This is a genomic window from Bacillus sp. ES1-5, from assembly GCF_022487605.1.
GTDB lineage: Bacteria > Bacillota > Bacilli > Bacillales > Bacillaceae_G > Bacillus_A > Bacillus_A wiedmannii.
In genome coordinates this window covers 288,357-346,027 of the sequence record NZ_JAKVPU010000005.1, presented here as the reverse complement: position 1 = coordinate 346,027, position 57,671 = coordinate 288,357, and the positions used below count along the sequence as shown (strand labels likewise).

54 protein-coding genes, 1 tRNA gene, 1 other RNA gene, 1 riboswitch and 1 other annotated feature (1 of these 58 only partly in view) are annotated in these 57,671 nt (G+C 36.2%); of the genes, 11 read left to right on the top strand and 45 right to left on the bottom strand.

All coding sequences use genetic code 11. The features are described 5' to 3' along the window. The 3 genes from MKO96_RS18610 to MKO96_RS18600 all read right to left on the bottom strand — a co-directional run. Positions 1 to 920, bottom strand: partial view of a NupC/NupG family nucleoside CNT transporter gene (locus MKO96_RS18610; RefSeq protein WP_000673848.1) — the 5' portion only. 262 nt of this gene lie to the left of the window's left edge; 920 of the gene's 1,182 nt are visible here — the first part of the coding sequence; it begins with the start codon at positions 918 to 920; its stop codon lies off the left edge, out of view. Positions 921 to 1,285: 365 nt separating this feature from the next. Continuing rightward, entirely contained in the window at positions 1,286 to 2,728 is a 1,443-nt protein-coding gene (locus tag MKO96_RS18605) for an alanine/glycine:cation symporter family protein (protein ID WP_240588323.1), read from the bottom strand. 332 nt (positions 2,729 to 3,060) lie between these two features. Further along, positions 3,061 to 4,491, bottom strand: coding sequence for an alanine/glycine:cation symporter family protein (locus MKO96_RS18600; protein ID WP_240588322.1), 1,431 nt, complete (start codon positions 4,489 to 4,491; stop codon positions 3,061 to 3,063). Between the two features lie 299 nt (positions 4,492 to 4,790). Between MKO96_RS18600 and MKO96_RS18595 the strand changes: the two genes are divergently transcribed. Continuing rightward, positions 4,791 to 5,429: an NAD(P)-dependent oxidoreductase gene (locus MKO96_RS18595; RefSeq protein WP_240588321.1), complete on the top strand. Its 639-nt coding sequence runs from the start codon at positions 4,791 to 4,793 to the stop codon at positions 5,427 to 5,429. 41 nt (positions 5,430 to 5,470) lie between these two features. Here MKO96_RS18595 and MKO96_RS18590 read toward each other — a convergent pair whose 3' ends face one another. The 4 genes from MKO96_RS18590 to MKO96_RS18575 form a co-directional block, all read right to left on the bottom strand. After that, positions 5,471 to 9,883 (bottom strand): putative mucin/carbohydrate-binding domain-containing protein, encoded by a 4,413-nt coding sequence (locus MKO96_RS18590; RefSeq protein WP_240588320.1) that lies wholly within the window; start codon positions 9,881 to 9,883, stop codon positions 5,471 to 5,473. A 537-nt stretch (positions 9,884 to 10,420) separates the two neighbouring features. Continuing rightward, positions 10,421 to 11,341 carry a thioester domain-containing protein gene (locus MKO96_RS18585; RefSeq protein WP_240588319.1) on the bottom strand — a complete coding sequence of 307 codons (921 nt, stop codon included), beginning with the start codon at positions 11,339 to 11,341 and terminating at the stop codon, positions 10,421 to 10,423. 112 nt (positions 11,342 to 11,453) lie between these two features. Further along, positions 11,454 to 12,293 (bottom strand): aldo/keto reductase, encoded by an 840-nt coding sequence (locus MKO96_RS18580; protein ID WP_048528200.1) that lies wholly within the window; start codon positions 12,291 to 12,293, stop codon positions 11,454 to 11,456. Positions 12,294 to 12,309: 16 nt separating this feature from the next. Continuing rightward, positions 12,310 to 13,473, bottom strand: coding sequence for an MFS transporter (locus MKO96_RS18575; RefSeq protein ID WP_240588387.1), 1,164 nt, complete (start codon positions 13,471 to 13,473; stop codon positions 12,310 to 12,312). Between the two features lie 366 nt (positions 13,474 to 13,839). On the opposite strand from MKO96_RS18575, the gene MKO96_RS18570 reads away from it, so the two are divergent. The 3 genes from MKO96_RS18570 to MKO96_RS18560 all read left to right on the top strand — a co-directional run bounded on the left by MKO96_RS18570 (position 13,840) and on the right by MKO96_RS18560 (position 16,281). Next, positions 13,840 to 14,187 carry a winged helix-turn-helix transcriptional regulator gene (locus tag MKO96_RS18570; RefSeq protein WP_240588318.1) on the top strand — a complete coding sequence of 116 codons (348 nt, stop codon included), beginning with the start codon at positions 13,840 to 13,842 and terminating at the stop codon, positions 14,185 to 14,187. 430 nt (positions 14,188 to 14,617) lie between these two features. Continuing rightward, the gene (locus tag MKO96_RS18565) at positions 14,618 to 15,058 is read left to right on the top strand and encodes a DUF1641 domain-containing protein (protein ID WP_001115312.1); all 441 of its coding nucleotides are present in this window, start codon (positions 14,618 to 14,620) and stop codon (positions 15,056 to 15,058) included. A 44-nt stretch (positions 15,059 to 15,102) separates the two neighbouring features. Next, the gene (locus MKO96_RS18560; RefSeq protein WP_240588317.1) at positions 15,103 to 16,281 is read left to right on the top strand and encodes an NAD(P)/FAD-dependent oxidoreductase; all 1,179 of its coding nucleotides are present in this window, start codon (positions 15,103 to 15,105) and stop codon (positions 16,279 to 16,281) included. 197 nt (positions 16,282 to 16,478) lie between these two features. Here MKO96_RS18560 and tyrS read toward each other — a convergent pair whose 3' ends face one another. Then, positions 16,479 to 17,738 carry a tyrosine--tRNA ligase gene (tyrS, locus tag MKO96_RS18555; RefSeq protein WP_076541687.1) on the bottom strand — a complete coding sequence of 420 codons (1,260 nt, stop codon included), beginning with the start codon at positions 17,736 to 17,738 and terminating at the stop codon, positions 16,479 to 16,481. A 52-nt stretch (positions 17,739 to 17,790) separates the two neighbouring features. Then, positions 17,791 to 18,006, bottom strand: a binding site (T-box leader). A gap of 97 nt (positions 18,007 to 18,103) precedes the next feature. Beyond that, a complete protein-coding gene (murB, locus tag MKO96_RS18550; RefSeq protein ID WP_240588316.1) occupies positions 18,104 to 19,021 on the bottom strand; it encodes a UDP-N-acetylmuramate dehydrogenase in 918 nt (305 codons plus the stop codon). 347 nt (positions 19,022 to 19,368) lie between these two features. Here murB and MKO96_RS18545 point away from each other — a divergent pair, with 347 nt between their 5' ends. Next, the gene (locus tag MKO96_RS18545) at positions 19,369 to 19,446 is read left to right on the top strand and encodes a DUF3967 domain-containing protein (protein ID WP_113712207.1); all 78 of its coding nucleotides are present in this window, start codon (positions 19,369 to 19,371) and stop codon (positions 19,444 to 19,446) included. A gap of 134 nt (positions 19,447 to 19,580) precedes the next feature. On the opposite strand, the gene MKO96_RS18540 is transcribed toward MKO96_RS18545, so the two are convergent. From MKO96_RS18540 to MKO96_RS18520, 5 genes are all read right to left on the bottom strand, one after another. Continuing rightward, a complete protein-coding gene (locus MKO96_RS18540) occupies positions 19,581 to 19,862 on the bottom strand; it encodes a DUF3986 family protein (RefSeq protein ID WP_000336245.1) in 282 nt (93 codons plus the stop codon). A gap of 20 nt (positions 19,863 to 19,882) precedes the next feature. Then, a complete protein-coding gene (locus MKO96_RS18535; protein WP_240588315.1) occupies positions 19,883 to 20,479 on the bottom strand; it encodes a hypothetical protein in 597 nt (198 codons plus the stop codon). A gap of 561 nt (positions 20,480 to 21,040) precedes the next feature. Continuing rightward, on the bottom strand, positions 21,041 to 21,436 hold the full coding sequence (locus MKO96_RS18530) for an SET domain-containing protein (protein WP_000573650.1): 396 nt from the start codon (positions 21,434 to 21,436) through the stop codon (positions 21,041 to 21,043). Positions 21,437 to 21,647: 211 nt separating this feature from the next. After that, the gene (locus MKO96_RS18525; protein ID WP_240588314.1) at positions 21,648 to 23,150 is read right to left on the bottom strand and encodes a DUF4077 domain-containing protein; all 1,503 of its coding nucleotides are present in this window, start codon (positions 23,148 to 23,150) and stop codon (positions 21,648 to 21,650) included. A 34-nt stretch (positions 23,151 to 23,184) separates the two neighbouring features. Continuing rightward, a complete protein-coding gene (locus tag MKO96_RS18520) occupies positions 23,185 to 24,243 on the bottom strand; it encodes an endonuclease/exonuclease/phosphatase family protein (protein WP_240588313.1) in 1,059 nt (352 codons plus the stop codon). A gap of 220 nt (positions 24,244 to 24,463) precedes the next feature. Then, a riboswitch (Fluoride riboswitch) is annotated at positions 24,464 to 24,523 on the top strand. 54 nt (positions 24,524 to 24,577) lie between these two features. On the opposite strand from MKO96_RS18520, the gene crcB (MKO96_RS18515) reads away from it, so the two are divergent. Both crcB (MKO96_RS18515) and crcB (MKO96_RS18510) read left to right on the top strand, forming a co-directional pair. After that, positions 24,578 to 24,982: a fluoride efflux transporter CrcB gene (crcB, locus tag MKO96_RS18515; RefSeq protein WP_176523142.1), complete on the top strand. Its 405-nt coding sequence runs from the start codon at positions 24,578 to 24,580 to the stop codon at positions 24,980 to 24,982. Continuing rightward, complete coding sequence (gene crcB, locus MKO96_RS18510) at positions 24,979 to 25,335, top strand: fluoride efflux transporter CrcB (protein WP_087983007.1); 357 nt, start codon at positions 24,979 to 24,981, stop codon at positions 25,333 to 25,335. Before crcB (MKO96_RS18515) ends, crcB (MKO96_RS18510) begins: the two co-directional genes overlap by 4 nt. Positions 25,336 to 25,368: 33 nt before the next feature. Here the strand turns inward: crcB (MKO96_RS18510) and MKO96_RS18505 are convergent, their stop codons facing one another. The 7 genes from MKO96_RS18505 to MKO96_RS18475 all read right to left on the bottom strand — a co-directional run bounded on the left by MKO96_RS18505 (position 25,369) and on the right by MKO96_RS18475 (position 30,772). Then, positions 25,369 to 25,608 (bottom strand): DUF3947 family protein, encoded by a 240-nt coding sequence (locus MKO96_RS18505; protein ID WP_240588312.1) that lies wholly within the window; start codon positions 25,606 to 25,608, stop codon positions 25,369 to 25,371. Positions 25,609 to 25,708: 100 nt separating this feature from the next. Further along, positions 25,709 to 25,942: a DUF3955 domain-containing protein gene (locus MKO96_RS18500; protein WP_076541675.1), complete on the bottom strand. Its 234-nt coding sequence runs from the start codon at positions 25,940 to 25,942 to the stop codon at positions 25,709 to 25,711. Positions 25,943 to 26,101: 159 nt separating this feature from the next. After that, positions 26,102 to 27,295 (bottom strand): MFS transporter, encoded by a 1,194-nt coding sequence (locus tag MKO96_RS18495; RefSeq protein ID WP_240588311.1) that lies wholly within the window; start codon positions 27,293 to 27,295, stop codon positions 26,102 to 26,104. 5 nt (positions 27,296 to 27,300) lie between these two features. Beyond that, positions 27,301 to 28,848, bottom strand: a complete 1,548-nt coding sequence (locus MKO96_RS18490; protein ID WP_240588310.1) for an ABC-F family ATP-binding cassette domain-containing protein — start codon at positions 28,846 to 28,848, stop codon at positions 27,301 to 27,303. A 436-nt stretch (positions 28,849 to 29,284) separates the two neighbouring features. After that, entirely contained in the window at positions 29,285 to 29,800 is a 516-nt protein-coding gene (gene speG / locus MKO96_RS18485; RefSeq protein WP_000076834.1) for a spermidine N1-acetyltransferase, read from the bottom strand. A 142-nt stretch (positions 29,801 to 29,942) separates the two neighbouring features. Further along, positions 29,943 to 30,344, bottom strand: a complete 402-nt coding sequence (gene psiE, locus MKO96_RS18480) for a phosphate-starvation-inducible protein PsiE (protein ID WP_087983029.1) — start codon at positions 30,342 to 30,344, stop codon at positions 29,943 to 29,945. Between the two features lie 71 nt (positions 30,345 to 30,415). Continuing rightward, a complete protein-coding gene (locus MKO96_RS18475; protein ID WP_088098340.1) occupies positions 30,416 to 30,772 on the bottom strand; it encodes a winged helix-turn-helix transcriptional regulator in 357 nt (118 codons plus the stop codon). A 146-nt stretch (positions 30,773 to 30,918) separates the two neighbouring features. Between MKO96_RS18475 and MKO96_RS18470 the strand changes: the two genes are divergently transcribed. From MKO96_RS18470 to MKO96_RS18460, 3 genes are all read left to right on the top strand, one after another. Beyond that, positions 30,919 to 31,566 carry a nitroreductase family protein gene (locus MKO96_RS18470; RefSeq protein WP_240588309.1) on the top strand — a complete coding sequence of 216 codons (648 nt, stop codon included), beginning with the start codon at positions 30,919 to 30,921 and terminating at the stop codon, positions 31,564 to 31,566. A gap of 134 nt (positions 31,567 to 31,700) precedes the next feature. Continuing rightward, positions 31,701 to 31,994, top strand: a complete 294-nt coding sequence (locus MKO96_RS18465) for a DUF896 domain-containing protein (RefSeq protein ID WP_240588308.1) — start codon at positions 31,701 to 31,703, stop codon at positions 31,992 to 31,994. 228 nt (positions 31,995 to 32,222) lie between these two features. Beyond that, on the top strand, positions 32,223 to 32,780 hold the full coding sequence (locus MKO96_RS18460; RefSeq protein ID WP_240588307.1) for a cysteine hydrolase family protein: 558 nt from the start codon (positions 32,223 to 32,225) through the stop codon (positions 32,778 to 32,780). Between the two features lie 40 nt (positions 32,781 to 32,820). Here the strand turns inward: MKO96_RS18460 and MKO96_RS18455 are convergent, their stop codons facing one another. The 14 genes from MKO96_RS18455 to MKO96_RS18390 all read right to left on the bottom strand — a co-directional run bounded on the left by MKO96_RS18455 (position 32,821) and on the right by MKO96_RS18390 (position 46,763). Then, a complete protein-coding gene (locus tag MKO96_RS18455) occupies positions 32,821 to 33,255 on the bottom strand; it encodes an Lrp/AsnC family transcriptional regulator (RefSeq protein WP_240588306.1) in 435 nt (144 codons plus the stop codon). Between the two features lie 251 nt (positions 33,256 to 33,506). Beyond that, the gene (alo, locus tag MKO96_RS18450; RefSeq protein ID WP_240588305.1) at positions 33,507 to 35,045 is read right to left on the bottom strand and encodes an anthrolysin O/cereolysin O family cholesterol-dependent cytolysin Alo; all 1,539 of its coding nucleotides are present in this window, start codon (positions 35,043 to 35,045) and stop codon (positions 33,507 to 33,509) included. Between the two features lie 491 nt (positions 35,046 to 35,536). Then, positions 35,537 to 36,289, bottom strand: coding sequence for an iron ABC transporter ATP-binding protein (locus MKO96_RS18445; RefSeq protein WP_087983037.1), 753 nt, complete (start codon positions 36,287 to 36,289; stop codon positions 35,537 to 35,539). Further along, on the bottom strand, positions 36,286 to 37,350 hold the full coding sequence (locus MKO96_RS18440; protein ID WP_000631136.1) for an iron chelate uptake ABC transporter family permease subunit: 1,065 nt from the start codon (positions 37,348 to 37,350) through the stop codon (positions 36,286 to 36,288). The genes MKO96_RS18445 and MKO96_RS18440 overlap by 4 nt, the downstream gene beginning before the upstream one ends. Further along, the gene (locus MKO96_RS18435; RefSeq protein ID WP_097809432.1) at positions 37,347 to 38,363 is read right to left on the bottom strand and encodes an ABC transporter permease; all 1,017 of its coding nucleotides are present in this window, start codon (positions 38,361 to 38,363) and stop codon (positions 37,347 to 37,349) included. The genes MKO96_RS18440 and MKO96_RS18435 overlap by 4 nt, the downstream gene beginning before the upstream one ends. Positions 38,364 to 38,382: 19 nt before the next feature. After that, the gene (locus MKO96_RS18430; protein WP_240588304.1) at positions 38,383 to 39,399 is read right to left on the bottom strand and encodes a siderophore ABC transporter substrate-binding protein; all 1,017 of its coding nucleotides are present in this window, start codon (positions 39,397 to 39,399) and stop codon (positions 38,383 to 38,385) included. 368 nt (positions 39,400 to 39,767) lie between these two features. Beyond that, positions 39,768 to 40,445, bottom strand: a complete 678-nt coding sequence (locus tag MKO96_RS18425; RefSeq protein ID WP_240588303.1) for a response regulator transcription factor — start codon at positions 40,443 to 40,445, stop codon at positions 39,768 to 39,770. A 388-nt stretch (positions 40,446 to 40,833) separates the two neighbouring features. Continuing rightward, positions 40,834 to 41,188, bottom strand: a transfer-messenger RNA (tmRNA) gene (gene ssrA, locus MKO96_RS18420). 125 nt (positions 41,189 to 41,313) lie between these two features. Then, the gene (gene smpB / locus MKO96_RS18415; RefSeq protein ID WP_001123922.1) at positions 41,314 to 41,781 is read right to left on the bottom strand and encodes an SsrA-binding protein; all 468 of its coding nucleotides are present in this window, start codon (positions 41,779 to 41,781) and stop codon (positions 41,314 to 41,316) included. Between the two features lie 125 nt (positions 41,782 to 41,906). After that, positions 41,907 to 44,333, bottom strand: a complete 2,427-nt coding sequence (gene rnr / locus MKO96_RS18410) for a ribonuclease R (protein ID WP_240588302.1) — start codon at positions 44,331 to 44,333, stop codon at positions 41,907 to 41,909. A 142-nt stretch (positions 44,334 to 44,475) separates the two neighbouring features. Continuing rightward, positions 44,476 to 45,216, bottom strand: a complete 741-nt coding sequence (gene estA, locus MKO96_RS18405; RefSeq protein WP_170930161.1) for a carboxylesterase — start codon at positions 45,214 to 45,216, stop codon at positions 44,476 to 44,478. Between the two features lie 161 nt (positions 45,217 to 45,377). Continuing rightward, positions 45,378 to 45,611, bottom strand: a complete 234-nt coding sequence (gene secG / locus MKO96_RS18400) for a preprotein translocase subunit SecG (RefSeq protein WP_000557263.1) — start codon at positions 45,609 to 45,611, stop codon at positions 45,378 to 45,380. 94 nt (positions 45,612 to 45,705) lie between these two features. Continuing rightward, on the bottom strand, positions 45,706 to 46,398 hold the full coding sequence (locus MKO96_RS18395) for an LrgB family protein (protein WP_240588301.1): 693 nt from the start codon (positions 46,396 to 46,398) through the stop codon (positions 45,706 to 45,708). Beyond that, on the bottom strand, positions 46,395 to 46,763 hold the full coding sequence (locus MKO96_RS18390; RefSeq protein WP_000673212.1) for a CidA/LrgA family holin-like protein: 369 nt from the start codon (positions 46,761 to 46,763) through the stop codon (positions 46,395 to 46,397). The genes MKO96_RS18395 and MKO96_RS18390 overlap by 4 nt, the downstream gene beginning before the upstream one ends. 275 nt (positions 46,764 to 47,038) lie before the next feature. Here MKO96_RS18390 and MKO96_RS18385 point away from each other — a divergent pair, with 275 nt between their 5' ends. Then, positions 47,039 to 47,989: a nucleoside hydrolase gene (locus MKO96_RS18385; RefSeq protein WP_240588300.1), complete on the top strand. Its 951-nt coding sequence runs from the start codon at positions 47,039 to 47,041 to the stop codon at positions 47,987 to 47,989. 51 nt (positions 47,990 to 48,040) lie between these two features. Here the strand turns inward: MKO96_RS18385 and eno are convergent, their stop codons facing one another. The 10 genes from eno to MKO96_RS18335 form a co-directional block, all read right to left on the bottom strand. Continuing rightward, complete coding sequence (gene eno / locus MKO96_RS18380) at positions 48,041 to 49,336, bottom strand: phosphopyruvate hydratase (RefSeq protein ID WP_000103948.1); 1,296 nt, start codon at positions 49,334 to 49,336, stop codon at positions 48,041 to 48,043. Between the two features lie 30 nt (positions 49,337 to 49,366). After that, positions 49,367 to 50,896 carry a 2,3-bisphosphoglycerate-independent phosphoglycerate mutase gene (gpmI, locus tag MKO96_RS18375; protein ID WP_240588299.1) on the bottom strand — a complete coding sequence of 510 codons (1,530 nt, stop codon included), beginning with the start codon at positions 50,894 to 50,896 and terminating at the stop codon, positions 49,367 to 49,369. Next, the gene (gene tpiA, locus MKO96_RS18370) at positions 50,893 to 51,648 is read right to left on the bottom strand and encodes a triose-phosphate isomerase (protein ID WP_076541647.1); all 756 of its coding nucleotides are present in this window, start codon (positions 51,646 to 51,648) and stop codon (positions 50,893 to 50,895) included. The genes gpmI and tpiA overlap by 4 nt, the downstream gene beginning before the upstream one ends. Positions 51,649 to 51,680: 32 nt before the next feature. Continuing rightward, on the bottom strand, positions 51,681 to 52,865 hold the full coding sequence (locus tag MKO96_RS18365; RefSeq protein WP_002198882.1) for a phosphoglycerate kinase: 1,185 nt from the start codon (positions 52,863 to 52,865) through the stop codon (positions 51,681 to 51,683). 139 nt (positions 52,866 to 53,004) lie between these two features. Further along, the gene (gene gap / locus MKO96_RS18360) at positions 53,005 to 54,009 is read right to left on the bottom strand and encodes a type I glyceraldehyde-3-phosphate dehydrogenase (protein WP_000161234.1); all 1,005 of its coding nucleotides are present in this window, start codon (positions 54,007 to 54,009) and stop codon (positions 53,005 to 53,007) included. Between the two features lie 27 nt (positions 54,010 to 54,036). Beyond that, entirely contained in the window at positions 54,037 to 55,065 is a 1,029-nt protein-coding gene (gene cggR / locus MKO96_RS18355) for a gapA transcriptional regulator CggR (RefSeq protein WP_098273240.1), read from the bottom strand. Between the two features lie 135 nt (positions 55,066 to 55,200). Beyond that, positions 55,201 to 55,446 (bottom strand): glutaredoxin family protein, encoded by a 246-nt coding sequence (locus tag MKO96_RS18350; protein ID WP_064476221.1) that lies wholly within the window; start codon positions 55,444 to 55,446, stop codon positions 55,201 to 55,203. 9 nt (positions 55,447 to 55,455) lie between these two features. Continuing rightward, the gene (rpoN, locus tag MKO96_RS18345; protein WP_240588298.1) at positions 55,456 to 56,763 is read right to left on the bottom strand and encodes an RNA polymerase factor sigma-54; all 1,308 of its coding nucleotides are present in this window, start codon (positions 56,761 to 56,763) and stop codon (positions 55,456 to 55,458) included. Between the two features lie 272 nt (positions 56,764 to 57,035). Then, on the bottom strand, positions 57,036 to 57,332 hold the full coding sequence (locus MKO96_RS18340; RefSeq protein WP_240588297.1) for a hypothetical protein: 297 nt from the start codon (positions 57,330 to 57,332) through the stop codon (positions 57,036 to 57,038). A gap of 182 nt (positions 57,333 to 57,514) precedes the next feature. Then, positions 57,515 to 57,590, bottom strand: a tRNA-Arg gene (locus MKO96_RS18335). Between the last annotated feature and the right edge of the window lie 81 nt (positions 57,591 to 57,671).

The following is a 57,671-nucleotide window of genomic DNA, read 5'->3' as shown; positions in this document are numbered from 1 at the left end:
GCCATAATTTGTCCCGCTGTTACCATCTCCGCTTGCGGGATACCCATTACGAATGCTAATGGTGAGAAAATATATCCTAAAATAGCTTGGAATGTAATACCGAACATTGAATCAAACAAGCTATTAATTGCTGTAATTAATGCTACGAAACCAAGTAACATTGCCGCTACTGTGATTGCAATCGTGAAACCAAGCATAATATATTCACTTAGCATTTCAAAGAATGACTGTTTTTTCTTATTTTCTAATTTTAGTGTATCTTCTTCTTCTGTAATATCGTACGGGTTAATAATATGAATAATAATGAAACCACTAAATAAATTTAATACAAGTGCTGTTACTACATATTTCGGTTCGATCATTTTCATATAAGAACCTACGATTGACATTGATACTGTCGACATGGAAGATGCACATAATGTATATAAACGATGTTTTGGGATTTTACTTAATTGATCTTTTACTGTAATAAATACTTCCGCTTGCCCAACAATGGCAGCTGCTACTGCGTTATATGATTCTAGTTTTCCTAGACCATTTACTTTACTTAGCGCAGTACCAATAGCACGAATAAATATCGGTAAAATCTTAAAGTGTTGCAGAATTCCGATTAAAACGGCAAAGAATACGATTGGTAATAACGCTGTTAAGAAGAATGAAACCTCTCCTTTATTAACAAGACCGCCAAATACGAAAACGATTCCAGCTTCCGCATATCCAAGAAGCGCGCCAAATCCATCTGAAATTCCTTTTACTAAAATATAACCAACTTGCGTGTTTAATAAGAAATAACTTAACGCTAGCTGAATAACAAGCATAATTGCGATTGGTTTATACTTAATCTTCTTTCGATCGGCACTTATAAGAAAACCGAGTACAAATACAACGAGCAATCCTACAAGAAACATAACAAACTTCATTAATAAAATCCTCCATTTAACTCTTCATTAACGTTGAACGTCTGACCACTTGAAATAAGAAATAATCCGAACTTTCCATTTCTCCTCTAAAACCTTCAATCGGATAGGAAAGATCATAAAACCTCTTGTTTCAAAGGCATTTTCCATTCTAACATAAATCACAACTCATATCCGCACTTTCCTTAAAAAAATTACATTTTATTATAAAACGTTCATGAATGTTCGTCTTTTATATTATATAGCGAAACTTTAATCAGTATCATCCCCACTGATTATTAGCCCGTATCAATCGAGAGTTTTACTGTTCACAAATAGCAGGATAAAACAAAAAAATGAGCATCAAGTTTCACTTGATGCTCACCTCATTATACTGCTTTTTCTTTATCAACTACTGCTGGCTTATCCCAGCACTCTGTATTGTTCAAACCTGGAATAGACTCCGCATAGAATACTGGATCTTTTCCTTGTTTCTTTTGCTTAACGTAATCTGATAATGCCGCAAAAGCATACTTAGAAAGGAATACGATCGCAACTAAGTTAATAACAGCCATAATCCCCATAAATAAATCTGCTAAATCCCAAACGATTTGAATTGTTGCTACAGATCCTAAAACAACCATACCAAGTACAGCAATGCGGTATGCATTTAATAACACTTTACTTCCATTTAAGAATTCAATATTCGTTTCACCATAGTAGTAGTTACCAACTAATGAACTAAATGCAAACAAGAAGATTGCAACTGCAACAAATATAGAAGCCCACGGTCCGATATGTTGACTTAATGCTTGTTGCGTTAATTGAATTCCGTTTAAATCAGCGGCTCCAGGCACATCTGATAATAAAATGATAAATGCTGTACAACTACAAATTAATAATGTATCTGTAAATACCCCTAAAGTTTGAATGAAACCTTGTTTAACTGGGTGCGTTACGTTTGCAGTCGCAGCTGCGTTCGGCGCACTACCCATACCTGCTTCATTTGAGAATAACCCACGTTTTACCCCTAGTAAAATCGCAGCTCCTAATCCCCCACCTACTACTTCTTTAATTCCGAAAGCATGTAAGAAAATTTCTTTAAATACATATGGAATTGCCGTAATGTTTGTTACAACAACGAATAATGCCACTGCTACATATATAATTGCCATTACTGGAACAATCATTTCAACCGCACGTGCAATACGTTTTACTCCGCCGAAGATAATGATTGCAAGTAAACCAGCCATAAACAGACCTACAAACTTACCATCTGTGTTAAATGCTCCATCAAAAGCCGCCGCTACTGTGTTTGACTGCACGGCGTTGAAAATTAATCCGAAACTAACTGTTATTAGAACAGAGAAGACAACTCCTAGCCAGCGTTTCTTTAAACCCTTTTCCATATAATACGCTGGACCACCACGGAATGCATTCCCATCTTTTACTTTATAAATTTGCGCTAATGTGCTCTCTACAAATGCAGAAGCACCCCCAATTACCGCGATTAACCACATCCAAAATACTGCTCCTGGTCCACCTGCTGAGATTGCGATAGCTACACCAGCTAAGTTACCAGTACCTACACGAGAAGCTGTACTCATGCAAAAAGCTTGGAACGATGATACACCGCTCTTCTCTTTTTGAGCTTTCCTCGTTTTCGAACTTGCCCCATCCCCAAGCAAACGAATCATTTCACCGAAGTAACGAACTTGGACAAATTTCACACGAAATGAAAAGTAAAGTCCTAACCCAATTAACATCGCAATAATGACATATGACCAAAGGACATTATTTACATCCCCAATTACCTTAGTTAAAAAATCCATAATTGCATTGCCCCCTCTTCCTAACAATAAGAAAATTATATTCTAAAAACTTTTAGTAATCAAGAACTTTATGTTAGGTTTTATAACATGAGTACGTTAAACTTCTTAACATATGTGTTTTTTCACGTAAAAATATAACCAGTACGTGCATTTATCCAATACTCAATCACTCATCCCATTCGACCAGTCATACTTTTAAGACAGTGCGTTCTCTACAAATAACGAGAATAATGAACAAACAAAATTATATTAATAATTCCCTCTCACCCTTTTCATCATTTACTACAACAAAAAAGACGAGCATCGAATTCATCTCGATGCTCGCCTTTTCATTACACTGCTTTTTCTTTATCCGTTACCACTGGCTTATCCCAACACTCTGTATTCGTTAAACCCGGAATAGAATCTGCACTGAAGACTGGATCTTTTCCTTGTTTCTTTTGCCTTACATAGTCTGCCAAAGCAGCATATGCAAATCGGCCAAGAAGTGTAATCGCGATTAAGTTTGTGATTACCATTAGTCCCATAAATAAATCCGCCATATTCCATACAACTTGAAGTGTGGCAACAGAACCGAATAATACCATTCCCACTACCGCAATACGGTAAATCGTTAACCAAGTTTTACTTTGTTTAATGAATTCAATGTTCGTTTCACCATAATAGTAGTTTCCTAGAAGTGAACTGAAAGCGAATAAGAAAATAATAATCGCCAAGAAGCTACTTGCCCACGAACCAATTTGTGAACTTAACGCAACTTGCGTTAATTCAATACCTTCTAAATTTGTTGCTTTATATGCACCAGAACATAGTACGATAAACGCTGTTGATGTACATACTAAAAATGTATCTACTAATACTCCAATTGTTTGAATAAATCCTTGTTTTGCTGGATGCGTTACATCAGCTGTAGCTGCCGCGTTCGGCGCACTACCCATACCTGCCTCGTTCGCAAATAATCCGCGCTGAATACCATACTTCATTGCAGCACCGATACCGCCACCTACAGCTGAATCTAAACCAAATGCTCCTTTAAAAATTTCTGTAAACATATCTGGTATTAAATAATAATTTTTAATAACAACGAAAATTGCTACTGCGATATAAATAAGCGCCATTGGCGGAACGATCATTTCAGACATACGCGCGATACTTTTCACGCCACCAAAAATAATAACCGCAACTAATACTGCTAATACAATCCCAACAACGTAACGCTCAATACCAAAAGCGTTTTTAAATGCTAATGTCACTGTATTTGCTTGTACGGAGTTGAAAATTAATCCGTAAGTAATTGTAATTAGAATAGAGAACCAAATTCCCATCCAACGTTTATTTAAACCTTTTTCCATATAATAAGCAGGACCACCACGGAAGCCACTACCATCTTTTACTTTATAAATTTGCGCAAGCGTACTCTCCACGAAGCTCGAAGACGCACCGATAATCGCAATCACCCACATCCAAAATACAGCTCCAGGTCCTCCCATTGAAATAGCTAACGCTACCCCAGCTAAGTTCCCAATACCAATACGAGCTGCTGAACTCATACAAAATGCTTGGAAAGAAGATACACTACCTTTTTTACGCGTCTTTCCAGTTAATCCATCACTCATTAGTCGAACCATTTCCCCTAAATGAGTAATTTGTACGAATTTCAATTTAATAGAAAAATAAAGACCTAAACCAATTAACATTGCAATAAGAATATATGACCAAAGAATTGTATTCGTTGATGAAACAAATTGCTCTAAAATATTCATACAATTAACCCCTCCTTTTCTCCATAAAACGAATTATATTTAAAAAACATTTAAAAATCAACATTTTTCGACAATTTGCAATTTCCAAATATTAGCCAGACACGAAGTAACAATATCTTTATGACTCTCCTCCCTCTAACTGTGCATACTAAACAAAAAGTAAATCTACAAACTACCCCATTGACAAAAACACTAACCTGTAACTATAATGATTACATCAGGTTGTAACAAACCTAATTACAACAAATTCATTTACTTTCAGATATACACTTTAACAAAACATTTTGGAGGGATTTATTATGAAAATCGGAATCATCGGAGCAACTGGTAAAGCAGGAAGTCGTATTTTAAAAGAAGCATTAGATCGCGGACATGAAGTAACTGCAATCGTAAGAAATGCTGCAAAAATCACAGAAGAAAATGTAAATGTTCTAGAGAAAGATGTATTCTCTCTTACATCTAATGACCTACAAGCATTTGACGTAGTTGTAAATGCATTCGGCGCTCCAGCAGGCGAAGAACACCTTCACGTAGATGCAGGAAACGCACTAATTGAAGCTATGAAAGGTGCACCTAACACAAAATTACTTGTAGTTGGCGGCGCTGGAAGCTTATTTGTAGACGAAGAGAAAACAACGCGTGTATTTGATACGCCAGGTTTCCCAAATGAATACCTTGCAACAGCTCAAAACCAAGGTAAAAACTTAGAAATTCTGCAACAAACAAACGATATTACTTGGACATTCATCAGCCCTTCTGCACTATTCGCATTAGGAAAACGTACTGGTTCTTATACAGCTGGACAAGACAATCTTCTTGTTAACGCAAAAGGCGATAGCTACGTAAGTTACGAAGACTTCGCAGTCGCAGCACTTGATGAAATTGAAAATCCAAAACACGTAAACGAACGCTTCACAGTTGTTTCTGAAGCTGAATAATAAAAAACGCGCATAGATATTGTATCTATGCGCGTTTTTTATTATAATGTTCCCTTTACTTGTTCTAATCCACTTTGAGTAACTTTAAATGAAACTTCTGTTGAAGCTAATTGCTCTTCTAATTTACTCTTTTTATACCATTTTAGACGACTCGGTTCTGCATGATACACTTTAATAACATCTCCATACTCAAATGGAGTGCCATTTACTTGTTCAGCAAAACTCTTTGAAGTCTCTTGCCCTTCTGCCGTTACATGCTTTTTCTCAGTTCCATTTTGATCATATAACGTAATTCCCATATATAATTCATTGTTAAAGTAACTATGAATTTGTTCATCTGTAGACGTTACATGTAGTTTCTTATCACCATGATTTAACGTTACAATAGAACGAACAACATCACTAAGCCCTTGATATACAATGCTATCTCCATATGTTACTTCTAAAAGAACTTCCGTCACTTTCTTATTCCCAAAACGATCTTTCGTTTCTACTTTTACTTTTTGTTCACCGATTTTTGTTGTATTCGGTTTTTCTACAAATCCGATTACTTCTCCATCTTTCACCTGAACAAAGTCTTTTGCATTTAATTTTTCAACTTCTGTTCCAATTACTACTTTTTGTGGATTTGCTTGTACTGTTTGCTCGGCTTCCGATCTTTCAAATCCGTTTTCAGTAATTTTGAAGACTAGTTCCTTTATCTCTTTATTTTTCCCTTCTCCCACATATACACCTTTTTGATACCAGTGTAAGCGTGAAGATTCAGCATGATATACTTTCACCACATCTCCATATTCAAACGCTAGTCCGTTTACTTCCTTAGCAAAAGCTTCTGTACTCTCCAGGCCTTTTATCTCTATATTTTTCTTCTCTTTTCCCTCTCTGTTGTACAGAGTGAATGCAAAATACTTCTCATCTCCAAAATAATCATGAATCAAATTACTCGTATCCGTCGCACTCATTTTTTTCGTATCATGATGTAACGTTACAACTGACTTCAGGTCCCCACTACTATATTTCAATCCATATACAAGTAGGCTATCTCCATACGTTACTGTTAGAGGTACTTCTGTCACTTTCTTATTCCCAAAGCGATCTTTCGTTTCTACTTTTACTTTTTGTTCACCGATTTTTGTTGTATTCAGCTTTTCTACAAAACCTACTACTTCTCCATCTTTCACCTGAACAAAGTCTTTCGCTTCTAATTTTTCAGCGTCTGTTCCGATTACTACTTTTTGTGGTACTGCTGTTACTTCTTGTTGAGCTTCCATTCTCTCGAAACCATGCTCCGTTACTTTAAAGATTACTTCATGAATACCATACTGCACATCCACTATTTCATTCTTTTTGTACACCTTAAATCTATCAAACTCTTTTTGGTATACCTTTACCATATCCCCATATTCAAACGTCATTCCGTTGAATTGTTCTGCAAATCCTTTTGTATTTTCAGATGCCTTTACTGATAGAGCTTTCTTCTCTTTTCCATTTTTATCGTATACAGTCATCCCCATATACTTCTCATCTGCAAATGAAGTATGCATTGGACCTTCTGAATCTGTTGTACTGAATTTCTTTTCTTCATGATTTAACGTGACAACCGATTTAATATTGCTTCCGCCATGCCATGTACCGAAGAACATAATGCTGTCTCCATAAATGACTTCTAACGGTACTTCCGTTACTTTCTTATTTCCAAAGCGATCTTTCGTTTCTACTTTTACTTTTTGTTCACCGATTTTTGTTGTATTTGGTTTCTCGACAAATCCAACTACTTCTCCATCTTTTACTTCAACAAAGTTTTTCACATCTAACTTCTTAATATCTGTTCCGACTACTACTTTTTGCGGTTTCGCCGTTACTTCTTGCAACATATCCATTCTCTCAAAGCCTTTTTCGGTCACTTTGAAGAATAGTTCTTTTGCCCCTTTTTTCTCGCCTTGACCAGTAAGGTTATTACCTTGGTACCATGTCAAACGATCTGGTTCTGCATGGAAGACTTTCACAACATCCCCATATTCAAACTGCATTCCATTCACTTGCTCTGCAAAATTCTTTGAAGTTTCTTGCCCTTCTGCTGTTACATGTTTTTTCTCTTTTCCTTTTTGATCATATAAAGTAATTCCCATATATTGTTCTTTATCAAAATATTTATGAATTTGTTCATTCATATCAGTCGCATGTAATTTCTTTTCATCATGCTTTAACGTTACCACTGAAGCAATATCATTGTTATATCCCACATATGCGATACTATCTCCATAAATCACTTCTAACGATACTTCCGTCACTTGCTTATTTCCGAAACGATCCTTCGTTTCCACTTTTACTGTTTGTTTTCCGATTTTTGTTGTAATTGGTTTTTCTACAAAACCGATTACTTCTCCATCTTTTACTTCAACAAAGTTTTTTGCTTCTAGCTTTTCTACTTCTGTTCCGACTACTACTTGTTGTGGTTTTGCTGTTACTTCTTGCAATGATTTTAATCTTTCAAATCCATTTTCAGTAACTTCGAAGAACAGTTCCTTTATTTCTTTATTTTTTCCTTCTCCCACATATACGTCTTTTTGGTACCAATGTAAGCGAAAAGATTCCGCATGGTATACTTTCACCACATCTCCGTACTCAAATGAAAGTCCATTTACTTCCTTAGCAAAAGCTTTCGTATTCTCCAAGCCTTTTACCGTTACATTTTTCTTCTCTCTTCCTTCTTTATCGTACAGTGTGAACTCAAAATACTTTTCATCTTTAAAGTAATCGTGAATTAAATTTTTTGTATCTGTTGCACTAAATTTTTTCGTACCATGATGTAGAGTTACGGTTGACTTCAAGTCTCCCTCACCGGTATAGTTCAATCCATATACAAGTAGGCTATCTCCATATCCAACATTCACTACAACTAGAATGAAATTCTTATTTCCTTTTCCATCTACAATTTCTACTTTTACAGTTTTTTCTCCAACTTCAGGCTTATCTTGCATAATCACACCTGTTGTCTTTACACCTTCTCCTAAATTCTGTACAAGTTCTTTTGCTTTTTTCTCATCATATGTAGCACCGATTACTACATTTTGTATTTTTTCATTATTTGGCTCGCCATATGGAACTTCATATAACTCAATTTGTTTTTCACGAATTGGATTGCTGTCTGTAGATAACCAAATTTCTTTTTCTAATTTTGGTAAATTTAATTTTTCAATCTTTTCTCTCGTAGCATCATTTGCAAATAATCCCCATTTATCAAAGAAAGGAATTAAATTTTGTCCTGCCACTTTTGACGTCATATAAATAAACATCTGCTTTTTCTCTTCATCAGATTTAGGCAGTTCTGTATCATGTAACAAACGATACATTTGATGTAAATTCGGATAGAATTGATCCCCATAAGCTAAATGTAACTGCCAAAACATAACTAATTTCTCAAATACATTCATCTTCTCTTGTGCATCCGGTTTACCTAAATAAGCAAATGCAGCTTCATAGCGCCCCTCTTGCTCTAACCTTGTTTTATGCCCGAATGTAGTTTGAACTGCCAAAGAATAAATATTAACGGTTACTTCTCCAAGTCCATCCCATAACCAAGTGTCCTGTTGATGTTGATGTCCCACTTCATGCCAAGGCCCCCATCCATCATTAGTTAACTCTTCTAGATTTAGTACTGACTCTAAATTCCCTTTACTATAAGCTGTTCGATAATAAGTCGCATACATATAATTGTCCGTATACCAGTCTTCAACAAAATGAATGGAATGTTTACCTTGATTCGCAACACCCGCACCATCTTTTGATAAACCTGATATCTTATGTTCTATATTAATTATTTCATCGTGTTTCTTTAATAACGCAGCTGGATCTTCTTGTTTTAAATGTTCCGCCACAGTCTTAGGATGCATAGTTAGTAAACTATTTTTTCCTTTCATTTCGATTGCATATGGATTCGGTGATTCCTTCAACATACGTTTCCAATCTTCTGTCGTATGTTTACCTAAAATAAATAAAGGATTTGGTGTACCACCTTTTTTTACTTTAGCCACTACTTCTCCTATATTGTGATAATTATAAAAGTATAATAGTCCCCCATTTGGAGAAGAAATTTTATTTTCACCAGGATTTAAATTGAATTGTTTAGGTTCTTCTTTTTCATAAGAATATGTGCCAATATAAGCTTTAATCTGTTGATTCCCGTCTACTTGAATAACTACTTCTTCATCTGGCTTTACATAAATACCAGTTGGTTCATAAGGAGAAAAACTCATGTAACGTTGATGCAACTCACGTATCTCATCTACATCACCTTTTGGCAGCAATTTATACACTTGCTCTTCTTGTTGTTTCTCCTTATCTTCAATCGTCATCTCCGCATATACCTTAGGCACTTCAAGACCATACGGAGTTAATAACGTAGCTAAACAAACTCCAGCTACTAATACCCTACTCTTTTTCTTCTTTGACATAATCTGTGTCCCCTGTTCCTTTTTTTAGAAAGAACACCTATATATATTCATTTAATAAGAAATCCTATTATTTTTATAAAAAAATTTAATGAATAGACTAACACCTCGCGCACCTGTATCAATTACTACCGCATTCCTCTCTATTGTGTCCTCCTCACTTCTCTATATTTGTGATGAGTTCTCTTCCTACATAAAAAGAGAATAGTAAAAGATATTTTTATGTCTTGTCATCTATACATCTAAAAACGTGAATAATAATAGAAACTTACATTTTCTTCATATATGACCATCTATAGGTAGTTTTTCCAACTGAATTGTACACGCTTTACACTTTGTTTGATAGCCTTTTCAATTAGAATAATGTTACAATTTTGTGAATTTAATCTATTAATCGTAACGTTTAGATTTTATTATATTTTGTTATTTCTAAATAGTTTTCCTAACATAAAAACAGTGTTTTATCTAGTTAATAATTATCTTGGTATAACTTTAAATTTCATATATAAAAAGCATTGGTTAACACCAATGCTTTCATCCTTACCTTTTATATTGACTCGGTTTATGTGGTTCATTTGGAGTATGTGGTTTATTATTATCATGACCATTTGTTGTTTTCCAACTTACCGATAACTCCGGACTTGTTTTTTCTTCACTACGCTCAAGTAATACAACTGCATTTTGAATAGTCGGTGTCCCTTTATGTGCAATCCCTTGTAACTTTGTTAAATTCCCTAATACTTTAAAGCTAAACCCACCAGCTGGTGTTTGTTTCGGAATTAAGATGCGGAATTTTTCTCCTACATTAAATTCTGTTTTTGCTTCGCCCTTTTCGTTTACAAATTTCGCTCCCGCTGGTGCACCTGTTGCTTGTACTTTATACGTTCCACTTTTTGCATTTGTTTCTACTGTATATAAGCCTGTTTCAAAGAAATCATTTTTCAATACTGCTTGTTGTTCTTCTGCTGGTACGACACTCATCGTAATTTCTTGTAACTCTTCACTAGCACTTGCTTTTGCAACGATATCTTTTGTTACCTTTTCTACATTTTTATTACGGAAATCTAAATCATTAATATCGATTTGTTTTAACGCATTCCATACTGCAAGCTGCGTTGCATAATGTGCTTCTCTCCAATCAGAAACACCTAATTCTTGTGGACTCTTTTGTGGATATCCATTCAATAGTACACGGTACACATTAATATCCACTTTCCCCATTTCCGGTAAATCTTGACCGCTCGGAGATTTTAAATCTACATTTAAGCAAAAAGCAATTTTGCCGTCTGCCGTTTTAATAAGTTCTGTTCGAATTGGTTTCTTCTTTGACTTACTATAACTCCAATCCATTTCATACTTTGTATGGTCCATAACTTCTGCAAATGCTTTTTGAAGCGGGAATAAAACAAATATAACACTTAAAAACATAACTAAAAGTTTGAACGATTGCTTTAGATTCATGTTTACAGCCCCTTAATAACAAACTTAATACTAAGTAGTATTTAATTAGAAAATATTTTTATGCACAAAAAAAGAGTGCATAAAAGCACTCTTTTTCTTTCTTACTTTAATCTTAGAAATCGAAGTTATCAGGATCTGGACCAACGCGGTGATTTTGGTTTAATGCATCGATTTTTTCCATATCTTCTTTCGTTAACTCAAAGTTAAATACATCAGCGTTTGCAATAATACGGTGCTCTTTCGTTGATTTTGGAATTGTGATTACTCCATTTTGAAGATCCCAACGTAAAATAACTTGCGCTGTTGTTTTACCGTGTTTCTCAGCAATTGCTTGTAATGTTTCGTTATCTAATAATTGACCTTGCATTAATGGTGACCATGCTTCCATTTGAATACCTTGTTCTTTACAGAAAGCTTGTAATTCTTTTTGTGTCAAACGAGGGTGGTATTCTACTTGGTTAATCATTGGCTTGATTTCTGCATCTTTCATTACATCTTGTAAGTGATGGATTTGGAAGTTACTTACACCAATTGCACGTACACGCTCTTCTTTATAAAGTGTTTCTAGCGCTCTCCATGTATCTTTATATTTTCCTTCTACAGGCCAGTGAACAAGGAATAAGTCTAAATAATCTAGTTCTAATTTTTTTAAGCTCTCTTCATATGCTGCAATTGTTTCTTCATATCCTTGGTCTGCATTCCACACTTTTGAAGTAATGAATAAATCTTCTCTTGAAATACCAGTTGCCTCGATACCTGCACGGATTCCTTCACCTACAGCTTTTTCATTTCCGTAAATTGCAGCTGTATCGATGCTGCGGTATCCTGCTTTAATCGCTGATTTTACAGCTTCTACAAGTTCTGGTCCTTCTTCTACTTTAAATACACCTAAACCGAACCAAGGCATTTCTACACCATTATTCAATACTGCTTTACTTTGTAAATTTTTCATTTTATTTTCTCTCCTTTTATTTTACTTGATCTCGTTTTTCTAATGTCATACTCCACGCTGTTAAAAGAACAGCAGCTACTACCATAATGCCGCCTACCCAAGCAGTATGGATTAACCCTAATGAATTCGTTACAAGGCCACCTATATAAGAACCTAAAGCAATCCCTGCGTTAAATGCGGCAATGTTAATTGCTGAAGCAACATCAACCGCACTCGGAACAAAGCGCTCTGCCAATATAACTACATATACTTGTAGCCCGGGAACATTCATAAATGCGAATAGTCCCATGAAAATAATTGTGATTAATCCAGCTACTTTAAATGGCGCTGTAAATGTTAAAACAAATAATATAATCGCTTGAATCAAGAACATGTAAAATAGTGCTCGAATCGGATTATGATTCGATAATTTTCCACCGACCATATTCCCTATCGCAATGGCGATTCCATACACTAATAAAATGATAGTAACAGTACTTGCTTCAAATCCTGTTACTTCTTGTAATAGTGGTGATAAATACGTAAATGTTACGAATGTACCGCCGTATCCAAGTGCAGTAATAGTGAAAACAAGTAACAGTCTTCCATTTTTAATTAGTTTGAATTGATCACGAAACGATACAGGTACACCATTTTTCAAATTAGATGGGACCAGTATGCTGTTTGCGATAAAAGCAATAATTCCAATTACAACAATCGCCATAAATGACGCTCTCCAGCCAAATTGTTGACCAATAAACGTTCCAATTGGCACACCTGTAATAGTTGCAACTGTTAATCCAGTAAACATAATCGCAATAGCACTAGCACGTTTATTCGCTGGTACAATCGCAGCTGCAATTGTAGATCCTATCGACATAAACACACCATGTGCAAACGCAGCTACAATCCTTGCGATAATTAATATAGTGAAGCTTGTTGCTACTGCCGCAATGCCATTACCAATAATGAAAATAACCATAATCCACATTAATAATGTCTTTCTCGACATACTAGCCGTTAACGCCGTTAAAACAGGAGCTCCTACCGCTGCCCCTAACGCATATAGAGAAACAGTTAAACCTGCTGTTGTAACCGAAACATTTAAATCTTTTGAAATGGAGGGTAATAAACCGACACTAATAAACTCAGTTGTCCCAATTCCAAACGCACTAATTGCTAGTGCTAACAAAGCAAACATACTTCTTCGATTCGTCTGAACTTCCGAAGATGGCACTGTATATGAACTCAATTGAATTCCTCCTTATTACAAGAAATCCAATCATAATAGTGTGATAAAAAGGCCCTTTTATCTTCTAAAAAATATATTTAATCTCTACAAATGCTATTATGAATGGTTTCATTCTTTTTTTGAAGAACGCACTTTAAAGTACGATAGGCACTAAAAAGTAACATAGTCACTTTTCAGTACCGTACTACTCATTTGCCTCTTACATGTGCTATTATGAAACATATTTAACATGATAAAAAGTACGTACTTTAAAGTGCTATAGGTACTAAAAAGTAACATTTGTATTATTTAATACTCACACAAGGAGGGTTTCATATGAAGAAATACAATATTCCTGTAGAGGCAACTTTAGAGGTTATCGGCGGCAAATGGAAGGTTGTTATTCTTTGTCACTTAACGAAAGGTACAAAGAGAACGAGTGAACTAAAACGTTCAATGCCTGGTATTACACAAAAAATGTTAACGCAGCAATTACGTGAATTAGAAGACGACGGCGTTATTCAAAGAAAAGTATACAATCAAGTCCCACCAAAAGTAGAGTATTCTCTTACAGACTACGGTTGGTCTTTAGAATCGATTCTTGATTCTCTTTGTACTTGGGGCGAATGCCATCTTGAAAAAGAAGGTAACACTTCCATGCTAATTACAGAAGGTGCACAATAAAAAAAGGAAAAAATGAACATAAATTTGTCCATTTTTTCCTTTTTTTATTTATATATACGTACATTTCCTACCTTATCAAAATAATTTATGCGCTTTCATGCCTTGTCAGTACTACGTTATACGCTTAATATCAAATAATTAGGAATCATTTTTATGTTAACATAGGTGTATATAGTATATAATATAGGATATATATTATATACACTTTCCGATAAAGGAACTTTCCATTATGCGGACAAGCCATGTATCGGACAGTTCATAAATAATAGGTAGGACATTATGGTTTTGGATTTATGATTTCAGCTTACTTGCTGGCATAAATTTAAAGGCATTTTATTGTGCTTTGTGAAACTTTGTATAAAGTTTCGCAAACGTTTACTATCTTACCTATAAAAAATAAGAGTATTGCTATCGTAAAGGAGAATTGGAGATGCCAGAAACTATGACTCAAACAAAGCCAGAACAAGAAACTGTACAAATTTCTGCTAGCCAAGGACAACTTGATGTACTTGATCAGTTGTTAAAACCTGAGGTACAAGAATCATTAACTACACTAGTAGAACAGCTTCCAAAATTAACTGAGCTTGTTAACATTTTAACTAAGTCTTATGACTTCGCTCAAACTGTTGCTACTGATGAAGTATTAAAAAGCGACACTGTTAGTGCAATCACAGAGCTTGTAGAACCTGTAAAAGATACAGTGAAAGGCATGGCTGCAACTGCTATCGAAGCGAAAGATCGTGCTGACGAAAGCAACGAAGTTATCGGCCTGTTCGGTCTATTAAAATTACTAAAAGACCCACAAGCACAAAAAATGTTCCGCTTTGTGAACGCATACCTTCAAATTAGTGCAGAACGTAACAATAAATAAGTTAACTTATAACAACAATTAGTAAAGACGGGGGATATCATACTATGTCAAAACAAATTGTCATCTTAGGCGCTGGTTATGGCGGTCTTCTTGCCGCTTTAAACGTACGTAAATATTACAGCAAATCAGAAGCACAAGTTACAGTGATTAACCAATACCCAACACACCAAATCATCACTGAACTACACCGCCTTGCAGCTGGTAACGTTGCTGAGCAAGCAATTGCAATGCCACTTACAAAGCTTTTCAGAGGTAAAGACATTGATCTTAAAATCGCAACAGTTGAGTCATTCTCAGTTGATAGCAAAGAAATTAAACTAGCTGGCGGCACTACTTTATCTTACGATGCACTTGTAGTTGCTTTAGGAAGTAAAACTGCTTACTTCGGTATTCCAGGACTAGAAGAAAACAGCATGGTATTAAAATCTGCTGCTGATGCAAACAAAATCTACAAACACGTTGAAGACCGTATTCGTGAATACGCGAAAACGAAAAACGAAGCTGATGCTACAATCGTAATCGGTGGTGGCGGATTAACTGGCGTTGAGCTAGTTGGTGAGCTTGCTGACATTATGCCTAAACTTGCAAAAAGCCACGGCGTAAATCCAAAAGAAGTTAAACTTCTTCTTGTTGAAGCAGGTCCAAAAATCCTTCCAGTATTACCAGACCACTTAATCGAACGTGCAACTACTAGCCTAGAGGCACGCGGTGTTACATTCTTAACAGGTCTTCCTGTAACAAACGTTGCTGGCAATGAAATTGACTTAAAAGACGGTCAAAAACTTGTTGCTAACACATTCGTTTGGACAGGCGGCGTACAAGGTAACCCATTAATTGGTGAATCAGGTCTTGAAGTAAACCGTGGACGTGCAACTGTTGATGCACACCTACAATCTACTTCTCACAAAGACGTATTCGTTGCTGGAGACAGCGCTGTTGTCTTCTCTCCAGACGGTCGTCCATACCCACCAACTGCACAAATCGCTTGGCAAATGGGTGAGTTAATTGGATACAACTTATACGCAGCACTAGAAGGCAAAGCATTCGAAGAGTTCGCACCTATTAACTCTGGAACACTTGCTAGTCTAGGACGTAAAGATGCTGTTGCTACAATTGGAGCAAGCAATACTCCACTTAAAGGCTTACCAGCATCATTAATGAAAGAAGCAAGTAACGTTCGTTACTTATCACACATTAAAGGTCTATTCAGCTTAGCTTACTAATCTGAATATAAGCCCGAATCATGCCCTGCATGGTTCGGGCTATTTTTATCCGTAATATTCTCTACTTACTTATATTCGGCAAAGAATTACTATAACCCTTTTTAATTATCTAAATATACTGACTTTTTTCGCGTCGAAATTGTGTATATGAAAAGAGTGAAAGTATCTTTCTTACTTCCACTCTTCCACAAAAATTATTATCCCAATTTCACTAAGCTATAGTTCTTCTTCCCTTTACGAATAATAATAAATCGTCCATCAAATGAATTTTCTACAGTAACATCTGCACCCACATCTGTTACCTTCTCACCATTCATAGAAATAGCTCCATTATTAATATCTTCACGTGCTTGTCGTCTAGATGGTTCAATCCCTAAATCAACTAGCCATTCTACGATGTTTTTCGTCTCTTTTGAAGACTGGAATGTTGGCATCTCTTTAAAACCTTGCTCAATTTCATCAGCTGTTAACGATTTAATATCTCCGCTAAATAACGCTGCTGTAATTTTCTCAGCTTGCAGGAGTGCCTCTGCTCCATGAACGAATTTCGTCATTTCTTCCGCTAATACTTTTTGCGCTTCACGTCTATGAGGCTCTGTTTCTACCTTCGCTGCCAATTCATCAATGCGCTCTTTCGTTAAGAACGTAAAGTATTTCAAGTATTTCACTACATCACGGTCATCTGTATTCACCCAGAACTGGTAAAATTCAAACGGTGTTGTTTTGTCAGGATCAAGCCAAACCGCGCCACCTGCAGATTTACCAAACTTCGTACCATCGGATTTCAATAATAACGGAATTGTTAGTCCGAATACTTTCGCTTCGTGCCCTTCTAACTTACGAATTAAATCTAAACCACTCGTAATATTTCCCCATTGGTCACTACCACCAATTTGCAGTTGAACATCTTCTTTCGTGTATAAATGATGGAAGTCCATCGCTTGCAAAATTTGGTACGTAAATTCTGTGAAAGAAATTCCTGTATCTAAACGACTTGCTACAATATCCTTCGCTAACATGCTATTAATGCTAAAGTTCTTCCCGTAATCACGTAAAAACTCAATAATGTTTATTTCATGTGTCCAGTCGTAGTTATTTACCATCTTCACTTCGCTATTTCCGCCAAAATCAAATAGCTTTTTCATTTGCGCTGTTAACGCATCCACATTATGCTGAACTACTTCTAACGTTTGAAGTTGACGTTCTGATTGACGTCCGCTCGGATCACCAATTGTTCCTGTTGCCCCACCAATTAAAATAACTGGATGATGGCCAGCTAACTGGAATCTCTTCATCATCATAAATGGAATCAAATGTCCAATATGCATACTATCACCAGTCGGATCAACTCCGCAGTATAGTGAAATCTTTTTCTCTTCTACTAGCTTACGTAAACCTTCTTCGTCCGTCTGTTGATTCACAGCGCCGCGCCATTCTAATTCATCAATAATATTCATCTTTTGTCATCCCCTCTATTTTTTTGAAAACAAAAAGTCCCTATGTCTATGACATAGGGACGATTATTCACCGTGTTACCACCCAGTTTGTATAAATAGCATAGCTACTCATACCACTCTTAGCAATAATATCGATTGCCAATCCGCTTAGCATTACCTAAGATACTCCAGAGTGTAATTCGCAAGTTTGTTTGTGCTAGGTTCCAGCAACCCCTAGCTCTCTCGTTAACAGTGACAAACTGCTACTGGGCTCTTTCAACGTATATTATTTGTTAAATTATTAGCCATTATATTGAATTGAAAACAAATTGTCAACAATACCCAAATATTATTTTAAAATAATTCACATTTTCATACGTATTTCGTTACTCTTTATCTTCTCCAATAATCCTTACTTCTCGCTCTAACTTCACGCCAAATTTCTCTTCAACAGTCTTTTGTACAAAGTGAATTAAATCAATGTAATCTTGTGCTGTTCCGTTATCAACATTCACCATAAATCCAGCGTGTTTTAAAGAAACTTCCACTCCGCCAATTCGCTTACCTTGTAGCCCTGATTCTTGAATCAATTTACCAGCAAAGTTATTTGGTGGACGCTTAAATACACTACCACATGAAGGATATTCTAGAGGTTGTTTTGACTCACGTTTAAACGTTAAATCATCCATTTTTTCTTTAATTTCTTCACGCACACCTTCTTCAAGCTCAAATCTCGCTTCAAGAATAATGTAATGGTTGTTTGCAAATACACTCTTACGATATCCAAATTCAAATGCTTCTTTCGTTAAAGTACGTAGCTCTCCATCACCTGTCATTACGACAGCTTCTGTTAATACAAACGATACTTCACCGCCGTAAGCACCAGCATTCATATATAATGCTCCGCCAACTGAACCTGGAATACCACAAGCAAACTCAAGACCCGTTAAATTATGATCTAATGCAATACGTGATACATCAATAATTGCTGCACCACACTGTGCCACAATCGTTGTTCCTGTTACAGTCACACCTGTAATGTGAATTAAACTTACTATAATCCCGCGAATTCCACCATCTTTAATAATGACATTCGATCCATTTCCTAAAAACGTAACTGGAATATTATATTCGTTAGCATATTTGATAACTTCTTGAATTTCATCATAATTCGTCGGCGCAACGAACACATCTGCTTTTCCACCAACTTTAATATGTGTATGATTCTTTAACATTTCATCTTGTTTCACATGACCTTCAGGCAATACCGTACTTAAATATTCATAAACCTCTTGCATATTCATTTTACGATTCCTCTATTTCTATATTCTTTTTATCCCGTTATACGGGCCCATAATATCCCCACATACATGAACGAACCTACAGTGGTGGATACAGTGTACCCAAAATCAATTCGAGACACCTATAAACCTCTTAATTTATAAGAGGTGCCACTCATATTAAAATATATATTGCATAATAAAGCAACCCAAATGGGCTACTAAACTTGACATGTCATCAGAAAGACAACAATTTGTAAAATATATTACTTTTTCAAAACACTATCCTTCAGTATCTTACTATACCATACGAAAATAAAGTGGTATTTTTTTGTAATTTTTACTTTGTTTATGACATATAAGAAAATCGATTGAAAGCGGGAGATAAGACTCTCATGAAGATACTAAGTGAGATACAGGAATCAAAGGATTTAACGAAGGAATTTTAAGTTGAAGTGGCAGTTGCGAAAGAGAAGAAAAAGCCGTGGTAGAAGTTTTGGTAAGGTTTGTATATAAACTACAAAAAGGTAGAAAAGTATACTTTTCTACCTTTTTGATTAGTGGAATAAAGATAAACCAATTTTTAAACAATGTTATTAGTTTTTAACCACTTTTCAAAAATTAATCTAGATTGTTCTTCAGTAGCATCTTTGTCATCTATTGTAAATATTTTCAAACCGCATCCAGTAAAATATTCACCTAATTTATGTTTGCTAGCAAATTCATATAAAAAACCCGCTTCATACTCTTCAATAAATACATCCCAAATAGGTTTGTTTATTTTTTTATATGCAGTGACTTCTAAATCATAACCATCTTCATAATAGCCTATATGCATATGTTGGTGTGTTTCATAGTTACACATAATGTGAAATAACCTCCTCTTTACCAAATAATATGATGATCATTTAAATTTGGTGGAACATGATAATGTAAATATGGTCCTTTATGATATACCGGGCCATAATCTAACCTAAATATAACTTGTTTCGTAGCTGTAGATCTTACTTGAATAATTTTTGTTCCAGATGGTCCTTCAAGGATATATTTACTTGGTGCGTTTAATGCTTTTTGTACATATGGTCTTGCTATCTTCCAACCTTTATCGGCAGCTGTTCTGCCTACTTTTGAAGTTAAAACCCTTAATGCTCCGATAACAAGAGCTGGTAATATTTCTTGTTTAACTATTAATTCACCTGTAAGAGGATTTTTTTCAATAACATATTCAACTCTTGGTTTACTTAGTTCTCCTTCTAATTGTAAAAATACAGGATCAGTTACTAAAAAATCATATTCATTCTCAAATTTTTCAAAATCGAAGTTAGAAACATCGACATTAGATAAATCAATGCCACCATCTTCTTCAGGAACATATTCTTCGACAATCGTATCATCATTTAATTCAACAGTTGCATCAACAAATGATGGCAATGCAAAACTAAACATTAACACGAAAGAAAGTATCCCAGCTATAATTCTCATCTACCGTTCTCCTCTCAAATCTTATAATAATGAGAAATAGCTAAAATTTACATTTCCTATTATTTCTCACTATTAAAGAATAAAATAAACAAAATTTTCTAACAAGACTGAAAATAAAAGTCCGAATTTGTTATTATTAATTTGTATAAAATAATAACTTAATAAGATTAAAAATAAATTAACTAAAAATCTCTTCCTCTATACTATAAAGCTAATAAAGCATCTCCCTAAAGATACAATGCTGTATCTTTAGGGAGATGCTAGTGCAAACCATTCTAAGACATACCAATCAATTTTACCAATCCACCTTTCCCCCATTGGAGATGGGATATAGTAATTTTTAAATCGTTGTAAGGTTAGATTTAAGCCTTTCACCATATCATTTAGTTGTAAATATAGTGTATTTCTTGGCTCTGTATACTCCTAAATACTCTCCCATTTCTATAAACAGAAAAATTACTTTATCACAGGGCTCAATCGTAGGATTTCTCCACCAGCTGACTGGACACGCCATAAAAAAGAGCACATCCCACAGAATGTGCTCTTTCCAAACTCTTTATATTACTTTTCGTTCTCTTCTTTTTCCTTATCAAACCATAATAGCTCATCGTCATCAACTTCACCATTATAATTGATTAGAATCTCTTCTCCCGCTTTTATATCTTTGTAAGCAAAGAAGTTAAACGTATGATTCTCGAAGACAATATCATACGTTGCATTCGGATTATATGCATGATTAAATAACATGCCGTATCCTAACAGGAATGCCGTATGATTTACCCCATACTCAAATGCGTAGTCAGCAAGTAACGTTTTCTCAATGTGTTCATGCTGTTCATTCGGATAAGAGATAACTGGTGCTGAGTGAATCAACTCACCCTTTTTAATATCACGAGTTGCAAATACCCCTCTATTAAATTCTCCATCACTAAGTTCAGAAGTCTTAACTTCGATCATATGCGTCACCTATATAATTCTTTCTTTGAAGTATTTTATTCCGCTATTTGCGGGGTTCAACTAATAATCAGTAGCGTATAGCCCCACTAACTAAAGTCTCAGTTTATCTCCTTAAGCTTGGCAGAAAACGCGCAGAAAAGCAATTAAATTACTATCAAGTATTCATTTAAATGAAAAAAGAGCACACATGGTGTGCCCTTTTTAAGAGATATTACTTTTCTAAAATATCTTCTAACAACTTCACTTGCTCGCTAACAGTATGCAACGTCTTCACCGATATATCATTTCGATGTTTTTCTTCTTCCACACTTGCTAACACTTCTTCCGTAGCCGCAGAAGTTTGCTGAATTACATTAGAAGCATGTGTAACATCCTTTACGATATTCGTCGTTTTAACCTGCAAGTTTTCTTGATGACCAACAATCTCTCTCATTACATCATTAATTGCATCAATAAACTTCCCTAAATCCGTTACATTTGTTAAAACACTTGCTAGCATTTCATTACATTCTTCTTGTACTTTTTCTGATTTCTCTACCTGCACTTCCACTTTACTTGCTTGATTACTAAACTCCTTCAAAATACCTTGAATTCTCCCCGCAGAACGATTCGATTCTTCGGCAAGCTTTAACACTTCATTCGCTACAATAGCAAATCCTTTTCCATGCTCTCCTGCTCTTGCAGCTTCTATATTTGCATTTAAAGCTAGCAAACTCGTCTGACTTGAAATATTCGTTATTACATCTACAATTTCGTTAATTTGCTTCGACTGCATCATTAAATCTCTAAATATAATTCCTGATTGTGAAACAACATCATTTAAACTTCTCATATTCGCTTCAAAATTTCGTAAAGTATGTACACTACCCTTTGAAATCTCTAAACTTTCATCAACACGAATCGATGCATTTCTTACTTGAGATATAATTTGTTCAATATTCCCTTCCATATCGTTCAATACTTCTACTGAACGTGACATCATCTCTGATTGTGATTGAGTGCCAACTGCCACCTCTTCAAAAGCAAAATTAATTTCACTCATCGACTCCATCGATGTATTTATATTTTGTCTTAAGTGATTAAAATTACTATCTAGTTTCCCAACCGTTTCTTCAATAAGTCTTTGCGTTTCTTCTAGCTCCTGAGCTTTCCTCATTACTTCTTGCTTCTCATCACTTAAACGAGCTAACAGATTAGAGCCAATCTTCGTTACGCCCCACATTGCAATCGTTACAATCGCTAACAAGCTTGCGAAGTTTGCAGCTTCAGATGCCGCTGTATAAGCAAAAAATTGCTCCGGCCAATAACTACAAAGAATAAATGTAATAACAACCGCCACTCCGCCGAGAATGATAACGAGACGTTCACTTAAATAAATAAGCGAAACTGCTAGTGTAAAGTAGATCATTTGAAATACAGCCGGACTTTCATTAAAAGCTTGTACCATAATGAAAGACATAATAAGCAACATAAATGTCATCATATATTTATACATCGCTTCCATGCTTTCTATAAAAGTAAGAAGCGTTCCAAATACAACAACTGAAATACCACAAATCCAAAACGCTATTGCTCTCTCTGTAAAAATATATCCGTAATACCCAATCGCGATTATTCCAAGAAAGAAACTACAAATCGTAATGAACAGCAATAAATGATTTTTCTGTGATTCTTTCTCAAGGTTAGAAAAACAAGTTCGCTTTAACCACTCCATATATGAAGCCCCACCTTCTACTTATACATATCAATTACTTCAACTTAAATACCGCACTTACTGGGTTATGATCGCTATTTTCAAATTTTAAATCTTTCCCTTGTACATTTACAATTTCCACATTCGGTGAAACGATAAAACCATCAATAATCGTGACGAAGTTTTCACCCTCCACATATTTCTTCACATCATCTCTCACAGTCATAACAGACGGATCTACAGCCCACTTAAAGCCACCATCAGTAAAGTCCTTTGGTAACTCTACTAACCACTCTGGGCGCTCTTTCACAAACTTCGGATCACTTAACTGAGCGTTCGAAAGTAATTGATTCCAATCTCCGCCCATTATTACGTAATCACCATTTTTATAATGCTTGTTCATATAGTCTTTTAAATACTCTACTTGCTGTTTTCTAATTTTCCCGCCTTCATCATACGCAGACAAATGTAGATTTATGAGTCTAACAAACTTCCCATTATTAACAGGTATTTTATGCTCAACAATCGCTCTATCTAAATCAAACAAACGCTTTGGCCAAGGCTCCATTCCAGGAAGCTGGAACCTCTGCGCTGTTTGAACTGTATATTTAGAAAACGTACTTAATCCAGCCTCCGCATATCCCATTGGACTTGTAATTGGTACAGGGACCCATTTTGTATCATAGTTCTTTCCGAACGACGAAGCATAATCAGGCAATCCTTTTTTCAAAAATTCATGCCCATTTACATCAAAAGATCGCAGTGATTTTATATCAACTTCTTGTAATAACGCAAAATCACTATTCTCATTTTGTAAAAACGAAAGCATATTCTTTAAATTCGTTTCCGTTTGCTCTTTACTACTTGAACCAGATCTCTTTCCGCCATCCATAAAGAAATCTTGATCCTTATCTAATCCAGCATATCCAATATTAAATGTTGTAACTTTAAATTCATTTCCAAGCGCTAACACGCGTTCCTTATTATTTTCCACCTTCAAACTTATAACATTAGCCGGCTGTTTTTTTGTAAGTGTCATATACGCTAAAAAACCACCTACAACCCCCACCCCTACTAAAATACATATAAGTACTATTTTTAATAATTTTTTCAAACGAACGACTCCTTTTCTAAAACTATCATTTTTACTTTTCTTTATTTTCAGTTAACTGAAGCGAATGACAGACATACGAAACATTTTATCATATTAAAAACCTTATATCACTATATTTAGTTTATAAGTATAAATTCTCTCTCTTAAACCATCACATACATACACAACAGCTCCACTTCTTCACTGGAAATTATACGCAATTTTTAGTACACTATATGTAATAATCATAGGCGATGGAGTTCGCCATAACTGCTGCTTAGCTAATGACTCCTACCAGTATAACTACTGGTAGGAGTCTATTTTTTTGAGCAAGCTATTTAAAGAGGTGAAGAAATTGATTTATATTATCGTTGGCATAGCCGGTATATTAGGAGCCCTCTCTCGTTATTATTTAGGTTTTACTATTCATACTTCATGGCATCATTCATTTCCATTAGCTACGTTACTTATTAACTTAGCCGGCTGCTTCTTATTAGCGTGGCTAACTACGTATATCGCTCGGAGAAACATCTTGCCTTCAGAAATTATCACAGGCATTGGGACTGGATTCATCGGTTCCTTTACGACGTTTTCAACATTCAGTGTAGAAACTGTGCAATTAATCCATCATTCTGAATGGGGTACGGCTTTCTTATATGTATCATGCAGTATACTTGGTGGCCTTATTATGTCAGGTCTTGGCTATACACTAGGTGATTTCTTAATTAAGAAACAGCTTACGGAAGGTGATCACTTATGATGGAAGCTTTATTAGTGGCAACTGGAGGTTTCTTCGGTGCTATTACACGATTTGCAATTAGCAATTGGTTTAAAAAAAGAAATAAAACTTCCTTTCCAATTGCTACATTTCTCATTAATATAACAGGCGCGTTTTTACTTGGATATATAATTGGCAACGGCGTCACTACAGGTTGGCAATTATTATTAGGCACTGGATTTATGGGTGCCTTCACGACGTTTTCAACATTTAAGCTAGAGTCCATTCAGCTCTTCAATCGTAAAAACTTTGGCATACTATTTCTATATTTAAGTGCTACTTATATAATCGGTATCCTTTTTGCATTCCTTGGAATGAAGCTAGGCGGAATATAAAAAAAGAAAGCGACTCTTATCAGTCGCTTTCTTTCATAAGAAGTATGTCCCGCCATATGGAATGGAAAATAAACCCGCTGGATGCACATCGTAATGTACAATTTGCATCGGAGGCTGTGAGTACGACATATACTGCCCTTGCATCATTTGTGCAAAATATGCTTGCTGCTGCATTTGCATCGCTTGATTCACAGCATGAATTGTCCCCTGTGCTCCTGCCAAAGTAATAGCCGATCCGACCTGCCTTTCAGGATAACAATAATGATTCACCATGATTCAGCTCACTTTTTATTTTTCTTCCATATAGTATGTTCCTATTTTATAGTGAGTATTTTGTCCTGATTAATGGATCCCTCACTACTTAAACTTTATTTTATCTATTACTTTTTTTCAGCTTTGAAGTAATAAATCCAAATAGTAATACACCAATACCACTAAAGAACAATACATAACTTATCGGTACTAAGAAAAAGAAAGGTTCTTCAAGGAATCCATTCGCTCCCACTTTACTGTTTGAAGCATGTATAGCTAAAGAAATGATCGCTAAAATCATGAAAGAAATAGCTACTACGTATTTATTTATCATTTCACATTCTCCTCTATTCATATAATTATCCTTAGATTATTAACATCATATTACCTAAAACAAAATCATTCGTCAATAATTATTTATTGTTTTGCAATAAATAATTATTGATTATTATAAGTGGAAAAAGGTTTATGAAGCACCTTAAATTGCCTCACAAACCTTTTCAAACATAAATATTTACACTTCAAACCGCTTGCTTACTACAACATAAATCGCACACAATAGCACGAATATCCCAGCATAAATTAACAAAATTTCTACACTAAACATATCAGCCAATGGACCAAATATTATCATTCCTAAAGGAAGCGCGCATGAATTAGCGATTTGTACAAGACTAAACATTCGTCCGTGCATAGAAGGTCCTACTTTTTCCTGCAATAACACGGTAACCGGTGTATTGAAGCACGGCATTGTTATACCAATTAAAAAGTTAAATACTAAATACACAATAAATACCGGAGCAATCCCTAGTCCAATCATAAGCAGTCCATACAACGCACAAGCTAGCGCTGTTGTATGCATACGATTACGGAAACCACCCCATGCCGCAATCAATACACCACCAGCTGCCGCCCCCGCACTAAAAGTCATTTCACTAGCAGTAAGTCTCCACATTTCTGCACCGAAAGAACGAGTTACCATTAAAGGTGTTAAAAAGGCGGCTGGACTTATTAAAATCATGACAATGATTAATAAAAAGAGTAGCCTTTTAATCAATTCATTTTCTTTTAAATAAGCAAATCCTTCTTTTATGCCTTGTAGATTAGATTTTTGCTTACTCTCTGTATTCACATGTCTCTCCACTTGAATGATAAACATAATACTAATTCCAATCATAGCCGTAATAACATCAATAAAAAATGTCGTTTCAATGCTAGCAATAGAAAGAATTGCAGCACTTGCTGCTGGAGAAAGAAACATAATTAAAGATGTAATACTGCTATTTATCCCATTTACTTTCATAAGAGAATCTTTCGGAACGATTTGTGGGATTAACGCATTCACAGCTGGCGTTTGTATACCTGTCCCAGCTGATCGAATGAGTAGTACTATAAAAAGTAACCAAATACTTTTATATCCTGTTAAAAATAAAACTGCTAAACCTAACGTAGCAATTGCTATACTCCCGTCCGATAACATAATCATCTTTTTACGGTCGTAACGATCAATCCACACACCTGCAAATAAAGATATCGCAATTTGCGGTAGGAATCCGCAAACAGTTGAAATGGTCAACATTAACCCTGACGATGTCGTTAAGGTGATATACCATATAATCGCGTATTGCACGAGAGAGGAACCGAACAAAGAAATCGTTTGAGCGGTCAAAAATAAAATTATTTTCTTTTTCCAATCATTTCTACTCATACGTTTCACACCCCCTTAACTAATCCTGTCTCTATATTAAAAATACTATCTGCCCAATCAAGATAAAAACTTGCTTCGTGAGATACGAGTATAATGCTACCTTTAAACTGAATGAGTGCCTTTTGCAAAGCTCCCTTCGCTTCTGCATCTAAATGATTTGTCGGCTCATCTAAAATTAAGAAATTACAAGGCGATAATAATAATCCGCATAATTTAACCTTCGATTGTTCACCACCACTCAACGTACGAATTTCTTGTGAAACATGAGTATCCTTCACACCACATGCAGCTAAATGATGACGTATCTCCTTCACGTTTAGTTTAGGAAACTGTTCTGAAATAATTTGCAGCGGCGTTAAAGAATCGTTGCTCCAATTCAGATCTTGCTCATAATATCCAATCTTTATTTGCTCTGAGAAGTGTAATTCTCCGGCAATACTAGAAATAGTTCCAAGGATTGTTTTTAATAAAGTAGATTTCCCTACTCCGTTGAACCCTGTAATAACAAGTTTTTGCCCACCCATCACTGAAAAATTCAATTTTGGTAAGAGAGCAAAATCGTAACCCACTTCAAGATTATTTACTTCAAGAACTGTCTGAACTGAAATGGGAAGCTCCTGAAAATAAATACACGGTTTATGAGTAAAACTTGGTGGCGCAATTCTTTCCATACGTTGCAACTGCTTCCTACGCCCTTGCGCTATTTTTGAATTCACTCCAGCAATATTTCTACGAATATACTCTTCCGTTTTTTCAATTTTCTTTTGCTGTGCATAGTATTGGCGAATATAATCTTTTCGCAAATGCTCCTTTTGTCTTACAAAATCTGAGTATTTGCCGTAATACTTCTTCACCGTTCCAAACTCTATATCACATATGCAAGAAGTCACTTTTTCTAGAAAGTCAAAATCATGTGACACGACAATAAACGCCCCTTCAAAATTCACTAAATAATTAGCAAGCCATTCAACATGCTCTTTATCAAGAAAGTTTGTCGGTTCATCTAGTAATAAAATATTAGGCTCTTCTAATAAAAGCTTTGCTAAAATTACCTTTGCTCGTTGTCCTCCGCTTAATTCATCAATAACACGATCCATCCCAATCGCATCAATACCTAAACCCGCTGCCACCTTATTTATTACGCTGTCTACTGAATAAAAATCATGAGCCTCAAGCTGTTCTTGTATTTCAGCTGCTTTCAATAGTTGATTCTCATCTCCAGTCATCGCACTTTCTTCATATAACTTATTCATTCTTTTTTCCATTTCAAACAAATCATAAAAGGCTCGCTTTGCATATTGTGAAATGGTATAGCTCCCATCAATTTCTGCATATTGATCAAGATGTCCAATTTGAATATTAGGTTGCCACTTAATGCTCCCCTTATCAGAAATAATTTCCCCCACCAATATGTTCATTAATGTGCTTTTCCCTGCACCATTCTGTCCAACAATCCCCATATGTTCCCCTTTATACAAATCAAAAGAAGCATTTTCGTATAATACTTTATCTATAAAGCTATGTGATAAACGTTCAACTTTAAGTAAACTCATTTTTATTCCTCTTTTCCTGAAATTAAAAAAAGCAGAGAGATAGCGTCATTCGACACTAGCCCTCTGCTTCGTGGTTTTTCCCATACTACTCCAATTTACAGCAAAAGCTCATTGGAATAATATACACAAAGGGCCATAGACAAAGCATTGTCTATGGCCCTTAATCTATTTTATACATCAGCTGAAAAACCATAACGAAACAAGCATAGGTAAACTATACTTTTTTCGAAAAGTTATTCAACCGATGAATATAGGGGATCTATACCCCTTGATTAAGCTCCGTACAACGCTTCACCGTATACATTTGTGCGGAGCAAAGTTTTCTAATGAGTTTTACAAATTTTATATAAAGCATGTTCTGCACCTTCCTTAATACTTAAAAGGGATTTTAGCATACAGTTTTACGAAGCGTCAACATTACCTCCAAATCATTCAACTACTTATTTTTAAAATATTCCTTCTGGAACATACACATTCTTATCGCATTATGATAGTTACCATCAACGAAAAACTCGTCTAAAAGCTCGCCTTCCACTATAAATCCAACCTTTTTATACACATGGACTGCTTTCTCATTTTCTTTATCCACAACTAAATAAATCTTATGCATATTTAATACAGAAAAAGCGTAATCCATCGCTAAACGCGTCGCTTCCGCTGCGTAGCCATGCCCTTGATAATTAGGATCAATAATAATTTGGAATTCAGTTCTTCGGTGAATATAATCGATTTCCACTAACTCGACCAATCCAACCATCTCATTATTTTTCTCAACGATAAATCGGCGTTCACTTTGATCATGTATATGTTTATCGTATAAATCCTGCAGCTCCACAAATGCCTCATACGGCTCTTCAAACCAATACGACATAATATGGGCATTATTATTAAGTTCGTGCACAAACTTTAAATCTTCCCGTTCTAAAGGACGTAACTTCAATTCCTGACTCATTGCTATAACCTCCAAGTAAAAGAAACCTCTTCACTTAATTTCTCAATTTTTTTCAATTTCAAACGCCCTATTTACATTGTAAACTTTCAAGCAACTTGAAGGTCAAGACATAAAAAGGTAGTGCAAACGTATGTCTGCACTACTACTCTTTTCTCAAATCTCTCATATTTGATATGTATAAAGCAATGACTAAAACAAGAATTGCTCCTGCGTATAATAACGTCTCCATCGGTTCCTCATGAGATACGATAATTAATCGAATTAAAGCTGTAATTCCGATATAAATAAAATAACGTAACGGGAAATGATAATTCGACTTAAAATACTTAATAATCAATGCGATGAACTCGAAGTATAAGAAGTAGACGATAATACTTTCAACCAATTTATACGATGTATATTCCTTTGTTGAAAATATGTATTGAATAAATGTGATAGTCTCGTTAATTAAAAAGATAGATAATACAATGGATAATATAATTAACGCTATATTCAATATCCACTGCAAAATGCTAGCTATGTAATGATCGATATTAAACTTCATTTTCTCTTTTAGCTCCCCTTCGTATAAGTACTTATTTATTATAGCAAAATTATACTTACAGAAATGTTAAATTATATGTGATCGTCCTCTTTCACTATCACTTCACCATTAGGATATTTATGCTCAATATAACCGCTACCCCAATCACAAAGTACTTTTAAACCTTGTTTTAATGATTGTCCTTGTTCTGTAAGGGAGTATTCAACTTTCGGTGGCACTTGATTGTATACTTTTCTAGATACGAGCCCATCCTTTTCAAGCTCTTTCAATTGCTCAGTAAGCATCTTTTGTGTAATACCAGTTACCAACCTTTTTAACTCACCCGTTCTTGTTGGTCCACTTGTTAAATGATATAAAATGTGGGATTTCCACTTTCCTCCGATCACATCCAAAACAACTTCAATTCTATTGTTATACTCTTTTTTCATACTGAACTCCTTCTGTATTTTGATAGGCACTTTCTCGTGCCTATATCACGAGATGGTGTCTATATCACGGAAAAGTGCGTACTTTTCATAGTACCTGTACTATACCATAATGATGCATGTAAGCAACTTAGTGGAGGTATTTAAAAATGAAAAAAGAAAATCGTACTGCAAATTTTTATGATGTGATTCATGAGCGTCGTTCCGTTCGCTCTTATGATCCTTCAGTTACAATCTCTGATGAAGAAATTAAAGAACTTTTAGAGGAAGCAATGCTAGCACCAAGTAGTTCCAACCTAAACCCATGGCGTTTCATGGTAATCACAGATCAAGATTTAAAAGAAAAGCTTCATCCAATCGCATTAAACCAACCACAAGTGTTAGAGGCATCAGCTATGATCGTAATTTTAAGCGAAAATAACGCCCATGAATTCGAACATATCAATAAAGTAAATGAGCGTGCAGTAGCTGCTGGATTCATGACAGAAGAAATTAAAACTAGACTAAACGACAGTATTCGTGAGTTTTATGCACCTGTAAGTGAACAAGGAAAAAGAGAATGGCAAATGCTTGACGGTGGTTTGCTAGCTATGCAATTTATGCTTGCTGCAAAAGCGAGAGGATATGATACTGTCCCAATGCTTGGCTATAACGTTGAAGAATTCCGCAAAACATTTAACGTTCAAGAAAACTTAACTGACGTTTTAATGATTGCATTAGGCAAAGCAAAAGAGCCAGGATTCCCATCAGTTCGATTAACTGTAGATGAAGTAACGTCTTGGAATGGCGGGTTTTAATCACCGTGTTTATCGTACTTTTGGAATGAAAGTACGATAAACACTATTAATGAAACTATGATGGTAGCAACCATAATCATAATGCAAAACTACAATCTAATCGAATAATACAAAGAAGAAAGGCGAAGAAAACAATGCTTGAAGTTTTTAATCGAATTAATGAATTAACTAAAAAACAAAAAGAAGAAGGTTTAACAAAAACAGAATTAAATGAGCGCACAGAATTACGTGAGGAGTATCTTCAAATTATTCGCGGTCAAATCAACACCACTGTTACAGGATTAAAAATATTAGATCCTTTAGGAAATGACGTGACTCCTGAAAAATTAAAAGAGCAACAAAAGCTATCACTAAGCACAGATAACAACGCACGAAAATACCCAGCTCCTTTGTTACTTAATGATTCATCTAATAGTACGTTTGCTTAGATGCATCATTAAGTTAATATCTACTTCCACATCCACTTTCTGTTTCTAAATCAAAAAACCACAAACAAATTGTCCCCATCTTTTCTTTGCATCCTTTAGCTTTTTCACAATGAAACCATATACGTCAAAATCTTTTCATGACGTTATTACTTCCACATAGTTGCAATTTATATAATAACGGTACAGTACAAATAACGTGCTGTATAAATAATTGTGGGGGGATTAATGATGAACGAAGCGTTACTATTAGTCGACATGCAAAATGATTACTTTGAAGGCGGCAATATGGAATTACATCAACCTGAAAAAGCCGCACAAAAAGCAAAAGAAGTCTTGAAAGTATTTCGTGAAAAAAATAAAACAGTTATTCACGTACAACATATTGCGAACAATGAAGGAGCTACTTTCTTCTTACCTGAAACAGTAGGTGTTCAAATTCATGATGATGTACAGCCAATTGCTAACGAAAGAGTCATACAAAAACATCACCCTAACAGTTTTTTAAGAACCAATTTATTTGAAACATTAAAGAAAGAAAAAATAGATCAACTAGTCATTTGCGGTATGATGACTCATGTATGTATTGATGCAACAGTACGTGCTGCCAGTGATTTAGGATTTCAATGTGTTGTAATTGAAGATGCTTGTACAACAAGAGATTTAGAATTTCAAGGAAATCTAATCCCCGCAGTACACGTTCATCAATCGTTCATGAGTTCGTTAGAGTTTGGTGATATTTATGCAAAAATCATGTCGGCAAACTGTTTTATAAACAAGAGCAAATAAAGAATTATAGTTCCATATAAAAAAAGAAAGAATAAATCTCTTATTCTTTCTTTTTTTCGATTGTCTTAATGACAGTATTTATACGATAATCACCATAATGTAAAACATCTGCAAGAGTCTCTTCTAATTGCTGGTGCGAAGATGTGTGAAGAATCATGATATAACACCCATCGCCACTTATACGATACATTTCAGTAATTACGTCCGTTTTTTCAAAAAAAGTTTGAATTTGATTATGATAATGTGGTGCATGCAGAAATAGTGTAACAAACGTCATAATAGACCCTTCTAACTTAGCCCTGTCGATATCTATCGTATATTTTTGAATGACACCCGCCTCTTCTAATTTATTAATTCGTTTCCCAACAGCCTGGCCAGTCAAATGTACTATCTCTCCAATTTCCTTCCAGTTCATTCTAGCGTTTTCTTGTAGTAACTTTATAATTTTAAAATCTGTTGAATCAAACATGAACATCCCCTTCCTATAGGAATCACCTTCTATAAGATCATCATTTCCCCTACAATTCATCTTAAAAACTTTTACAATACACTCGATTAACTCTATTAAGAATTACATTACTGTTAACAGCTTTCCTTCTTCCTTGACTATATATTTTTCGATTACTCGTAGGTACTATGATCGTTATTTTGCTAGAACAGTTTTGGAAAGAGTAAAATTTGTGACTAAGTAAAAAAGCGCCCTGATTACAGGGCGCTTTTTTATATCTAATGACTAATACTAGCCGTTGGGTATAATGTTGTTCCTCCAATTGAAACTTTTATTTCATTTGTTAATGGAACATTTTGTTCATTGATAATTGTTCTCCACCATTCCCATGCAAGACCAGTACATTCTCTAGCTACGATTTTTATATTTTTTGAATTTGGTGGAAGAGGGATAACTGTAGAGTAATGAGCTGTTTTGTCTCTGCCGCTACCATCCCATGTTTTATGTGTTAGTACTTCTTTCCCATTTTGATCAAATGTGAATTCATCCCAAGATACATCAAATTGAGCAACGTAAGCACCGTAATGATCAAGTGTCATTTTTGCACTTGAATATTCTGTAGTTGTCGTCTCAATATAATCTGTATTGTTATGAACAGCAGCAGTTGCATTATCTTTTAAGAAAGTGCTTGTATATGAAATTGGATATGCTGGATTTTTAAGACTTAATTCAGCATTATCTTTAATGATATTTCGGATTTCATTGAAATCTTTAGTAACAACCTTGTTATGCTCTTTCGCATCTCCGCCTAATACTACAGCAGTAAAGGTACTTTCTTCAAAAATATCTTTGTACTGTCCACTCGTTTCGACGCTGTTATTCTTAAGTAAAGCTTTAAAAGCAGCTTGTACATCTTTACTCTTAGATGTTGTTTCTAATTTCACATAAACAGTTCTACCATAAGCTACATTTGAAACCATAACAGGTGGAGCCGAATTACTTACACCTTTACGAGTTAACTCACCAAAAGTAACACTATTATCAAAAAGATCGGATGGATTGTTAGGTAGTTCAGCACTTACGGTATAAAATATTTGCTTATATGCCGCTACCATCACTTTCTTCTCTCCATCTGCAACCGCATTAAAATCGATGTTTAGACTGTTATCGAGATATTTAGCGTTAACGTTAAGGGCACTTGCGATTTGTGATTTACTATAAACCATAGATTCTGTATACTGCATTCTTGCAGGTAACGTATGTGTTTTAGAATACTTTTCATTCCAAGTAGATACTAAATCATCTACTGCTCCAGCCACATTACCATATGTCGGATTTTGGACAGTAATTGTATTTTCTTTTCTCATGCCAGGTAAGTCTATACTAATATTCAAAGGCTTTCTCTTAGCCACTAATAAACTCGGTTGATTGTCTGCAAAAGCTTTATTTGCAAGTTGTACCGCTCCTGGATACGTACGATTCACCACAGAATCAATAATCGAAATATCGACTGGTGAAGTTGTAAGTGATTTTTTCTCGCGTTCCACTACTACAAATTTACCATTTGAATTGATACTTTCTTTCGGAACAAAACTCTCTACCTTATCACCATTTACAGCTAAAACCTCTTGATTATTATATTTAAGATTTGCTATACCAGTATCAATGCCACTAGCATTTTTGATTACATCAGTTGCATTACCTACTTGTGTTTCTGCGAAGGAAATAGATGAATAATTAATAGTGCATAGACTAACTAATAAACATGCAAGGAACTTTCTTCTTTTAGTGTTTTTCTTAATATTCAGAAAAATCACCCCGTTCTTTTTTTAGTAAGATATGATAATGAGTGATAAATGATAGCTAACTAATAAACCTACATAAATGCTTTTAAAAGTTCTTGAATTAACGGGATTACGCCACCTACAAATTTTAAAACTGCCATTGCGATTTCCATATTATTTCCTCCTTTTTTATTGCTACGAAAATGTGATTTATCTTTATGCCCTCATTATAGTGACCTCTTACACTTTTATCAATACACTCTTATATGCAATATTACATACTAAGAACCAAGCTGAATCCTCATAAAAAGTTATACAAAGATAAATTTTTCGTTTGGTAGATACTTAAAAAATTGAAGCATTCCTTTGCATTTTATGAGTAATTTACAAGTATATTGTTGGAATCATCGCAGGACCGGGAGTAATGAAATACTTGTGGGACAGAGCTATCATCGGCAATCGCATAAAAAAAGCTGCTGCCTATAAAATATAGACAGCAGCTTTTTTGCATACTCATTTTGTAACTAATAAACAGCGATTGGCCCATAGGGACCATTGATAATTTCTATTTTTGTTTCAAAAATATCTGTCAAAATTTTTGGGTCCATAACCTCTTCTACTGTTCCAAAAGCAGCAATTTGTCCATCTTTCATAGCACAAATTTTATCAGAGTATTTTGCTGCAAAATTTATGTCATGCATAACAGTCAAAATTGTTCTTCCGAATTCATTAGCTGCACGTCTCAAATGTTCCATCATTTGAACAGAACGAGCAACATCCAGATTGTTCAGAGGTTCGTCTAAAAGTACATATTCAGTCTCTTGGCACAATACCATCGCTACATATGCCCTTTGTCTTTGACCACCAGAAAGCTCATCTAAATATCTATTCTCTAAACTAGTTAAATCTAAGAAATCGATATATTTAGAAATGATAACCTCATCTTCTTTAGTTAATCTTCCCTTTGAATAAGGAAAGCGCCCAAATCCAACTAATTGTCTAACAGTAAGCCTCGTTACAAAATGATTTTCTTGTCGCAATATAGTCAAAATTTTTGCTAAGTCTTTTGATTTAGATTCAGAAACATCCATATTCGCTACTTGAATTTGACCTTCATCCATATCCAAAAGTCTTCCAATCATCAAAAGTGTCGTAGACTTTCCAGCACCATTTGGTCCAATTAAAGAAGTAAAGCCTGCTTTTGGTATTTCAATATCCAAAGGTCCTATTTTCACCTTATCAGTATAGAACTTTTTAACATTATCAATTTTTATCATAAAGCCCTCTTCCTTAAAACTATAGTTAAGAATATGATTCCACCAAATAATTCAATAATAACTGAAACTACACCTTGAGCATGGAATACATGATACATTAAAAAGTATGCACTCGTCATTATTAAAAATCCTATAGCAAACGCCATTGGGAAAATATATCTATGATCATAAGTTGAAGCCGCCTGATAACTCAAAGTTGCTACTAAAAAGCCGTAGAACGTAAGTGGCCCAATTAGAGCGGTTGAGATAGACATTAAAATAGCTACTAACACAAGCGTATAAATTACACTAGGTTGATATTTAACCCCAAAAGAAGTAGCAACATCCTTCCCTAGTGACAAAACATTCAACTTCTTAGAATGAGCAAAAATTAATAACGCTACAATTATGATCATAGGAATTACAACAGGAAAATATGCAGGGTCTGCATGATTAACAGAACCAAATAATCTCGCTTGTAAAATATCAAATTCTGAAGGCGCAAGTAGTTTTCTCATAAAAGTTGACACAGAGTTTAGCCCGGTACCAATAATAATTCCAACTAAAAGCATAAGTTGTAAATTCCCGTATTTACCGGAAAGTAACCATCCATAAAGTATCAAACTCATGAAGACCATCACAACAACTTGAAATAAAAATGATCCAATTCCATTAAAGTTTATTAATGCACTAGCACCAAAGAAGAATATTGTACTCGTTTGAATTGCTGAATAAAGTGATTCGAAACCTAAAAGTGAAGGAGTAATAATCTTATTATTCGTAATGGATTGGAAAGCAACTGTCGATAAGCTATGGCAAACTGCAGCAATAATCATCGCAACAATAGCTACTATTCTTCTCTTAACAACTGGGATAAAAGAAGGTGAATCTATCGGAACTGGATTGTTATAAACTAAAAGTCCATATGAAGAAAGGAGACCTAAAGCAATCAATGTTGTCAGTACAATCCAATAACGTCTTGCTTCCTTCTTAGAACGAAAAGCACTAGCTGATCTACTTTCATTATGAAGGCTAGAATCGACTTCGACATTTTCTTTATTTCTATAATCTAATGTGATCATCGCAGCCTCCTTGGTTTTCTTCGTCTCAATAGAATAGTAATAAACACGACCGCTCCCACTGTTGCAAGTATTAAAGAAACAGGTAATTCAAACGGCTTTATAATTGTTCGAGAAATGATGTCACAGGCAGTTATTGTCCCCATTCCGATCACACATACCCAAGGTAAATTACTCCTAAGATCATCGCCTCTAAACATGGAAACAATGTTTGGAACAATTAATCCTAAGAAAGGTAAATTTCCAATAACAGCTGCAACAATTCCAACAGCAACAGAGATAAGACCAGTCCCAAAAAGAACAATTCTATTGTAATTAACGCCAAGGCTTGTTGCGACATCTTCCCCTAGTCCAGCTAAAGTCAATCTATTAGCATACATAAAAATAAACAAAGTAACGATAACAATCAGCCATAAATATTCATATCTTCCTACCTGAACAGTAGCAAATGAACCTACGAACCAAGTTTCAATACTTTGCGTCATTTGAAAAAGAAGTCCCATAAACGTAGACACTGCAGAAATAACTGCTCCGAGCATCAATCCAATAATCGGGACAATTAAAGAAGAACGAAGTTTAACTCTTCTTAAAAATAAAAAGAAAATCATAGTTCCTATAAAAGAAAAAATGATTGCGCCAGTCATTCTTTGAACTAAAGTCGGGGCAGGAAATAATAAATATACAAAAAGCAGGCCTAAGCCTGACCATTCAATCGTTCCCGTTGTAGTAGGTTCAACAAAGCGATTCTGTGTAATGAGTTGCATTACGAGTCCTGCCATCGCCATTGCAGCTCCAGTAAGCATTAATGCAACTGTTCTCGGAACACGAGTAATGAAAAACATCTCCATTCCGTCCTCTTGTCCACGAATATCATAAACTCCGGTAAACAGTGATATAACCCCTAAAATTATAACAACTATAACCGCTATTATAAAAGGTTTTGTCCATATTTTATTGTGATTATAAAACTGGGGTTGAGAAATATTCTCAACCCTAGAAATCATATTTTTTGACACTGTTTCGTACCCCTTTACACTACTTAGCTAAAGTTTTTGCAATATTTCCAAATAACTCTACATAAGTCTGAATTGATTCATTTGTGTAAGTATCTGCTGGTGCATAAATAACTTGTTTTTTAGAAACAGCAGTTGTATTTTGAAGAGCTGGTGATTTAGAAATAACATCCTGAGCAGGAGCTGACTTAGCTGCATCAGATGTTGCAGCATCACGATCTAATACGAAAAGCCAATCAGGATTTGTTTGTGCGATAGCTTCAACAGAAACGTCATCACCTTTATGACCTGCAGTAGAATTCGAAACTTCTAATGCTGGAGTCCAACCGAAAATTTCATACATTGGTCCCCAAACACGACCAGAATGTGGAGCAGCAAAGCCAATATTTCCACCAGTAACGATAACACTCATAACTTTATCTTTTCCGTTATAAGCAGATTTTGCAGTTTCAATAGATTTATCAAAATCAGCCACTAATTGTTTAGCTTCTTTATCTTTAGCAAAGATTTTTCCTAAAGTAGTTGTAGAATCTTTAAGTCCTTTTACTAAGTTTTCTCCAGGCTTAGTAGCCTTCTCAGAAACATCAAAATTAAGATCAATAACAGCTGCATCTGGCACTAATTTTTTAATTTCTTCGTAATGATCAGCAAATCTTTGACCAACGATTACAAGTTCAGGGTTTGCCGCTGCAATAATTTCAAGATTTGGTTCGCGGTGATTCCCGATATTTTTAACTGAATCATCTTTTTTATATGCTGAATCCGCAGGCATGATATCCTTTGGAGCAGCCGCTAATTTAATTCCCCAATCAGCTAGAGTTTCAAAAGTTCTATTATCTAAAGCAACTACATTCTTTGGATTTACAGGAACAGTAACCTTTCCATGTGCATCAGTGATTTCAACCGTTTTTGGCTTATCACTACCATTATCTTTATTATTAGCCTTCGAAGTTTCTTTACTTGAATCCGAGCAAGCTACTAACATTAAAGTGAAAATTGCTAGAATACTTACTAATTTTAAAAGCATAGTTTTTTTCATACGTATACTCCTTATTATGTAATTTAGTTCGAAAATGATGACGTCCATAGATTGAATTAGATAATAACTTTCATGTATCTAAATTGCTATTGATAATCATTTTCATTTGAACATCCTGTAAATAAGTATAGTCATTAATTCTGTGAAAATCTTGTGAATGGTGTGAGTTAATAAAATTAAAAATAAATTAGATACGGTCTCAACTAATGCACACCAGATCCATCCCCCACACGCACTAACCGATAGATTAGTACCTTATAAACCATGATTTCTATTGCAAAAAAATGACCCTTTCCTGATAGCAATCTTCTATTTATAGTTTCCTTCTTTTCATATTTCACAGAAACTACTTTATTATCTTATTTTTATCAATCAACCATTGAATAGCCTCTGCCATGTATCGTTTGAATATATCTGTCTTTCTTCTCACACTTTAACTTTTTTCTTACATACCCAATATATAAGTCTACTACATTTGGATTTACTACTACGTTATATCCCCAAACCTGATTCAAAAGCATTTCACGACTCAATATTGTATTTTTATTCTTGATTAAAAATACAAGTAAATCGTACTCACGCTTCGTAAGCGAGAGATTTTTACCATCTTTTTTCACAATATTGCTAGATGCATCAACAAAGAGATCTTTAAACTGAAAAAAGTTTATCTCATTTTGCTGATTATAGTCACTTCTTCTTAAAATAGCTTGAACTCTTGCTACTAATTCTTCTTTCACAAATGGTTTTCTAATATAATCATCTGCTCCTGCTTGTAACCCTGCTATGCAATCCTTGCTAGAAATATTGTCGGTCACAATAATGATTGGTGTCGTTTTAACAAGTCGTATTTGTCTACAAATTTCTGGTCCGGATATACTTAATGAATCCCAATCTAATATGATAATATCCCAATATTGTTCATATACTATATTTAAACCTTGGTTTTCATTGTGAAGTTTTAAAATGAAATGGCCTTCTTGCTTTAAACCGCTTACGATTTTCTTCGCTAAAGACCGTTCATTCTTAATTACTAACACCTGCCTCACCGATGGTTCACCTCTACTTCAATATAACTTAGTTAGATAAAAAATTATCTCAAAAAATAATTTAAGATTTATAAATATTAAATTCCTAAAAAAGCCATTATAACAGCTTATTAGGAGAACTCTATATAATCTTACAATAGATATGAATAGAAACACAAAGGATATGAAGATTTAAATACATATTATTTAATCATTAAGGGCATCTATAGTATCTATCTGCTTATCAGCAATAACTATTCCTTCCATTTAAGTTTCAAGTGTACCGCCCCACCTCTATCAACTTAAGTATTTTATAAAACCACAAAACAAAAAGAACCATAACCTCGCCAATCTGGCAAAGTTATGGTTCATATCATATAAAATAAAAAACCACCAAACAGTTATGTATTGGTGGAGACGGTGGGAGTCGAACCCACGTCCAAAAATATCGGCACTTAAGCTTCTACGAGTGTAGTCGATATATTAGCATTTCGCGAACTCTTCGGCCTATCGACAGGCTTCCAAGTTGCTAGTCTGATTGTTCTCTTCCTTCGCCCTCAGACGGCGAACTCCGGCGTAGTCCACTTAGTTTGAGTCCCTTACCCTACCACATGGACGATGGAGGGAGGAACCTTTAGTGCAATTAAGCAGCTAAAGAAAGATTGTTTTGTTTGCCAATTATAGGCTTTGACGTTTTAACGAGGCCGATCCCCTCGACTCGCAACCTAAGCTCGAACTATCCCTGTCGAATCCGTAACGTCCCCATGATAAAAATGGAGCATACGAAGAAATATCGTGATAACTACTAAGAGCTGTTTTTCAATGTGCAACAATCTTACATAAGTTATTATATCATACGCGCGCCGTTTTACAAATGTAAATATCTGTATTACATCTTTTGACGATCACGGAACGCGCGTGCAATTTCACGTTTTGCTTCTTTTTCTTTTAAATCGTTACGCTTATCATATTGCTTTTTACCTTTTGCTAAACCAAGTGCCATTTTCGCGAATCCATTTTTTAAATAAATTCTAACTGGAACTAATGCATAGCCTGTTTCTTTTGAAGCACCCGTTAACTTTTCAATTTCTTTTTTATGAAGAAGTAACTTTCTCGTGCGAAGCGGATCATGGTTGAAACGATTCCCTTGCTCATATGTACTAATATGCATATTATGTACCCATACTTCACCATTATGTACACGTGCAAACGCATCTTTCAAGTTTACGCGACCAGCGCGAATCGACTTAATTTCCGTTCCTTGAAGGACAAGCCCTGCTTCGTATGTCTCTTCGATGAAATAATCATGAAATGCTTTTTTATTTTGTGCAATAACCTTACCTGTACCCTTTGGCATATAACGTCCCTCCTCTATTTTTACTATTGTAACAAATGTTATAAAAAAGCGAAAGTGGCTCGCTCTCAAGCCACCAATAAAAAAGAAAAAGCCCCGCTTTTCATCAAAGCGAAGCCTCTCTTCTCTTACTTACGCTTTTTCTTTTTCTTCTTGAATCCTGGTACATTTTCAAAGAATCCTTTTTTCTTCTTGCCATTACTATTACTATCTTTTTTAACCGGCTGACTGGCAGATGTGGATGCTGATGCTTTTCCTTTTCCTTGGCCACCACGATCAAACTTTCTTCCTGAGCCGCGTTCTCCGCCGCGCTCATTACTACGCTCGCTACGTCCACCGCGTTTCTTTCTGCCTGTTCTTGGCTGTTCGATAACGACTGGACGATCTTTGAATTTACGACGAGGCGTACCTTTCATGCCAACGATTTCAAAGTCGATTGCACGCTCGTCTTTGTTTACGTTAATAACGCGAATTGTAATTTCGTCTCCGATGCGGAATACGTTACCTGTACGTTCTCCGATCATTGCGAAATGTTTCTCGTCATAACGGTAGTAATCATCCGTTAAGTAGCTAACGTGTACAAGACCTTCAATCGTATTTGGAAGCTCTACGAATAAACCGAAGTTTGTTACAGAGCTAATCATACCGTCATACTCTTCGCCAATCTTATCAACCATATACTCTGCTTTTTTCATTTCGTCTGTTTCACGTTCTGCTTCAACAGCACGACGTTCCATATTAGAAGAGTGCTCTGCTATCTCAGGTAAGTTTTCACGCCATTTTGCTTGTGTTTCGTTGTCGACTTTACCGTTAATGATGTATTCACGAATTAATCTATGAACGATTGTATCTGGATAACGACGAATTGGTGATGTGAAATGTGTGTAGAACTCAGTTGATAAACCGAAATGTCCTAAGCTATCCGCATCGTAACGCGCTTGCTTCATTGAACGAAGCATTACTGTTGAAATAACTACTTCTTCCGGCTGTCCTTGAACCATTTCAAGAATTTGTTGCAACGCACGAGGATGTATTTCGTTCGCACGTCCTTTTACTGCGTATCCGAAGTTCGTTACAAACTCGAAGAAACGCTCCAGCTTATCTTCTTTCGGATCTTCATGGACACGGTACATGAATGGTACGTTCATCCAGTGGAAATGCTCTGCTACTGTTTCGTTCGCAACAAGCATAAATTCTTCAATTAACTTCTCTGATACAGAACGATCACGCATGACAACATCTGTCGGTTTACCTTCTTCATCTACTAATACTTTCGCTTCTTTAAAGTCAAAGTCAATTGCACCACGGCGCATACGTTTTTCACGTAAAATCTGTGCCAATTGACCCATCTCTTTAAACATCGGTACTAGCGGCTCATAGCGTTTGATTAACTCTTCGTCCTCATCTTCTAAAATGCTTCTTACGTCAGCATACGTCATACGCTCTGTCGTTTTAATCACACTTTGGAAAATCTCATGCTTTACAACATCACCTAAGTTGTTGATTTCCATTTCACAAGATAACGTCAGACGGTCTACTTTCGGGTTTAACGAACAAATACCGTTAGATAGACGATGCGGAATCATCGGAATTACACGGTCAACAAGATATACACTCGTTGCTCTTTCCGCTGCTTCTACATCAATTGGAGAACCTTCTTGAACGTAATGACTTACATCCGCAATATGAACGCCAAGCTTGTAGTTACCATTCTCGAGCTTCGTTACTGTAACAGCGTCATCTAAATCTTTCGCATCTGCACCGTCAATCGTTACGATCATTTGGTCACGCAGGTCACGGCGATCTTTTAAATCTTCTTCTGAAATCGTTTCTGGTACACTGTTTGCATGCTCCATCACTTCTTCAGGAAATGCTAAAGGTAGATGATGTTTATGAATAACTGATAAAATATCTACTCCTGGATCATTTTTATGACCTAGAATTTGAATAACTTCACCTTCTGCACTTAAACGGTTCTCTGGGTAACTCGTAATTTTCACAACTACTTTATGGCCTTCTACAGCACCCATTGATGCACTTTTCAAGATAAAGATATCACTCGTCCAGCGCTTATTGTCAGGTATGACAAATCCAAAGTTTTTCGATTCTGTATATGTACCAACTAGTTCTTTCGTGCCGCGCTCTAAAATACGTACAATTGAACCTTCTTGGCGTGATCCACTTGATTGTGCGCTAACACGCGCTAATACTGTATCACCATGAAGTGCACCGTTTAACTCTGTAGGCGGGATGAAAAGATCATCATCTCCCGTTTTCTTCTCTTCTGGTACAACGAATGCAAAGCCACGTGCATGTCCAATTAATTTACCGCGTACTAAATTCATCTTTTCAGGAAGACCGTAACGGTTACTACGTGTGCGAATAACAAGTCCCTTCTCTTCCATCATTACAAGTGCCTTTACAAAATCTTTAAAGCCCTCAGATCCTTCAATTCCAAATGCCTCTTCTAACTCTTGTATTGTTAACGGTTTATACGCTTCTTCTCTCATAAATAATAACAACTTATCAATATTTTCTTGTATGATTTCTTCCAAGCAGAAATACCTCCTTTAAACCCTTATATTATTTAGTGTATCCGAAAGACTGGGGATGTATAAAGCGAAACTTTAATACTCCCCTAATGATTTTTACAGTTTTCACAAAAAATTCCTTATGAAAAAAAGAGGCAACTAGATCTTACCAATCTAGTTGCTCCAAGAAGTTATATACATCCTCATGTAGCTCGTCACGTTGCTTATCAAGTGTAATGACATGCGTAGAGTCTTCATACCATTTAATGTCTTTTAACGTAGATTCTACACCGTTATAAATAATATTAGCACTATCTGTATTAATCATTTCATCATGACGTGCTTGTACAACAAATGTCGGTGCATAAATCATATCCACATTGTTACGTACGTCAGCAATTAATTGTTGTAATGCTTTTAATGTATTCATCGGTGTCTTTTGGAATTCCAACATTTCTTGTTCGATTTGCTCTGGTGATTTTTGCTCACGTTTTTTATATTCGCGGGCATATGCCAATATACCTTGGTACATCGTTTCTTCACTCTTAATATACATTGGTGCACACATTGGTACTACACCTAAAACCGGTACTGTATAACCTAATTTTAAAGAAAATACGCCCCCAAGTGATAATCCAGCAACAGCAATTTTCTCAAAGCCTTTATCTTTTAAAAGCTGATATGCTTCCATTACGTCTTGCCACCAATCTTCAGGACCTGTATGAACAAGCTCTTCTGGTGGTACACCGTGCCCTTTAAAAATTGGCGCATGACAAGTGTAGCCTTTCTTCTCTAAGAAACGCCCTAACATACGTACATCAGCTGAGTTTCCTGTGAAACCATGTAGTAATAAAACAGCGCGGTCTCCACCCTCAAATGTAAATGGTTTCGGAGATGCTAATTTCATCATGTACTTCTCCTCTTTCTCTTCTGTAATCTAGTCGTATTCTTTCTATATCTAGTGTACCATATTTATATTTCTATAATCTAATTAGAAACATCTTTCAAATGGCAAAATAAAAAAAGAAGAACCATTAGTACATCTTACTAACGCTTCTTCTTTCAATTCTATAAATTTAAGTACGTAACAGCAATTGTTAATACGAAGAATAGAACAGCTAAAACAATTGTAATACGGTTTAATACTGCTTCAATTCCACGTGCTTTTTGCTTACCAAATAATTGCTCTGCACCGCCTGAAATTGCACCTGAAAGGCCTGAGCTATTACTAGACTGCATAAGTACCATAACAATCATTAAAATCGATACAATAATAAGTAAAACGGATAATAACGTATGCACTTGGCGTACCTCCTACAAAGATTCAGTTATTTTAACTGTAGCATAAATTCTATAGAAAAGCGAGAGCTATAGAGTCACTCTCGCTTTTCTTCTATTACATAAACATCATTGCAAATAACGGCCCGAGCAAACATGTCAAAATTGCTGTTAATGTCATTGTTACCGATCCAATAACACCTTCATGTTCATTATTTTTCATTGCTCTCATGACGCCCATAATATGAGAAGCACATCCAAATCCGATGCCTTTACCAACTGAGTTTGTAACACGGCTCCATTTTAATAAAAGTGGTCCGGTAATCGTTCCAGTAATACCTGCGATAACAACGAAAGCTGCTGTTAATGACGGTACACCACCAACTTGCTCTGAAACACTCATCGCAACTGGCATTGTCACCGATTTTGGTAAAGAAGATAAAATTAAGCTTTTATCTGTTCCCATAAGTGATGCAATGGCAAAATCACTTGCAATCGCAACTGTTGTACCTACTAATACACCACCGGCAATCGGCACGATATATTTTTGCAGAACGTGACGTTGTTTATAAAGAGGAATTGCAAATGCTACAACACCGGGTCCCAGCAGTTTTGCAATCCAGCCACCACCACTTTCCATATAATGTTGATATGGTATATCAAGCATGATAAATAAGAAAGCCATTAAACCTGTTGCTACAAGCATTGGAATGGTGAATGGTGTTGGAAATACTTTATAGATTTTTTTTGATAATTGATATAATAGCACCGTAAAAAGAACCCAACCGATTCCGATTAATATTTGGCTCATCGCGACTCTCTTTCCTTTCTATTCGCAAGATATTGTCCTGTATGTCCTGCGACAATAATAATTAAAAATGTACTCGCTACAATTGTAATGAAAAGAGAAATTCCTTTACTCATAAAAAAAGCACCGTAATTCATTAGGCCAAGCGTTGGCGGAATTAATAAAAACGGCATAATAGCAACGAGTGTTTCTGCTCCTAAATCGAACCATTTCACTGGAAGGACTTTTAGGCTAAGTAAAACAAGTAAGAGGAACATTCCAATCAAACTTCCTGGAATCGGAATATTTAACACTTCTTGTACCCAATTTCCAACCATATAAAAAACGTAAAGAGCTGCAATTTGGACAAGAATCTTTGTAAATTTCATGTTCATCATCCCTCATGTTTATACGATCTTCTCTTAATATCTTTATCATAGTATAAATTGTAAAAAGCTGCAATTTATCAACTTGACAGCAAAAACAGCCTATGTTATACGCTTACACCCTTGATATGACTGCATTTCCAATCGGAAATTAAGTCAAAAACCTTGACCTAATATAAAAAGTTTTTATTTTCTGAATTTGTAACGTTGTTATTTCAATAAAATAATCTTTTTATCCATAAGCTTACATATATATGAATAAGATAGGTGGTGAACATATGCCCAAAAAAGTTCTTATTTTTTGTGATCCTGGGATTGACGATACGATGGCTCTCCTCTTAGCATTCTTTATCGATGAACTAGAAATCGTCGGCATTGTTGCTGATTACGGCAATGTTCCAAAAGAAATGGCCGTACAAAATGCTCATTTTCTTAAGAACGAAGCAAAGGATAGAAATATCAAGATATTTGGTGGATCAGAACGCCCACTTACTGGCGCCCCTCCTGCTTTCTTTACGGAAGTACACGGGAAACAAGGGCTCGGGCCAATTATTCCAAAGGGACATGTGACTAACGGAGAAATGGAGAATTTTTTCGAAGTCATTCCTCTTATTGAACAGTATAAAGATGAATTAATCATTGTTAGTTTAGGCAGACTTACCTCCCTAGCAATTTTATTCATCTTATGTAAACAGCTCATGAAGCAAATTAAATCTTACTACGTAATGGGTGGCGCCTTTTTACATCCTGGTAATGTGCCCCCTATTTCAGAAGCGAACTTTTATGGCGATCCTACTGCCGCTAATATAGTCCTTCAATCCTCACCTAACATGTACATCTATCCATTAAACGTCACTCAGTATTCCATCATTACACCAGAAATGGCTGAATACATTGAAGCAAAAGGAAAAGCCCCACTCGTCAAACCGTTATTCAATCATTATTACTACGGATATTATAAAGACGCCTTACCGCATTTAAAGGGGAGCCCCTTTCATGACACAATGCCAATACTCGCTTTACTTGATAACTCTATGTTTACGTATCACAAGTCACCTATCGTTGTCATGACAGAATCTTATGCACAAGGAGCAAGCATAGGGGAATTTCGTTCTTTAGGAGAATCTAAGCCATTTATTGATTGGCCGAGTCATCAAATCGCAATTGATTTTAATTATAACCGCTTCTTTAAACATTTCATGTCACTTATGACGGGTGAGCAATTTTAAGCATAAAAAAACAGACCGTGATTTCTCACGGTCTGTCGTTATTTTCTACAATTATCGTTTGATGTTGTAGAAAGATTTGATACCATCGTAAACAGCGATTTCGCCTAGTTCGTCTTCGATGCGTAATAATTGGTTGTACTTAGCAATACGGTCAGTACGGCTCATAGAACCAGTTTTGATTTGGCCAGCGTTAGTTGCAACTGCGATGTCAGCGATTGTAGCATCTTCAGTTTCACCAGAACGGTGAGATACAACTGCTGTGTAACCAGCACGTTTAGCCATTTCGATAGCTTCGAAAGTTTCAGTTAAAGTACCGATTTGGTTAACTTTAATTAAGATTGAGTTAGAGATACCTTTTTCGATACCTTCAGCAAGTTTTTGAGTGTTAGTTACGAATAAGTCGTCACCAACTAATTGTACTTTATCACCGATACGCTCAGTTAATAATTTGTGACCATCCCAGTCGTTTTCGTCTAAACCATCTTCGATAGAGATGATTGGGAAGTCTTTGCAAAGCTCTTCGTAGAAATCAACCATTTCTGCAGAAGTTAAGCCAGTACGGCCTTCGCCTGCAAGGTCATATTTACCAGTTTCTTTGTTGTAGAACTCAGAAGAAGCAACGTCCATTCCTAAGAATACGTTCTCGCCAGCTTTGTAACCAGCTTTTTCGATAGCTTCGATGATTACTTCTAATGCTTCACGGTTAGAACCAAGGTTTGGAGCGAATCCACCTTCGTCACCTACTGCAGTGTTAAGACCTTTGTCATGTAATACAGCTTTAAGTGCATGGAATACTTCAGCACCCATACGGATTGATTCTTTGAATGTTGGAGCACCAACTGGTAAGATCATGAACTCTTGGAAGTCTACGTTGTTATCAGCGTGAGAACCACCGTTGATGATGTTCATCATTGGAGTTGGTAATTGTTTTGCATTGAATCCACCAAGGTAACGGTATAATGGAAGACCTACGAAGTCAGCTGCTGCGTGAGCTACTGCCATAGATACACCAAGGATAGCGTTAGCGCCTAGTTTACCTTTGTTTGGAGTGCCATCTAATTCGATCATAGCACGGTCGATACCAGCTTGGTCAGTTACGTCGAAACCAACGATTTCTGGAGCGATTGCTTCGTTAACGTTGTTTACTGCATTTAGAACACCTTTACCAAGGTAACGAGATTTGTCACCGTCACGTAATTCTACTGCTTCGTGCTCACCAGTAGATGCACCACTTGGTACGATAGCGCGTCCGAAAGCGCCGCTTTCTGTGTAAACTTCTACTTCTACAGTTGGGTTACCACGAGAGTCAAGGACTTCGCGAGCATAAACATCAATAATTGTTGACATAATAAATTCTCTCCTTTTTATATAAGCAAATTATTTAATAATTGTTTTACCTGTCATTTCTTTCGGTTGTTCCACATTTAAAAGCGTAAGCATTGTTGGAGCGATATCTCCTAAAATACCACCTTCACGAAGCTCTACATCATTTTTTGTAACGATGAAAGGAACCGGGTTAGTTGTATGAGCTGTCATTGGTCCACCATCAGCAGTTAACTCCTGATCAGCATTACCATGGTCAGCAGTAATAAGTGCTACACCATCTTTTGCAAGAATCGCTTCTACAACTTTTCCTAAACATTCGTCAGTTGCTTCTACTGCTTTAATTGTTGGTTCCATCATCCCAGAATGGCCAACCATATCACAGTTTGCAAAGTTAAGAATGATAACATCATGTTTATCATTTTCGATTTCATTTACTAAAGCGTCCGTTACTTCGTAAATGCTCATTTCAGGTTTCAAGTCATACGTTGCAACCTTCGGTGAGTTAATTAAAATACGCTCTTCTCCTGGGAATTCAGCCTCACGACCACCGCTAAAGAAGAATGTAACGTGCGGATACTTTTCAGTTTCCGCGATGCGAAGTTGCTTTAATCCCGCTTGCGCAACAACTTCACCTAATGTGTTATCAAGGTTCATTGGCTTGAATGCCACGTAACCATCTACAGTTTCACTGAAATGTGTCATACAAACGAATTCAGGAATGTGAGGTACTTTTTCACCACGATCGAACTCACGGAAGTCTTCGTTTGTAAATACACGAGCAATTTGAATTGCACGGTCTGGACGGAAGTTATAGAAGATAACTGCATCATCATCATTGATTGTTGCAACTGGCGTGTTATCTTCAGTAACAATTACAGACGGCAATACGAATTCATCATAGATACCGTTCGCATAAGAGTCTTCTACACACTCTTCTGCTGATTTATAAGTAGGGCCTTCACCATTCACCATAGCACTGTAACATTTTTCTACGCGATCCCAACGCTTGTCACGGTCCATGGAGTAATAACGACCAGAGATAGTCGCGAATTGTCCTACTCCTGTTTCTTTAATTACTTCATTTGTTGCATCGATATAACCTTTTGCTGTTTGTGGTCCAACATCGCGGCCGTCTAAGAATGCATGGATATAAACTTTCTCCACGCCTTCTTTTGCTGCTAAGCGAAGAAGAGCAAACATATGGTTCATGTGACTGTGCACACCACCATCAGAAAGTAAACCGAATAAATGAAGAGCAGTACCTTTTTCTTTTACGCTTTTAATTGCATTCTGGAAAGTTTCGTTCTGATCGAACTCACCTTCACGAATTGCAACGTTTACGCGTGTTAAGCTTTGATATACGATGCGGCCTGCACCGATATTTAAGTGACCAACCTCAGAGTTACCCATTTGACCCGCTGGAAGACCCACTTCCTCACCACAAGCTGTAAGCGTTGTGTGAGGGAATTTGTTCCAGTAACCATCAAAATTAGGTTTCTTAGCTTGTGCTACAGCATTCCCGTGAGTTTCTTCACGTAGTCCGAAACCATCAAGAATGATTAAAGCTGTTGGCTTTCTCATTTTACCGCCCCCAGAAGACCTAAGAACGAAGCAGGCTCTAAGCTAGCACCGCCAACTAAAGCGCCGTCGATGTCAGATTGTGCCATATACTCTTTAATGTTTTCTGGTTTTACACTACCGCCGTATTGAATACGAACAGCTTCTGCAGCTTCTGGAGAAACAGCTTCTGCAACAACTTTACGGATGTGCGCACATACTTCGTTTGCATCTGCAGAAGAAGAAGATTTACCTGTACCGATAGCCCAGATTGGCTCATAAGCGATAACAGTTACTTTAACTTGCTCTTCTGTTAAACCTGCAAGTGCTTTTGTCACTTGACCTGCTACTAGATCAAATGTTTTTCCGCTTTCGCGCTCTTCTAAAGTCTCACCACAACATACGATTGGTGTTAAACCATGTTCAAATGCTGCAAGAGTCTTTTTGTTTACTGACTCGTCTGTTTCAGCAAACATTTCACGACGCTCAGAGTGGCCAAGTACTACGTAGCCTACTTTTAAGTCGCTAAGTGCTACTGGGCTAATTTCGCCAGTGAATGCACCATTTTTTTCGAAGTGCATGTTTTGTGCACCTACTTGTAAGTCAGTTCCTTCAGTTGCTGCTACTAAACGCTCTAAAAATAGAGCTGGAGAGCAAACTACTGCATCAACAGCTGAAGCTGCTGGGATTTGACCTTTAACTTCCTCTACGAAGCTAACTGCTTCAGATAGAGTTTTATTCATTTTCCAGTTACCTGCGATAATTGGTTTACGCATGCTTTGCACCGTCCTTTTTCTTTGGCTGCTACTTATTTGTCGTTAAGACAAACTACACCTGGAAGCTCTTTGCCTTCCATGAATTCTAATGACGCACCGCCGCCAGTAGAAATGTGGCTCATTTTATCAGCCATACCGAATTTTTCAACAGCTGCTGCAGAGTCACCACCGCCGATAACAGAGTATGTATCTTCTGCATCTGCTAATGCTTGTCCTACTGCTTTTGTACCTTCTGCGAATGGAGTCATTTCGAATACACCCATTGGTCCATTCCATACAACAAGCTTAGAATTTTTAATTACATCTGCATAAATTTCACGTGTTTTAGGACCGATGTCCACGCCTTCCCAAGTAGAAGGGATAGAATCGATACCTACGATTTGAGTTGTTGCAGTTTCAGAGAATTCCTCTGTGATTACAACATCAACTGGCATGTAGAAGTTTACGCCTTTTTCTTTTGCAAGTTGCATAAATTCTTTAGCTAGTTCAATTTTGTCATTTTCACATAGAGATAGACCAATTTCATGACCTAAAGCTTTAACGAATGTGTAAGCAAGTCCGCCACCGATGATTAAGTTATCTACTTTGTCTAATAGATGACGAATTACACCGATTTTATCTTTTACTTTCGCACCACCGATGATAGCTGTGAATGGACGTTCTGGGTTAGAAAGTGCTTTTCCAAGTACATCTAACTCTTTTTCCATTAATAATCCAGATACTGCTGGTAGGTAGTCTGCGATACCTGCTGTAGAAGCGTGAGCACGGTGAGCTGCACCGAATGCATCGTTTACGAAGATATCAGCAAGAGCTGCAAATTCTTTCGCAAGTTCTGCATCGTTCTTTTCTTCGCCCGCATAGAAACGTACGTTTTCAAGAACTAATACGTCGCCTTCGTTCATTGCTGCAACCATTTCTTGTGCAACTGGTCCGAATGCTTCGTCTGCTTTTTTAACATCTTTACCAAGAAGCTCGCCTAAACGTGCTGCTACTGGAGTAAGACGTAATTCTTCTACCGCTTGACCTTTTGGACGGCCTAAGTGACTTGCTAAAATAACTTTCGCACCTTGCTCTACTAAATATTGAATTGTAGGAAGAGCTGCACGGATACGAGTTTCATCTGTAATTTTGCCTTCTTTCATAGGTACGTTGAAATCAACGCGGCAAAATACACGCTTACCTTTTAAATCTACGTCACGAATTGATTTTTTGTTCATTGGATTTCCCTCCGACTACTAGTTAGGATTGACAAAACCCACTCAAAAGCTTAACACATTTGCTTTTAAAACGAAAGAAGAGAGAGAGGGAACAAACCCTCTCCCTCGTTTTGTCATTGATTGCTTATATACTTAAGAATTAAAGACCTTTAGAAGTCATGTATGCTGCTAAGTCTACTACGCGGTTAGAGTAACCAGTTTCGTTATCGTACCAAGAAAGTACTTTAACCATGTTACCTTCCATTACCATTGTAGATAATGCATCGATTGTAGAAGAAGCTGTACATCCGTTATAGTCGATAGATACTAATGGCTCTTCGCTGTATCCAAGGATACCTTTTAATTCGCCTTCAGCTGCTGCTTTGAATGCTGCGTTTACATCTTCAACTGTTACTTCTTTGTCAAGTTCAACAACTAAGTCAACAAGAGAAACGTTAGCAGTTGGAACACGTACAGCGCCACCGTTTAATTTACCTTTAAGTTCTGGTAATACTAATGCTACAGCTTTAGCAGCACCAGTAGATGTTGGGATCATGTTTTCAGCTGCTGCACGAGCACGACGTAAATCTTTGTGTGGTAAGTCTAAGATTTGTTGGTCGTTAGTGTAAGAGTGAATTGTTGTCATCATTCCGCGTTTTACGCCGAATTTTTCGTTTAATACTTTAGCGAATGGAGCTAGACAGTTTGTAGTACAAGAAGCGTTAGATACTACGTTGTGGTTAGCTGCATCGTATTGTTCGTGGTTAACACCCATAACTACAGTGATATCTTCGTCAGAAGCTGGAGCTGAGATGATAACTTTCTTAACTGATCCACCTAAGTGTTTTTCAGCGTCTGATTTTTTAGTGAAACGGCCAGTAGATTCTACTACTACTTCTACTCCGTAGTCGCTCCATGGTAATTGAGCTGGGTCACGCTCAGCGATAACTTTAATTTCTTTACCGTTAACAACGATGCTGTTTTCGTTAGCAGATACTTCTGCATTTAAAGTTCCGTGAACTGTGTCATATTTTAAAAGGTGAGCTAATGTTTTAGCATCTGTTAAGTCGTTGATTGCTACTACTTCTACCTCAGAGTTGTTAAGAGCTGCGCGGAATACATTACGTCCGATACGTCCAAATCCATTAATACCAATTTTAGTCATTTGAATTTCCTCCTTGGGGGATTATATTTAAAGGGTAATACCCTTTGTTAACTGTTTTGCTGCACCTTCATCTGTAATTAGAATTGAAGTGTGCCCTTGCTTTATTACAGCCTGTATTGCCTTTGCCTTTGAAGAACCTCCAGCGACTGCAACAACGTGAGATACATTTTGTAAATCTTCAAGTTGCATACCAACCGTTCTTACTTTATGAACAACATTTCCTTGTTCACTAAAGTAGTAACCGAAAGCTTCGCCAACTGCTTCGCTTGCCTGAATCTTTAACCAATCTGCTTCTGAAGTATTTCTGCGACGTGCCATTGTTAACGCATCACCAATTCCATGAATGACGATATTGGAAGATCGAATCAACTCAAGAACTTCTTTCACGGAGGGCTCTGTTACAATGGACGCATATGCTTCGCTACTAACGTGATCTGGAACATACAATAAGCGATAATTACTCATCGTATTTTGTGCCATTTTGGCGCAAATGGTATTGGCTTCTAACTCAACACCTTCTCCAATTCCACCACGTGCTGGGACAAATAGCATATGTAAATCTTTGCAATCAAGTTGCATCATGTCCGCAGCAGCAGCTAGCGTAGTTCCTCCAGCCACAGCAACGATATTATTCACTGTCAGACGGTCTTTTATACAAGTCACACAAGCACGGCCCATCTCCAGTTTGACCCAAGGCGATTCATCACTATCACCAGGGACAACGAAAACTTCATCCAAGTCTAATGTTTCCTTAAGTTGTTTTTCTAAAACCTTTAACCCGGAAATTTCTTTCATAAAGTCTTCCAAAGCAAGAACTAAAGCTGTTCCTTCTTCTGTCAAAGTCATTCCAGAAGAAGCGACGTGAACTAAGTTTTGTTCTTTCAAAACTTGAACTTCACTTCGCAATACTCGTTCTGTCATACCGAGACTTGCTGACAAGTTTCTTCTTCCAATCGGCTGCATGAGCCTAATGTATTGAAGAATTTGCATTCTCGTTTGCATAACAGGTAGCAGATCAGGTAATAATTTTTTTGTGTTCTGAATCCATGAGCGCATATCTTTTCTCCTCACTACATTGGTTCATTTCCCCTTGTGGTCACTTTGTGTCCCGTAGTGACATTTTATGTCCCACATAGGTTAAAAAAATAATCCCTGCTACGTGTATTATTGTAACAGGAGATAGAAACTTATTCAACTCTTAACTGCATTGTTTATATAGTTTATTATGACACCTTTGTGAATGTTACCATATTCTACCTGTTTTCCGCCTATTTCTACAACTGGAATCATTAAATGATACTTCTCCAAAAGGTCATTATCTTCATATATATCTATTTCCTCGATTTGAAAAGAATATTCACATTGTACTTCCTGTAAAACTTGTTTCGCCTGCACGCAAAGGCCACAATCTTTTTTTGTATACAGTACAACTTTCATATTCTTCACCTATCCGATCGTTTTTCGTAATGATGACGCTGGAATGTGCATTTGTTCTCTATACTTCGCCACTGTTCTTCGAGAAATAACGATTTCATGCTCTTCTTCTAATAATTTTGAAATCTTTTGATCTGAAAGTGGCTTTTTCTTATTCTCCGCCTCCACAAGCGTTTGGATAAATCGTTTCACACGCTTTGTAGAAACCGCTTCATCTTCAGTAGTCGAAACAGCATTACTAAAGAACGATTTCATCTCAAATAAACCGTGTGGTGTTTGCACATATTTATTTCGCGTTGCACGACTAATTGTAGATTCATGCACACTTAACTCTTCCGCTACCTCTTTTAAAGCAAGCGGTTTTAAATATTCTGGACCTTCCCAGAAGAAATCACGTTGTTTTTCCATAATAATAGTCATCACTTGCAGAAGCGTTTGTTTTCTCTGTTTTAAACTGCGCATAATCCACTGCACATGCTGATACTTTTCTGATACGTAAGATGCTACTTCACTTTCACTATTATTCAGAAGCGCACTATACTCGGAATGAATTTCAATTCTCGGCATATTTCTCTCGTTCATTTGTAAAACGAGACGATCACCATCTTTTTTCACCGCCATATCAGGCACGATATAAAGTGGTTTATCAGAAGAAAACGCAAGACCTGGTTTCGGCTGTAATGACGTAATACAGTTCACTGCTGATTGCAATTCCTCATTACTACACTTCAACACTTGGACGAGCTTTCGCCAATCTTTCTTCACGAAATAAGCAAATTGATCCTCTATAACCTCTTCCGCTAATCCATTCCGTCTTTGTAAGCGCTTCAATTGCAAAGTTAGACATTCCTGAATATTACGCGCCCCTACCCCTGCTGGCTCGAGCGATTGGACAAGCTCTACAGAGCGGTCGACTACATGAATTGGTGCGGAAAGGAGATCCGCTAACTCTTCGTTCGTTTCTTGTAAATACCCATTTCCATCCATGTTCATAATAATGAAAGAAGCTACTTTTCGCTCTTCTTCTTCTATTTTATAATACTGTATTTGATTTAATAAATGTTGCTGAATCGTTGTTGAATCCACACTGTAGATTTCCATCTGATTCTCGACTTGTTTGCTGGTACTTTTACTTGTGTTAGAGCTCTTTTTCTTCTCCCTCTCAAAACCACCTAACTCAATAAGGGGATTCTCTAACGATTGCTCATACAAAAACTCCGATAATTCTTGTACATTATACTGGAGCATTGTAATCGCTTGCCTTAACTCTTGTGTCATTGCCAAACGTAAGCTTTGTTCTTGTAAAAGACTTGCCTTCAAACTAATCTCCCCCTTGTTTCTATTGTACAATAAGTTTGGTAAAAGGAGAATGCTATCACAGACACCCATTCCAAAATATTATTAATTTATATGTATTAATGAGATTTACAACTTACAACCGAAATTTGAATAATATTGAAAGAAAATAATAGCGCAATAAAAATTATTACCACATACTAATAGTAAATCTTATTATCAGATATAACAAGTATTAATAAAAAAGGTCTGCACTTATATTTGTAAGTGCAGACCTTTTTATGCAGATAGATTCATTATGCTTCGTTAAATATAACATCCCCTTCTTCAGCAGGCCATTCACCTTCTAATTCCATGCCGTCTAACATCATTTCAGCCGTAAAGACAATCGCTATTAAATCCTTATGGTAGTCTCCGCTAGGCAAATAGTGACTAGGTCCAAAACAATCCCTATCAATTTCTTTATAGTGCACTTCCATATTTAACATGAATTTCAACATTTCATCGCCTGTAATTTCACCAGAATCAGATACAGCAACGGTTCTACGTTCGTTATCCCTTAAAATCCTTAAATATCCACTAATTTTACGCACCTGCAATCCCCTCATACTATAAGTTTTAAATAATTTTAGTATAAACTCATTACAAAATTAACAGAAGTACCTTGTAGGGCCATAACAAGAACCCCCTATACACGATTATTTCTAATCACATACAAGAGGTTGTTTTAAAATTTACTATATTATTTTCAACACGTAACACCAACAATACATAACGCACCCAGAGGGATTCGAACCCCCGGCAGACGTGGTACCGGAAACCACCGCTCTATCCGACTGAGCTATGGGCGCATGATTATAGAAAACACTTCATTTTCTTTCCATAATAATAGCAATAAAATCCATCTAAATCAATAAAAATATCCCCGTAAT

What these genes read in the sequence shown, in the direction of transcription:
- MKO96_RS18605 (WP_240588323.1), bottom strand. Translation starts at nt 2,728, where the DNA reads ATGGATTTTTTAACTAAGGTAATTGGGGATGTAAATAATGTCCTTTGG.
- MKO96_RS18600 (WP_240588322.1), bottom strand. Translation starts at nt 4,491, where the DNA reads ATGAATATTTTAGAGCAATTTGTTTCATCAACGAATACAATTCTTTGG.
- MKO96_RS18595 (WP_240588321.1), top strand. Translation starts at nt 4,791, where the DNA reads ATGAAAATCGGAATCATCGGAGCAACTGGTAAAGCAGGAAGTCGTATT.
- MKO96_RS18590 (WP_240588320.1), bottom strand. Translation starts at nt 9,883, where the DNA reads ATGTCAAAGAAGAAAAAGAGTAGGGTATTAGTAGCTGGAGTTTGTTTA.
- MKO96_RS18585 (WP_240588319.1), bottom strand. Translation starts at nt 11,341, where the DNA reads ATGAATCTAAAGCAATCGTTCAAACTTTTAGTTATGTTTTTAAGTGTT.
- MKO96_RS18580 (WP_048528200.1), bottom strand. Translation starts at nt 12,293, where the DNA reads ATGAAAAATTTACAAAGTAAAGCAGTATTGAATAATGGTGTAGAAATG.
- MKO96_RS18575 (WP_240588387.1), bottom strand. Translation starts at nt 13,473, where the DNA reads ATGTTTGCTTTGTTAGCACTAGCAATTAGTGCGTTTGGAATTGGGACA.
- MKO96_RS18570 (WP_240588318.1), top strand. Translation starts at nt 13,840, where the DNA reads ATGAAGAAATACAATATTCCTGTAGAGGCAACTTTAGAGGTTATCGGC.
- MKO96_RS18565 (WP_001115312.1), top strand. Translation starts at nt 14,618, where the DNA reads ATGCCAGAAACTATGACTCAAACAAAGCCAGAACAAGAAACTGTACAA.
- MKO96_RS18560 (WP_240588317.1), top strand. Translation starts at nt 15,103, where the DNA reads ATGTCAAAACAAATTGTCATCTTAGGCGCTGGTTATGGCGGTCTTCTT.
- tyrS (WP_076541687.1), bottom strand. Translation starts at nt 17,738, where the DNA reads ATGAATATTATTGATGAATTAGAATGGCGCGGCGCTGTGAATCAACAG.
- murB (WP_240588316.1), bottom strand. Translation starts at nt 19,021, where the DNA reads ATGAATATGCAAGAGGTTTATGAATATTTAAGTACGGTATTGCCTGAA.
- MKO96_RS18540 (WP_000336245.1), bottom strand. Translation starts at nt 19,862, where the DNA reads ATGTGTAACTATGAAACACACCAACATATGCATATAGGCTATTATGAA.
- MKO96_RS18535 (WP_240588315.1), bottom strand. Translation starts at nt 20,479, where the DNA reads ATGAGAATTATAGCTGGGATACTTTCTTTCGTGTTAATGTTTAGTTTT.
- MKO96_RS18530 (WP_000573650.1), bottom strand. Translation starts at nt 21,436, where the DNA reads ATGATCGAAGTTAAGACTTCTGAACTTAGTGATGGAGAATTTAATAGA.
- MKO96_RS18525 (WP_240588314.1), bottom strand. Translation starts at nt 23,150, where the DNA reads ATGGAGTGGTTAAAGCGAACTTGTTTTTCTAACCTTGAGAAAGAATCA.
- crcB (WP_087983007.1), top strand. Translation starts at nt 24,979, where the DNA reads ATGATGGAAGCTTTATTAGTGGCAACTGGAGGTTTCTTCGGTGCTATT.
- MKO96_RS18505 (WP_240588312.1), bottom strand. Translation starts at nt 25,608, where the DNA reads ATGGTGAATCATTATTGTTATCCTGAAAGGCAGGTCGGATCGGCTATT.
- MKO96_RS18500 (WP_076541675.1), bottom strand. Translation starts at nt 25,942, where the DNA reads ATGAATAGAGGAGAATGTGAAATGATAAATAAATACGTAGTAGCTATT.
- MKO96_RS18495 (WP_240588311.1), bottom strand. Translation starts at nt 27,295, where the DNA reads ATGAGTAGAAATGATTGGAAAAAGAAAATAATTTTATTTTTGACCGCT.
- MKO96_RS18490 (WP_240588310.1), bottom strand. Translation starts at nt 28,848, where the DNA reads ATGAGTTTACTTAAAGTTGAACGTTTATCACATAGCTTTATAGATAAA.
- speG (WP_000076834.1), bottom strand. Translation starts at nt 29,800, where the DNA reads ATGAGTCAGGAATTGAAGTTACGTCCTTTAGAACGGGAAGATTTAAAG.
- psiE (WP_087983029.1), bottom strand. Translation starts at nt 30,344, where the DNA reads ATGAAGTTTAATATCGATCATTACATAGCTAGCATTTTGCAGTGGATA.
- MKO96_RS18475 (WP_088098340.1), bottom strand. Translation starts at nt 30,772, where the DNA reads ATGAAAAAAGAGTATAACAATAGAATTGAAGTTGTTTTGGATGTGATC.
- MKO96_RS18470 (WP_240588309.1), top strand. Translation starts at nt 30,919, where the DNA reads ATGAAAAAAGAAAATCGTACTGCAAATTTTTATGATGTGATTCATGAG.
- MKO96_RS18465 (WP_240588308.1), top strand. Translation starts at nt 31,701, where the DNA reads ATGCTTGAAGTTTTTAATCGAATTAATGAATTAACTAAAAAACAAAAA.
- MKO96_RS18460 (WP_240588307.1), top strand. Translation starts at nt 32,223, where the DNA reads ATGAACGAAGCGTTACTATTAGTCGACATGCAAAATGATTACTTTGAA.
- MKO96_RS18455 (WP_240588306.1), bottom strand. Translation starts at nt 33,255, where the DNA reads ATGTTCATGTTTGATTCAACAGATTTTAAAATTATAAAGTTACTACAA.
- MKO96_RS18445 (WP_087983037.1), bottom strand. Translation starts at nt 36,289, where the DNA reads ATGATAAAAATTGATAATGTTAAAAAGTTCTATACTGATAAGGTGAAA.
- MKO96_RS18440 (WP_000631136.1), bottom strand. Translation starts at nt 37,350, where the DNA reads ATGATCACATTAGATTATAGAAATAAAGAAAATGTCGAAGTCGATTCT.
- MKO96_RS18430 (WP_240588304.1), bottom strand. Translation starts at nt 39,399, where the DNA reads ATGAAAAAAACTATGCTTTTAAAATTAGTAAGTATTCTAGCAATTTTC.
- smpB (WP_001123922.1), bottom strand. Translation starts at nt 41,781, where the DNA reads ATGCCAAAGGGTACAGGTAAGGTTATTGCACAAAATAAAAAAGCATTT.
- estA (WP_170930161.1), bottom strand. Translation starts at nt 45,216, where the DNA reads ATGAAATTAGCATCTCCGAAACCATTTACATTTGAGGGTGGAGACCGC.
- MKO96_RS18395 (WP_240588301.1), bottom strand. Translation starts at nt 46,398, where the DNA reads ATGAGCCAAATATTAATCGGAATCGGTTGGGTTCTTTTTACGGTGCTA.
- MKO96_RS18390 (WP_000673212.1), bottom strand. Translation starts at nt 46,763, where the DNA reads ATGAAATTTACAAAGATTCTTGTCCAAATTGCAGCTCTTTACGTTTTT.
- MKO96_RS18385 (WP_240588300.1), top strand. Translation starts at nt 47,039, where the DNA reads ATGCCCAAAAAAGTTCTTATTTTTTGTGATCCTGGGATTGACGATACG.
- eno (WP_000103948.1), bottom strand. Translation starts at nt 49,336, where the DNA reads ATGTCAACAATTATTGATGTTTATGCTCGCGAAGTCCTTGACTCTCGT.
- gpmI (WP_240588299.1), bottom strand. Translation starts at nt 50,896, where the DNA reads ATGAGAAAGCCAACAGCTTTAATCATTCTTGATGGTTTCGGACTACGT.
- tpiA (WP_076541647.1), bottom strand. Translation starts at nt 51,648, where the DNA reads ATGCGTAAACCAATTATCGCAGGTAACTGGAAAATGAATAAAACTCTA.
- MKO96_RS18365 (WP_002198882.1), bottom strand. Translation starts at nt 52,865, where the DNA reads ATGAACAAAAAATCAATTCGTGACGTAGATTTAAAAGGTAAGCGTGTA.
- gap (WP_000161234.1), bottom strand. Translation starts at nt 54,009, where the DNA reads ATGACTAAAATTGGTATTAATGGATTTGGACGTATCGGACGTAATGTA.
- cggR (WP_098273240.1), bottom strand. Translation starts at nt 55,065, where the DNA reads ATGCGCTCATGGATTCAGAACACAAAAAAATTATTACCTGATCTGCTA.
- MKO96_RS18350 (WP_064476221.1), bottom strand. Translation starts at nt 55,446, where the DNA reads ATGAAAGTTGTACTGTATACAAAAAAAGATTGTGGCCTTTGCGTGCAG.